The sequence below is a fragment of the Kutzneria sp. NPDC051319 genome (assembly GCF_040682195.1).
In the GTDB taxonomy this organism is placed as follows: Bacteria; Actinomycetota; Actinomycetes; order Mycobacteriales; family Pseudonocardiaceae; genus Kutzneria.
In genome coordinates, this window is the sequence record NZ_JBFBAM010000069.1 from 1 (window position 1) to 50,821 (window position 50,821).

Below are 50,821 nucleotides of genomic sequence, written 5' to 3' on the forward strand. Positions count from 1 at the left end.
GGACGACAGATCTCGCGCAAGGCATCACGCCGGTCCCGCTCGGGGTCAGACCGGGTCGGGAGGACCACCATCTACATCCTCACTGTCCCGCTCTCGGGCAGCCATGGACTCAACACATGCCTGCCTCAGAGCGGGACTCGCGGTGGTCTGCCTGAAACCGTGTTTCGGTGTGACGGTGGGCGGGACTCGCGGGGGGTGGGTTGACGGGGTGGCGAGGGTGCTCGTAGCCTGGGGCGGCCGCGCATGAAAAGGTTTACAGTCCTATTCACGCTCGGAGGGATCATGGTTCGTCGTCCACTATGGATAGTCACCATCGCGATCTCCCTGCTCATGGCGGTCGCCATCGCCCCGGCGTCACCGGCATCGACCAAGGCCGACAACCCGTACAACGACCCGAACCTCGTCTCCATGTTCGACGGGAAGACGCTGGACGGCTGGACGTCGCAGGCCAACGGCCAGTGGTCGGCCAAGGACGGGGTGATCCACGGCAACGGCACCTCGCGGGGCTGGCTGTACTACAACAAGGCGCAGGCCGGCACGTTCCGCTGGATCTTCAACGTCCGGCAGGTCAAGGGCAACCACGCGCCGACGGTGCTGATCTGGGGCACGACCAGCCCGCTCAAGGACGCCCTGAGCGCCATTCAGTTCCAGCCGCCCAACGGCGGCCACTGGGACTACCGCCCCGGCCACAACAACGGCGGCGGCAAGCTGTTCAAGCAGCTCCCTCACGACAAGTTCGACATCCACACCTGGTCCCAGTGCGAGCTGATCGGCAACAAGACCACCGGCGTGGCCAGGATGGCCTGCTGCCCGCTCAAGGGCACGGCCGCCACGTGCAAGGGGACCGAGGTCCTGGACTTCACCGACAAGACGGCCGGCCGTGACGGCCCGCTCGCCCTTCAGGTGCACAACAGCGGCATCCAGGACGAGTACCGCAGCCTGTACGTCGAGTCGCCCGTGGTGACCAGCCCCGACAAGTTCATCACCACCGGCTGATAATCCGTTCGCGAGGGCGCGCCGGCGTCGCTAGAGTCGCCGGCGCGCCCTTTCGAGACGGCAAGGAGGTGGGAGCGATGTGCACTCGACTGCTCATGTGCTCCCACCCAACCCCGAGGGCGTGACCCGGGAGCACACCCACACTCCCGGAGATCACCGCACATGTCTGATCTGATCGTCCGGCCGCTCCAGGCCGGCGAAGAGCACCTGTTCGACTCGCTCGACGACCCCAACCTGGTCGGCTACGGCGTCTTGGGCACCACCTACGCCACCGGCAACTACCGTCCAGAGTGGACGTGGGTCGCGCTGCGCGACGGCGTCGTGGTGGCCCGCGCGGTCTGGTGGGCCGGTCCCGAAGACACCGAGCCGAAAGCGTTGGACTGGTTCGACTTCACCGACGCCGACGCAGCCGTGCACCTGCTGCGCACCGCGCCCTTCCGCACCGAGTACTCGATCCCGCTGCCGCCGAACTGGCGGGACGACCCGGCAACGCATGCCGCCGCGACGGCACGTCTCGACGCGGCGACAGCGGCCGGACTGAAATACCTGGTGGAGCGCTACACCTATCGCTGGACGCCCGAGTGCGGCCTGCCGGAACGCAGCACCCGCCTGGAATTCCGGCCCGAGCCGGACGACGACGCCATCTTCGACGTCTTCCGACGCGTCAACGCGACCAGCCTTGACGCCCATGTCCGGCAGATCATCGCCGAGAAGGGCCTGGACGCCTCCGCGCTGGAGGAACTCGACTACCTGCGCTGGATGCCCAGCCCACGCGAGTGGTGGCGGCTGGCGTACACACTGGACGGCGAACTCGTCGGCCTGGCCGCGCCCTGTTTCCACTACAGCGCCCATGTCGTCGGCTACATCGCGGTCGTGCCCGAGCAGCGCGGCCACGGCTACGCCCTCGATCTGCTCGCGGAAACCACCCACATGCTGGCCGCGGAGGGGGCGCAGAAGATCGTGGCGGGCACCGACGTCACCAACGTGCCGATGGCCAAAGCCTTCGCCCGTGGGAATTATCTGGTCGCACATCACCGCATAGATCTTCTGCCGTAAGCACTGCGGCCTCGCGTCGGGATCCGTACGATCCGAAGTTGTGCGGATCCCGATCCTGGTAACAGCCACGGTGCTGGTGTCGTCGATGCTGGCGACGCCCGCGGTGCAGGCGCCGGAGAACACGGGGCGGTTCGCCTGGCCGACCTCGGCCAGCGCGAACGGCCGATACCTGCTCGACCAGGCCGGCCAGCCGTACCTGATCTCCGGCGACTCGCCGCAGGGCCTGTTCGTGACGATGTCCGAGGACGAGGCGGCGGACTACTTCGCCAACCGGCGCGCGGGCGGCTTCAACACGCTGTGGATCAACTCGCTGGTGCCGCCCGACCAGGGCGGCCACCCCGACGACGCCACCTACGACGGCATCACGCCGTTCACCAAGGCGGGCGACATGGCCACGCCCAATCCGGCCTACTGGGACCGGGTCGAGCACATGGTGGCCGCCGCCCGCGACGAGGGGCTGACCATCTGGCTCACGCCGGTCGAGACCTGCGGCCACCTGCAGTTGTTGCGGGACAACGGGGTCGACAAGGCCTACGACTTCGGCAAGTTCCTCGGGCAGCGGTTCGCCAAGTACCCCAACATCGTCTGGTTCAACGGCTGCGACCTCCAGACCTGGCAGGACCCCAAGGACACCGCGCTGGTGCAGTCGGTTGCCCGTGCCCTCAAGGAAACCGACCCCCAGCACCTGCAGACCGTCGAGCTGAACTACATGACCAGCGGCTCGCTCGACGACCCCACCTGGCGGCCGTACATCCAGCTGGACTCGGCCTACACCTACTACCCGACCTACGCCCAGGTGCTCAAGGAGTACAACCGGGACAACCCGCTCCCGGTGTACATGGTCGAGGCCAACTACGAGGACGAGCACGAGTACACCGGCCCGAAGACGTTGCGGCGCCAGGAGTACTGGACGATGACCAGCGGCGCCACCGGCCAGCTCTACGGCAGCGGCTGGACGTGGCAGTTCAAGCCGGGCTGGCAGGACCACGTGAACACGCAGGGCACGCGGGAGTTCCGGCTGATGACCGACCTGTTCCGCAGCAGCCGCTGGTACGACCTGGTGCCGGACCAGCAGCACAAACTGCTCACCGCCGGCTACGGCACGGCCAACACCGTCGGCTCGGTCAACGACAACGACTACGCCACCGCCGCGAGCACCGCCGACGGCCGGCTCGCGGTGTTCTACCTGCCGACCGCCCGCTCGATCACGGTGGACATGTCGCAGCTGCAGCCGGGCGCCATCGCCTTCTGGTACGACCCGACCGACGGCGCCTACCGGCTGGCCAACCCGCCCGTCGGCCGCGGCGAGGTGACCTTCACGCCGCCCGGCCGCAACCACGGCGGGGACGACGACTGGGTGCTGCGCATCTCCTCGTTCGGCTGAGGTTCGGCGCGCGCCGAACCGTTGCGTGCCTACGCTCTCCGCATGACGAGCTTCCGGGAGCTGCACCAGAGCGGGTTCTTCGTGCTGCCCAACGCCTGGGACCCGGCGTCGGCGCGGCTGCTGTCGACCGTGCCGGGCGTGCCGGCGCTCGGCACGACCAGCGCCGGCGTGGCCGCGGCGCTCGGGCTGCCGGACGGCCAGCGGATGCCGATGGCCACCATGATGACGGCGGTGGCGGCCATCGTGAACGCCTCGGTCGTGCCGGTGTCGGCCGATCTCGAAGGCGGCTACGACGACGTGCGCGCGACCATCCGCGCCGCCCTGGACGTCGGCGTCGTGGGCGTCAACATCGAGGACACCCGGTATCCCGAGACGGTGCTGCGCGAGCCGGCCGAGGCGGCCGACCGCATCGCCCAGATCCGGTCGCTCGACGCGGATCTGGTCGTCAATGCCCGCACCGACGTCTGGTGGTTCGGCGACGGCGGATTCGACGAGGGCGTCTCCCGACTGCGGCAGTACGTCGAGGCCGGGGCCGATTGTGTGTTCGCGCCCGGTCTCCCGGAGAAGCTCATTCCGGAGATACTGGCCGCGCTGCCCGGCGTCGCGCTCAACGTGCTCGCCTCCCCCACGCTGCCGTCGCCGGAGTCGTTGGCCGCCATGGGGGTTCGGCGGGTCTCCACCGGCTCCTCGCTGTGCCGGCTGGCCTGGGGCGGCGCGCGAGATGCCCTCACGTCCGTGCTCGGCGGGGCCGGATTCGGCGGCCTGGCCGGCAGCCTCAGTTATCACGATCTGACCGAAGCGCTGGATAAACGCTATTAACCCGTGACCTTGGCCTGACATCATTCCGCCCGAACCTGTAGGGGGGATTGATCATGGACCAGGAGTCCATCGAGCCTTCGCGCGCGCAGACGACGCCGGAGGACCCGATCGCCGAGCCGCCTAGATACGACCATCCGGACGTCTCGGCGACGGCCAAGGACCACGTGGCCACGCCGATCGTCGAGGCGCCGCAGCCCGCCGACGCGCAGCAGGCCATCCCGGCCGTCGACGCGCAGCCCCAGATCACGGTGCCCGTCGCGGACGTGCCCGCGAGCCCGTGGCAGCAGTCGACGGCCCCGGTCAGACAGCCGGCAGCGCTCGTCGCGGACGTGCCGCAGAGCCCGTGGCAGCCGGCACAGCAGCCCGCCCAGCCACTGGACCAGTGGCAACACAACGGCGCTGGGCAGGCGTCCTACCAGGCGCCGGCCGGCTGGGACAGCGGGCAGCCGACCGCGTGGCAGCCGAACCCCACCGTGGCCAACCTGCCGCAGTCCCAGTGGCAGCCGGCCGGGCAGATGACGCAGGCCGGCCCCGCGACGCCGGTCGGCCCGCTGGGCGCCGGGCCGAACCCGGCGATCGGGCAGCCGGTGCAGCTGTTGTGGCCGACGCCGGTCAAGCCGTGGCACCCGCCGCTGGTGGCGACGGCGGACCTGCCGCCGGGCTGGCATGCGCCGCTGCGCACCGACCTCGTGCCGATCAAGCCCCGCAAGCGTCGGAGCAAGCGGTTCATTCTCACGGCGGCGGCCGTGGTCGTGCTGCTGGTCGCGGGTGTGACGACGTGGCTGGTGTGGCCGCCGGACCGCAGCCCGTTCGAGCAGGCGGTGGCCAACCTCGCGGCCCAGCCGATCGCCGACTATCGCTCGGACCTGCCGGACGGCAGCCAGTTCGACGGCCGCGTCACCAACGAGGGCGACGCCGCCGGCTGGCTCATGACCAGCAGCGTCACCCAGATCAAGTTCCAGTTCCTGCTGGTCAACGGCAAGCTGTTCGTCAAGCTGAACGGCAACCTGCTGCCGCCCGGCACCGCACGGGACGCGTTCAACGATGCCGGCCTGCAGAACCGGTGGATCACCGGCGACGTCGGCGAGCTGAAGCCCCTGGTCAAGCAGTCGGTCACCCCGACGGCGATCGCCGGCAAGCTGCGCGACGAGGTGGCGCGCACGGAGAAGCTGCCCCCACCCAGCGATGACGGCGTCACCATCGACGGCGTGCCCGTGCTCAAGGGCGACACCCCCGACGGCACCCTGTACGTGGCCAAGGAGCAGCCGTACCGGGTGATCCGGTGGGTCGACAAGCAGACCAAGAAGGCGGCCTCGGCGTTCACCAACCCGGGCGGCAAGCTGCTGCTCAACGGCGAGCGGGCGGGCTACACCGGCCTCGGCACCGCCGACTTCACGCCGATGAACGCCGACAACAACGACCAGCTGTACGACGAGATGCAGACCGACGTCGGCCAGCTCGGCGACGCCATCGACACCAGCGTGGTCTACACGGTGAGCTCCGTGGACAACCTGGAGCACTTCGACGACTGCCAGGCCGCCGGCTGCCAGGTCGTCGCGCACTTCACCACCACCACGGCGCCCGGCGCGTCGCCGCCGGCCGAGGCGACCGTGCAGATGTCGGCCAGCGTCACCATCGACGACATCGCCGCCGGCTCGTGCAGCGCCACGACCAAGGTGGCCACCACCGGCACGGTCACCATGCAGTGCCTGGACAAGGACATGCACGGCGGCTTCACGCAGGCCAACGACAAGGCCGAGGCCGACGCCAGGGCCAAGTCCGGCGGCAGCGGCTACTACTTCTGGTTCCTCCAGGTCCGGGCCAAGGTGCAGGCCCTGGCGCTGGCCCCGGTGGACCTCGCGGCCGAGGGCAAGCGGCTGGAGGCGCTCCGTCCGGACCGCGCCTGCGGCTGGACGGAGAAGGGCGGCAGCGGTCGCACACCCGTGAACCTGTACGACAAGTTCACGGCCCGCCTGGACACCGCGCGGTTCCCCGACTTCGAGATCCACGTCTTCCAGGGCGGGCAGGCCTACGGCGACTTCGGGCCCAGCGGCTGGTTCGGCAAGAACGGCGCGGCGACGCCGTCGGATCCGCCGGCCAAGCTCCAGCAGATGCTCAAGGACGCCTCGGTGGCGTTCATGAAGACCGCCGGCACGCTCAAGGACGGCGACTCCACCGACGGCGACAAGTGGAAGCGGCCCGCACAGAAGTGTTAAGCCACAACCCTTAGCGCCTTCGGCACGCACTCGATGGTGAGCGGCAGCTCCCGCTGCCGCTCACCGTCGGCGTAGCCGATCCAGTCGTTGCCGGCGATGGCCACCGAGCTGGCCCGCAGCGTGGTCACCACCGGGTGGTCGACGTGCCGACCGGTGCGCAGCTTGGGCAGGATCCGCATCAGCTCGGTGCGGCTGGCCCGCCCGGCGATGGTGACGTCGAGCAGCCCGTCGCCGGGGTCGGCGTCCGGACAGATGGGCACGCCGCCGCCGTAGAACGGGGTGTTGCCGACGGCGATCAGCGTCGCCTCCAGCTCCACCTCGCCGGCCGGCGTGCGCACGGTCAGCGGCCGAGACCGCAGCTGCGCCAGCTCCAGCACGATCGCCAGGTCATAGCGCCTCGGGCCACGGGGCCAGCGCATGCGGTTCACGCGTTCGTTGACGGCCGAGTCGAAGCCGGCGCACAGCACCGTGCCGAACCAGGCCCCGCTCTGCACGTGCCCGAGGTCGATCGCCCGGCGACGGCCCGTGCGCAGCGCCTCGACGACGCCGTCCAGGCTCAGATCCAGGGCGCGGGCGAAGTCGTTGCCGGTGCCGGCGGGAATGACGGCAAGTGCGGTTTTCGTGCCGGCGCAGGCCTGCACGCCCGCGTGCGCGGCGCCGTCGCCGCCGAGCACCGCCAGCACCTCGACGCCGTCCCGGACCGCCTTGTGCGCCAACCGGTTCGTGCCCGCGGCGTCGGAGGCGACCAGCAGCTGCACGTCACCGCACACCGCCCGCAGGCGGTCGGCCACCGTGCCGGCGACCCGCCCGGCAGCGCCGAGACCGGCCGCCGGGCACACCAGCAGGGCTACCGTCACGTGGCGTCTTCGTCGTACTTCGTCGCGCGGACCTCGGACTCCGGCGTGGCCTGCTCCGGCTGCGGGTCGTAGTTGAGCGGCGAGGCCTCGTCGTCATCGAGGTCGGACCACTCGTTCTCCTTGTCCTTGTTGCGGTCGTTGAGGCGGGAGATCTGCACCGCCACCTCGAACAGCACCGTCAGCGCGCCGGCCAGCACGCACATCGAGATCGGGTCCTGGCCGGGGGTGACCACCGCGGCGAAGCAGAACAGGCCGAAGATGATGCCCCGGCGCCATTTCTTGAGCTTCTGGTACGGCAGGATGCCGACCTTGTTCAGCATCACCACCAGCAGCGGCAGCTCGAAGCTGATGCCGAAGATGACCAGCAACGCCAGGATGAACGAGATGTACTTGTCGGCGGTCAGCGCCGTGACGAACTCGCTGGAGCTGATGCTCGACAGCACGGTCAGGGCCTCGGGCGCGACCAGGTAGGCCAGCACCGCGCCACCGACGAACAGGATCACCGCGCAGGTGACGAAGATCCGCGCGAACTTCTTTTCCTTGTTGTAGAGGCCCGGGGTGATGAACGCCCACAGGTGGTAGAGCCACATCGGGCTGAACAGCACGGCGCCGGCCGCGATGCCGACCTGCAGGCGGACCATGAAGCCCTCGAACGGGCTGTTCTGGAGCAGCTTGCCCTCGGTGCCGGCCAGCTTCAGGCCGTTCGGGATCGTGTCGTACGGCTTGAGCAGCAGCTCACCCAGCGTCGGAATGGGCCAGACGGACGTCTCGAACCAGATGAAGCCGATGATGCCGCCCAGCGCGACGCCGAGCAGCGCCATGCCGAGCCGGTAGCGCAGCTCGAACAGGTGCTCCATCAAGGTCATCGTGCCGTCGGGATTCTGCCGACGGCTGCGACGACGCCGCTTGCCCTTGCGTTCGGTCTTCTTCTCGGACGTCACCGATGCCGCCCCTCAGCGTCCGCCGCCACGACGGCGACCTGTTGCTCCCTGCCGATCCTACGGCGTTGGGCCAGCGCCACCCCCAGCGCGGCGATCCTCGCGCGGACCAGGCCCCGCCGATCGGCGATGTCGGCCTGCGCCCGCGCCGCCGTGGCCTTCAACCGGGCGGCCTTGCGCAGGGTGCGCTGCAGCGTGACGGCCAGGAGCACCAGCCCCAGCACGATCACCAGCGCGGCGATGACGTACAACACCAGCACACAGTAAAGGTTCCCGAATACGGCCGGGGTACAGCCCACCCCACCCCCGCGAGTCACGCCCAGCGTCACACCGAAACCCGCGCTCATGCAGAACTGAGCCTCGGGGCTCAGATCTGCCGGAAACCGTATTTCGGTGTGACGGAGAGCGGGACTCGCGGGGGTTCAGCCGGCGAGTTGGCGGCCGGCGCGGGCCAGCGCCGCCGAGGTGCGCTCGCGGATCAGGTCCACCAGCTCGACGGGCCCCTCGGCCACGGCGAGGCCGCCGGTGCCGACCACCAGGCGGGCCATCCACGTGGGGTCGGTGTAGCGCATGACCACCCGGCAGCGGCCGCCGTCGAGCTCGGTCTGCTCGTCGACGGCGTAGTACTCGGAGATCCAGCGGGCGTCGGGCTCCAGCCGCAGCACGGCGACCTGCTGCCCGGCCTCGGGGCGGAACAGGCCGGCGGACACGTCGGTGGGCTCGGCGTAGGGCGGCGGGGCGGCGGGCTCGTCGAGGACCTCGATGGCGTCGATCCGGTCCATCCGGAACAGGCGCATGTCACAGGCGTAGCGGCACCACGCCTCCAGGTAGTTGCGGCCCTCCACCAGCAGCGCCCGCATGGGGTCGACGACCCGCTCGGTCATCTCGTCCCGCGACGCCGTGTAGTACCGGATCTTCAACGCCCGCTTGCGGCTCAGCGCGTCCCGGACGATCTCCCGCACCTCGGCGGTCGCCTCGGCCTCCGGGGCGGCGAGCCCGACCACGACGCCGGCCGGCTGGGCGGCGCCGGCGGCGGCCTCGACCTTGGCCAGGGCCCGGCGCACGGCGTCGGTGTCGGCCACGCCGGGGGTGTCGGCCAGCGCCCGCAGCGCCACCAGCAGCGCGGTCGCCTCGGCGCCGGTCAGCCGCAGCGGCTTGTTCATGCCGGCGTCGAAGGTGACGGTGATCGTCTCGCCCTCGAAGGACAGATCGATCAGGTCACCCGGTCCGTACCCCGGCAGGCCGCACATCCACAGCAGCTCCAGGTCCTTGCGCAGCTGCCGGGCCGTCACGCCGAAGTCGGCGGCGGCCTCGTCGACCGGGATGCCCGGGCGCGCGATGAGATACGGCACCAGCGCCAGCAACCGGGTAAGCCGGTCGGTCCCGCTGGAGCTCACGACGCCTTCCCGTCCGCCGCGGCCAGCGCGCCGAGCAGCCGCTCGTACACCGACTTGCGCAGCAGCTCGGGCTCCAGCACCTCGACGTCCGCGCCGAAGCCGGCGATCCAGCCGGCCGCCGACTCGGGCTGGGTCAGCTCGATCTCCAGCAGGTCCCCCTCGATGCCGTCGACGACGTCCGCGCCGACCACCCGGGCCCGTCGGCGCAGCCCCTGGGCCTGCCCCTTGGCCACCCACAGGCGGGCCAGCGTGCCCTGGGCGCTGTCGTCCTCGAAGCCCTTCACGTAGCTCATCAGGTCCACGCCCACCGGCGTCTGCACCTCGCCCGGCTTGCTCACGGCCTTGGCGTCGCCGACGATCCGTTGCAGCCGGAAGCAGCGCGCGGCCCGGCGGTCACGGTCGTGCCCGACCAGGTACCAGCGGCCACGCCAGGACACCACACCCCATGGCTCCACGGTCCGCGTCCGCACCTCGGCCGGCACCGGGCGGCGGTAGTCGAACGTGACGACCCGGCCGGTCTGCACGGCCTGGAGCAGCGTCGCGAACGCCGGCTCGCTGGCCCGCACCCGCGGCTCCACCGCGGCCGGCGCGGCCTGGTCCACGTCCACGCCCGCGGCACGCAGCTTGAGCAGCGCCACCTCGGCCGCGCCGGTCAGCTCCGGCGAGTCCCACAGCCGCACGGCCAGAGCCACCGCCGCCGCCTCGTCCGGCTCCAGGTCGATGTCGCCGAGCTCGTAGTCGCGGCGGGCGATGCGGTAGCCCTCGGCCGGGTCGAACGGGTTGTTGCGGCCGGTCTCCAGCGGGATGCCCAGGTCGCGCAGCTCGGCCTTGTCCCGCTCGAACATCCGGTAGAACGCCTCCGGGTTGGCGTCCTCGGGGTAGCCGGGCACGATCGTCCTGATCCGGTCGGCCGTCAGGTACTGCCGGGTGGACAGCAGGCACAGCACGAGGTTGACGAGACGTTCGGCGCGGGCTATGGACACGTCAGCACCTTAGTCCTCCAGCCTGCTGGTCAGGATCGCTCGCCGCGCCCGCATCACGCCGAGCGCCTGGGACGCGGCGAAACGCACCAGCCCGAACGGGGCGGTCAGGTGCATGCGCTCCACGACCTCGCAGCCGTCGGCGTGCCCGGACAGCTCGAACCGGTGGGCCAGCCGCACGCCGCCGGGGCTGTGCACGTCACTGGTTACCACATTGTCGCCCGCGGTCAGCGTCACCCGAATGTGGTTGTCGTGCTTGAACGGCCCGAGCCGGAACCGCTCGACCGCCGTGTAGCCGGTGTCGTCGATGTCGTACACGTCGACGACCAGCGGCGACAGGCCCACGTAGCTGGCGGGGTCCGTGATGTGCGCGTACACCTTCTCGGGGCGCACGGGCACCACGTAGGTGTGGATCAAATCGGTTGCCGGCACCGTGTTCTCCTAGGACGGGCACGCTCCCGGGCCCAGATTCCGGCAGAGTAGTGGATCGTGCCCATGGTCAGCGGACTGGTCCGAGCGAGCCACCCCGCGCCGGCGGTCGCCGTCACGCTGATCTCGGTGGGGCTGGCCGTGGTGTGGGGCCGGTCGCCGGGCGGCATCGCCGCCGTGGGGGCGGCGATCCTGGCCGGGCAGCTGTCCGTGGGCTGGCTCAACGACTACCTGGACCGGGATCGAGACGCCGCCTCCGGCCGTGCCGACAAGCCCATTCCCAACGGCGAGATCGGTGCGAAGGCGGTCTTGGTGGCGTATGTGGTGTCAGGTGTGGCCGTCGTGCCGCTGTCGTTCCTGTCGGGGTTGATCCCCGGGCTCGTGCACCTGGCGGCCGTGGCCAGCGCGTGGAGCTACAACGCGCTGCTCAAGGGCACCGTGCTGTCGGTGCTGCCGTACGCCGTGTCCTTCGCCGGCGGGCCCGCTTTCGTGGTCCTGGGCGTGCCCGCGACGCCGCCCTGGTGGCTGCTGGCGGCCGGTGCCCTGCTCGGTTCCGGCGCCCACTTCGCCAACGCCCTGCCCGACCTGGCCCAGGACCTGGCCACCGGCGTCCGGGGTCTTCCCCACCGCCTGGGGCCGCGCTACAGCTGGGCCGCCACCTGCGTCCTGCTCCTGGCCGCCGCCGCAGTCCTCAACCCCTACGCCGTCGCCGCCTCGGCCGTGGTCCTGCTCTTCGGCCGCCGCCACCCCTTCCAGGCCGCCATGCTGGTGGCGCTCCTGGACGTCGTCCTCCTGATCCTCACCAAATAGCGCGAGTCCCGCTCTCGGGCAACCATGTGTCGAGTTCCGGAACCGGTAACTCAGTTGCCCGAGAGCGGGACTCGCGGGGTTTCAGAGGCTGGAGATCAGGCGTTCCACGCGTTCGTCGACGGCGCGGAAGGGGTCCTTGCACAGGACGGTGCGCTGGGCCTGGTCGTTGAGCTTCAGGTGCACCCAGTCGACGGTGAAGTCCCGGCCGGCGGCCTGGGCGGCGGCGATGAAGTCGCCGCGCAGCTTGGCCCGGGTGGTCTGGGGCGGGGTGTCCTTGGCCGCCTCGATCTCGCCGTCGTCGGTGACCCGGTGCACCAGGTCCTTGCGCTGGAGCAGGTCGAAGATGCCCCGCCCGCGCCGGATGTCGTGGTAGGCCAGGTCGAGCTGGGCGATGCGCGGGCTGGACAGCTCCAGGCCGTGCTTGGCCTGGTAGCGCTCGATCAGGCGGTGCTTGACCGCCCAGTCGATCTCCCGGTCGATCTTGGACAGGTCCTGCGCCTCGACGGCGTCCAGGACCTTGCCCCACAGGTCGACGACGCGCTGCGAGGTCGGGTCGTTGGTCCGCGACGCCACGTGCTCGACGGCCTTGGCGTGGTACTCGCGCTGGATGTCCAGCGCGGAGGCCTCGCGGCCGCCGGCCAGCCGGACCAGCCGACGGCCGGTCAGGTCGTGGCTGATCTCGCGGATCGCCCGGATCGGGTTGTCCAGGCTGAAGTCCCGGAACTGCACGCCCTGCTCGATCATCTCCAGCACCAGGTTGGCGCTGCCCACCTTGAGCAGCGTCGTCACCTCGGACATGTTCGAGTCGCCGACGATCACGTGCAGGCGCCGGTAGCGCTCGGCGTCGGCGTGCGGCTCGTCCCGGGTGTTGATGATCGGACGGGAGCGGGTGGTCGCGCTGGAGACGCCCTCCCAGATGTGCTCGGCCCGCTGGGACAGGCAGTACACCGCGCCGCGCGGGGTCTGCAGCACCTTGCCGGCGCCGCAGATCAGCTGCCTGGTCACCAGGAACGGCAGCAGCACGTCGGCGATGCGCGAGAACTCGCCGGCCCGGGCGACGCAGTAGTTCTCGTGGCAGCCGTAGGAGTTGCCGGCCGAGTCGGTGTTGTTCTTGAACAGGAAGATGTCGCCGCCGATGCCCTCGTCGGCCAGCCGCCGCTCGGCGTCGACGAGCAGGTCCTCCAGGATCCGCTCACCGGCCTTGTCGTGCGTGACCAGCTGGGTGAGGTCGTCGCACTCGGCGGTCGCGTACTCCGGGTGGGAGCCGACGTCCAGGTACAGGCGCGAGCCGTTGCGCAGGAAGACGTTCGACGAGCGCCCCCACGACACGACGCGCCGGAACAGGTACCGCGCCACCTCGTCGGGTGACAACCGACGCTGCCCGTGGAACGTGCAGGTCACCCCGAACTCGGTCTCGATTCCGAAGATCCGCCGCTGCATCCCTTCACATTAGGCGGTCCGGCGCGCGCTGACCGTGCGCCGTTCGGGGATCGGCGCGAAAATTCGGCTACCTTCGCATAACGTGCGCTCCGTGAACCGCCTCGACGAGGCTTTGATGCGCAGGTCGGCGGCCCTGCGGCCGTCCCGCGCGGATGTTGTGGTCAAGAAACTGTCGACTTCGGCGAACCACAGCTTGATCTGGTTCACCGCCGCGGCGGTGCTGGCCACCATGCCGGGCCGGGGGCGGCGGGCCGCGATGCGCGGCCTGGTCGCCATCGCCGGCGCCAGCTTCACAGCCAACGCCCTGGGCAAACAGGTCTTCCCCCGTCGGCGGCCCGCCGCCGACCTGGTGCCGCTCGCGCGGCGGCTGACCAGACGTCCCACCTCCTCCTCGTTCCCGTCCGGGCACGCCGCCTCGGCCGCCGCCTTCACCACCGCGGTGGCCATGGAGTCGCCGGTCGCCGCCGCCTTCGTCGCCCCGGTGGCCGCCGCCGTGGCCTACTCGCGCGTGCACACGGGCGTGCACTGGCCCTCGGACGTCGCCTTCGGCGCGGCCATGGGCGTCGGTGTCGGGCTGCTCACCCGACGCTGGTGGCCCCTGGGTGTCGGCCAGCCGGCCGAGTCGGACGCGCCCGTCCGCATGCCCGTGCTCCAGGACGGGGAGGGCCTGACCATCGTGGCCAACCCCAACTCGGGGCCCGACGACATCGATCCGGCCGACGAGATCAAGGCCGCCTGGCCCAAGGCCACCGTGATCCGCATCGACGAGCTCGCCGACCAGGACTTCTCCGCCGTCCGGGCCCTCGGCGCGGCCGGCGGCGACGGCACCGTGGCCGCGGTGGCCTCGGTCGCCGCCGACACCGGTCTGCCGCTGGCCGTCATGCCTGCCGGCACCCTCAACCACTTCGCCCGCGACATCGGCGTCGCCAGCCTGGAGCAGACCCGCACCGCCACCGAATCCGGCAACGGCATGGCCATCGGCCTCGGATCCGTCGCCGTGGACGGCGGCGAGCCGACGATCTTCCTGAACACCGCCAGCCTCGGCGGCTACCCCGACCTCGTCCAGCTGCGCGACAAGCACGCCAAGAGCCTCGGCAAGTGGCCGGCCGGCGCCTACGCCCTGGTCCGCGTCCTGCACGAGGCCGAGCCGCTGGCCGTCACCATCAACGGCCGCCGGGCCACGGTCTGGATGGTCTTCGTCGGCAACAACCCCTACCTGCCCCGGGGCTTCGCCCCCGCCACCCGCCAGCGCCTCGACTCCGGCCTGCTGGACGTCCGCTACATCCGCGCCGACATCCCCTTCTCCCGCACCCGCTTCATCTTCGCCGCCCTGGCCGGGGCCCTGCACCGCAGCCACGCCTACCGCCAGCTCGACCTCCCCGAGTTCGAGGTCCGCGTGCACGGCCGCGCCGTCGCCATCGCCACCGACGGCGAGGTCCACCCCGAGGGCTCCGTCTTCGCCTTCAAGGCCCGCCGCACCGCGCTGAGGGTCTACCGCTGACAAAAGTGGGGGCCCTGCCCACTCGGGACAGGACCCCCACCTCAGCCGACTAGTCGGCTGAGCTCGGCGCGACCAGGCAGCTGCGTTCGGCGAGAAGACCGACTGCCGCTCCGGACAGCTCCAGCAGGGCCCCGTGCGGCGGATCGAACCACGTCATCGGCTTCCCATAGCGCATGATCTGGGCAACCGTCAGCGACACGTCGTGGCGCGTGCCGTCGGCCAGCTCCAGGACAGTGAGCACCTCACCCACCCTGACCGTGCCCTCAAGGCAGCGGACCACACAGTGGGCGCGGTTGTCGGACACGTCCTCCACGGTGATGATTTCAACCCGGTGGTCAGCCAATGTCGAGCGCCCCCTGGATGAACTGTTCAATCTGGCCGGCGCTCAACTTCGGCACCTCTTGCAGTGTCCAGGTGAGATCGGACAGTGCCACCCGACCCGGGATGTCGATCCCGATCTTGGACAGAATACCCCGGGCCGCCGCGACGCTGATCTGGAAACTGGCGCGTTGGCTGAGGGCCTCCGCACTCAGGTTCACCGCGACCTCGGCTTCCGCGGCAATGTAGCCGCTGGCCGTCTCCACCCCTTCGAGAGTGCCGGGCAGGAAGCCCTGCACGACCGCGTCGCCGTACTGCGCCGCGTGCGTGGCGAAGATCGTCGCGACGCCGGGGTCGGTGGACGTCGGCGTGAACCCCGAATCGATCGTGCCGGGGCTTCCCGAGTAGCCCTCCGTTGTCCCCCGGAACAGTGCCGGATCGCTGCTGCCGCCTCCGCCACCACCGCCGGATCCACCAGAGCCACCGCCACCGGAACCACCGCCGTTTCCGGCCGGCTCGGAGGAGTTGCCGGCGCCGGTCTTGACCGGCTCCTCGGCCGGGGCGGGCTCGCTGCTGGGAGCCTCGCTGGGGGCCGCTTCCGAGCTGGTGGCCTCGTCGCTGGCCGTCGAAGCCGTTTCGGACTCGGTGCTGGCGGCCGTCTCCGTCGCCGCCGGCTCAGCCGCCGCCTCGGCGTTGACCTCCGTTGTCACGGTGGTCTCGGTCGTGGTGGTGGTCTCCGGGACCAGCTCCGTGGTGGTGGTGAACTCCGGAGCGGCGGCCTCGGCCGCGGTGCCGACGGCGTCGGCGCCGGCTTCGGCGCCGCCGAGGGCGAGGCCCTCGCCGGCGACACCGGCCAGGGCGACGTCGCCGGCTCCGCAGGTGGTGACGGTGATCGCCACGATCACCACGACCACGATCACCACGACGGCGACGATGGCCAGGACGTCCCAGAAGCCCTTGCCGGAGGGGTCGGACCACGTGACCGGGTTGTTGCCGCTGTAGGCGTAGTTGTTCCACGACTGGGGATCGGTCAGGTCGAACTGGGGGTCGACCTGGGTGAAACGACCGGTGCTCTGGTCGTAGTCCCGTGCCCCGACATGGGTCAGCCCGGAGGTGTCCTGGAAGCCGTCCAGGAAGCCGTGTTTGTCGTTCCACACGGACGGCGCGGGCCCACGGGCGTTGCCGAAGGGATCCTGGTAGCGCCGGGACACCGCGAGGTTGCCGGCGTTGACCTGGGCGGTGGCAGTGCCGTGGGCGTCGGACACCACCCAGGTGAGGCCCCTGGTCGAGCTGCGCTCGGCGACCTTGGCCCCGCCGTGGCTGTAGAAGCGGGTGCCCTGGGCGGTCGAGGAACCGGCCGGCACGAACAGCTCCACGTCACCGACGGTGAGAGTGGTGCCCGAGGAGTCGCGAGTGACCAGCCGGGATCCGTCGGTGTTGTAGACGTAGCTGACGGGCTTGCCGTCGAGGCCGGTCGCGGTGGCGACGTGGCCCTCGGCGTCGTACGTGAAGTTCTGCTTGTCCTTGGTCAGCAGGTTGCCGGCGTTGTCGTAGGTGAGGTCGATCTTGCTGGTGCCGGTCGGCGTCGTCGTCTCGACCGACTGCAACGCGTGGGGCTGCTTGGCCCCGGCGGCCGGATAGGTGGACTTGGCGACGGTGTCACCGGACCCGGTGTGCTGGGTCTGGGTCAGCCGGTTGCCGGTCTGGTCGTAGGTCCAGCTCGTCCAGTACGGCGCGGCGCCGCCGAGGCCGCCGGTGCTGCGCGGGTCGTCGCACTTGCCGCTGCCGGGGGTCCAGGCCTCGGTGAGCCGACGGAGGTAGTCGGTGCTGAAGCACTGGACGTCCGAGCCGCTGCCGGCCGGGGTGTCGGCGACCTTGGTGACGTTGCCGGCCGCGTCGTAGCCGAAGGTGCGGTTGACGATCTGCGGCGCGCTGGTGGTGGCCCGCACCGACAGGGTGCTGGCCTGGCGGCCGGTGGAGTCGTCGTAGGTGTTGGTGGTGGAGACCTGGTTCGGGTCGGTGGCGGCGGCGAAGTTCTCCCGCAGCACCTTGCCGAACGGGTCGTAGGTGGTCTCCGACACCAGCGACGTGGTCACGCCCCCGGTGCTGGCGGCCAGGGTCGTGGTCGGGTTGTTGTACGCGTCGTACCCGTGGTAGATCGTCTCCTCCGGCAGCCCGCCGACCCCGGGGCTGCTGGTCGTGGCGACCTTCCCGGTGTTGGAGTCGTAGGTGACGGGGAACGAGTACGTGCCGGCCAGGCCGGCCTCGCCGACGATGGTCACCTTGGTCCCGGTGGGACGGTTGGCGTTGTCGTAGCCGGAGACATCCGTTGCGGCGTAGGGCTGTCCGTTGACGAACCGGGTGGTCCGGGTGGGCAGGCCCTTGAGCAGGGTGTCGTAGCTGTACGACGACAGCGGCTGTCCGGCGGTGCTGCCCTCGAACTCGCCGGTGGGCCGGCCGAGCACGTCGTACTTGAAGGCGATGGTCCTGCCGCGTCCGTCCGTTGTGGACAGAACCTGGCCGGCCGCGTCGTAGACGGCCTTGGTGGTGCCGCCGTCCGGGTCGGTGGTGGCGACCTTCTCGCCCCGTGCGTCGTAGGTGTAGGTCCAGCTGTTCTTGCCGGTGCTGTCCACAACGGACGCCAGCTGCCCACTGGGGGTGTACGTGTAGCTGGTGGTGTCGGCGGCGTCGCCCGGGTCGGTGTGCGCCGGGTCGTGGAACTGGATCCGCCGCGCCATCTGCCCGCGGGCGTTGTTGATGACGGTCTCGGCGGTGCCGCCGGCCGGCGGGATGGTGGTGGTGCGGTCACCGTCGTTGCGGACGGTGGACCGGGCCAGCTCGGTGTTGTCCCGCAGGGAGATCGCCGCGGTCTGCCGCCCGGCGGAGTCGTACTGGATCCGGGTCGTGCTGGGCACGGCCGGGTCCAGCACGGTGATGAGGGTGCCGTTCGGCCCGGAATCCCCGTTCCAGAAGGCGTTGTGCGTCTTCCACTGCCGCCCCTGGGAGTCGAACAGGGTGTCGTTGACGACCCGCCCCGAGGTGAACGGGGTCGGCGCCTGCGCCTGCACGGTCCGGCCGAGCCCGTCCACCAGGTGGTAGGTGACGGCGTAGCCGCCGGACGACTGGAGCGCCTCGGTCACCTGGAGGCAGGGCTTGTCCTTCGAGACCACGTACTCGTACTTGACGTCCGCGGGCCCGCTGTGGTTCTTGTCGTGCCCCGGCCCCCAGACCGCGGTGATGCGGCCGAGCGGGTCGTAGCTCGCGCTGCTGACCCGGCTGTTCGGGTCCACTGTGGATGTCATCAGGCCGGACGGCGCGTCGTAGTTCTTGACCGAGGTGAAGCTGCCGAGCGTGCCGCCCAGCGAGGGGCTGGTGGTGGTGATCTTCGACGGTGCGCCGGCGGCCGGGCTGTAATCCGTCAGTGTGGTGCGGCCCAGCTCATCGGTGCTGGACTTGACCCGGCCGTAAGTATCGAAGGTGGTGCCGGCGTTGACAAAACCCTCGGCCCCGCCGGACGGCCAGCCGTTGAGGCTCTCCGACTTGGTGACGTTGCCGACGCTCGGCCCGCCGCCGAGCCCGTTGCTGTCGTAGTACGTCTGCGTGTCGGCGATGATGTTGTTGCTGCGGGCCAGGTTCGACCCCACGCAGGCGCCGGTGACCTTCTGCACCTGGCTGGGGAAGTTCAGCATCCACGCGCCGGTGTTGTAGGCGTACGTGGTGCGGGTGCAGTTGGCCTGGGACGGGTCGGTGACGTCGCCGTCGTCCTCCACCGCGGTCGCGAGACCCTCGCCGTTGAAGGTGGTCGCGATGCGGGTGGTGCGCCACGCGTTGGCGGCCGCGATCCACGTGCGGTTGCGGGTCGCCCCGTTGCCGGTGAGGAACGACTGCATGCCGTTGCCGGTGGCGGTGGCGCCCGAGCTCCACGGGTCGGTGATGGTGCCCGAGATCGCGTGGCCGTCCAGCAGCTGCTGGGTTTCCCTTGTCATGCCACGGAACTGGTTGCTGTCGGGAATGCTCTCCCCGATCGAGTCCGTCACCGACGCGCTGCGCGTGCCCGACGGCAGGGTGTCGCCGTCCATGCCCCGCATGAACGTCGTCACGCTGACACTGGGCGGGCCGGCCGGGTCGTCCGGATCACCCTTGGTGGTGCGCACGGCGCCGAAGCCCCGCCACACCGACCACGTCTTGTACTTCGGGTCGCCCAGCGGTGATTCGTCGTAGTGCCAGGCGGATCCGCCCACGTAGTCGTAATGGGTGTGGGTCTGCTGGGACAGCGAGGTCCGGCCGTCCTCGTGCACGTCGGTCACCAGGTACTTGTTGAACCAGTCGATCTGCGGTTCCTTGTTGCCCTGGTACGACCAGAAGACCGGGTAGCAGCGCGAGGAGTTGGCCTCCGGCGCGGGGGTTCCGCCCTTGCAGTCCGGCGCGGTGTAGTCGACCGAGGTGACGCCACCCTGCTCGTTGACCACCGAGGTGATCCGGTTGCGGGTGATGCCGGTCAGGTCGTTCTGCCCCGGGAAGACTCGGTTGGGCATGGCCGTGCCGACGAACGTGGTCTGCGGCAGGGCGAGGCTGCCGCCGGTCAGGCCGGTCCGGGTGATGCCGTCCAGCCACAGCGCGTTGGCCGAACCGTCGCCGGTCTGCGGGAAGGACTGGGCCAGATCCCAGCGGTTGACGGCGGTGCCGCCCGAGAAGGTGCTGATCGCGGTGACCCGGCGCCGGGTGAAGAACGACGGGTTCATGTTGTTCTTGCAGGCGTCGCCGGAGTTGCAGATCTCGTCGGCCGGCACGTCCGGCCATGAGTTCGCGGTGTCCTTGGACAGCCCCCCGGGGTCACAGGTGACCGCGCCGCCGGGCAGGCAGCGCTCGGTGGTGTCGAACACGACGCGGTCGGGGGCGGCGTCGAACAGGCCGGCCCCGGCCACGTTCACGTTGTAGCCGTAGTCGATCTCGGTCAGATACCCGCCCCGGGTGTACTGCACGCCGGGGTCGGTCCAGTTGTTGTTCTGGCCGTAGAAGTTGGTTTCCGGCTGGTAGTGCAGGACCTCGGCGTTACCGTGTGGGTCGACCACGTAGTCCAGGTTCCAGCGGTAGGCCTGGGTGCACGCGGAGCCGGCGAAGTCGCCGTCCTTGTAGCAGGGCTCGCCGGCGTTGTTGCCGAACACCGGCTCGGTGAACGTGGACTGCGTGTCCGCCAGCCCGTCGTGCCAGCCGGGAACGTGGTTGAGGCCGAAGAAGTACTGGGTGCCGTCGGTCGTGGTGACCTTCCAGTACTCGCCGTTGTCGTCCCCGTTGCCGGCGCCGGTGAGGTGCTCGATCCTGGAGCCGTCGTCGTTCTTGGGGTGCCACGAGCCGTTGCCGGCGTCCTTGACCAGCTGCCCGGACCGGTCGCCCAGCGCGTAGGTGGCGTTGTCCGTGCCCCAGCACTGGTCGCCGGTCTTCTTGTCGCCGTTGTTGCCGCCCAGATCGGTGGCACAGGACTCGAACTTGCGCTCGATGTAGCCGGCCCCGGACAGCTCCCAACCGTCGCCGAACACCGACGGCTGGTTGTTGGTGGCCGAGGTCAGTCCGTCCACCGCGCCCGAGGAGTACGTCAGCTTCAGCGGCGGCGCGGCGCCGCCGGCCGGAGCCGGCAGGCCGATCGGGTACGTGTAGGAGAAGTCGCCCGAGGAGCTGCCGCCCGTCCAGGTGCCGGACGGGGACAGCGTGGTGGCCGAGAAGTCGCCGCCGCCGGAGTTGGGGCCGGAGGTGGCGCCGACGACCGCGCCGCCGCTGCCGGCCGTCGCGGCCTTGGCGGAACGCTGCGGAGCGGGCAGGGTCAGCTCGCCGACCAGGTGGTGGTCCTGCTCCTGGTTCACGGAGTCGATCGGCGTCGGCACCGCGCAGGACGGCTTCTCCGGCGTGGTCAGGATGCAGTCCGGGTACGAGACCCAGCGCAGCCGCTGGCCGTAGCCGCCGCCGTAGGCGTCGGTGAAGGCCGAGTAGTCCAGGTCCACCGACACCGGTCCGGAGGTGTCCCCGGAGACCGGGGACAGCCGCACCAGCGTGCCGGGGATCTTGGCCTTCTGGGCGATGGAGTGGTCGACCGTCTCCACCCGCACGGTGCCCTTGTCGTGGGCGGCGGGGGCGGCGTCGGCCTTGGCGCTGAACCGGCCGGCCGCGTCCTTGCCGTGCCCGCGGGTCACCGTCACCGGCGACTTGCCGGCCGCGGCGGCGTGCGGCATGGCCCGGCCGGCGGCGGTCGCCGGCAGGTCGACGTCGGCCTGCTCGGCCTTGGGCCACGCCACCTTCGGCGGGGCCTTGAGCGTCGATTCCTTGGTGGCGGGCAACGGATGCGGCTTGTCCGGGCTGCCGGTCACGTTGATCGGCTTCTGCAGCTCCGGCAGGTCCCAGCCCAGCCCGTGCCAGCCGCCCTTGGGCGCGGCCACGGCCTGGGTCTCGCCGACCACCATGATCACGGCGACCAGGGCGGCCACCGTCGCGCGAGCCCAACCGGCCCGCGGCAGTCTTCGACTATCGCTCATCTTCCGGAATCCCCCCGCGCGCATCAGTGCCTCACCCCGAAGAGGTTGCCCGGGTCGTCCGCGGTGCGGTCGCCCTTGATCTGGTCCGGCGTGCGGACGCCGGAGTACACGCGCAGCCCGGCGATCGCTCCATGCCAGAAGTCGACCAGGTTGCCGCCCCACTGAGCCTTGCCGATGCGCAGCGGCCCGCTGGCGCTGTACGGCGGTTTGCCGCCGCTGGTGCACGTGGACTGGCGTTGGCCGTTGACGTACAGGCAGGCGCTGTTGGTCACCAGGTCGTAGGTGGCGGCCAGGTGCGTCCACACCCCGCGCTCGGCCCCGGCGTCGCTGTAGGCCAGCGTCAGGCAGCCCTGGTGCTGGTCGCACGACAGGCCGATGTCCCACTTGCCCACGGTCTGGTCGTCCTTGCGGAAGCCGAACATGAGCGGGCTGAATCCGCTGCCGTCGTCCATCGACGCCACCGCGCGGGTGAAGTCGTCGTTGGTGTCCAGCCGCACCCAGGCCTCGATCGTGTAGGACCCGTCGGTGCGCAGGGCCTCCGGATGCTGCCCGGTGACGGTGCCGTCCCACGTGAACTGGGCGCCGGCGCCGTCGTTGCGGTCGGCCACCTCGGCCACTGCCCCGGCCGGCGTGCCCGGCTGGCCGGCGGGGAAGTTCCACGTGCTGTCCGTGTAGGACAGTCCGGCCAGGCCGGCGATCTGCGACGGCGTCAGCGCGGTCTGCCAGGCCTGCACCTGGTCGAGGGAACCCTTGAACTGGTGGGTGAAACCGCCGACGTCGTAGCCGCCGACGCTGAACTGGCCGGCGGCGTTCCACGGCGTGCCGGCGAACTTGTTCTGCCCGGACAGCTTGCCGTTGACGTAGGTCTGCAGCGTCTTGGTCTCGGCGTTGAACACGCCGGTGACGAGGGTCCACTGCCCGGCCGTGGTGACGCTGTTGGGCTCGTAGGCCCAGTTCATCTGCGCGGCGGCGGCGCTGTCGTCCGGCGAGCTGTTCAGGCCGAAGATCCACGCGTGCACGTCGGTCGAGTAGCGCATCAGGAAGCCGAGCGTGCCACCGGGTTTGGCCGGCTGGCCGACCACGCCGTAGTAGCCGTTGACGTCCTCCAGCTTGGCCCAGGCCGACACCGTGAACGAGCGGCTGGTGTCCACCACGGGCCCGGAGGCCTGGCCGTAGGCGCTGCCGTCCATGTGCACGGCGTTGCCGGACTTGCCGGCCACCCAGGAGGTTCCGCCCGACAGCGTCAGCGGGTGCAGGGCGAGGCCGTTGCCGCTGTTGCCGTTGTCGGCGGCGGAGGCGCCGTCGGTCTCGTCGAGCTTCCAGTAGCCCTGGAGGCTGGGCACCGGGGCCGGGGTGAAGCTGTCGCCGGAGCCGGTGGAGCCGGTGGTCAGCAGCGTCGCGGCGCCCTCGGCCAGGTTGTACTGGGCGCGGGGCACACTGGCCGTGGCCAGGGCGTGCACCTCGGCGTCGGACAGCACCCGCTGCCACACCTGGGCGTCGTCGATGACCCCGTTGAACGCCCTGCCCCGCTGGCTGCCCCACTTCGCCGCGCCGACCAGCAGCGCGCCGGTGGCGTTCCAGCCGTGCCGCACGAGGCTGTTCTGCTTGACCCCGTTGACGTACAGCGTGGCCTGGCCGGTCACCGAGTCGTAGGTGCCGGTCAGGTGCGTCCACACGTTGAGCTGCGGCGCGGCCTTGGACACCACCCGGGCGTTGGCCGGGTTGTCGGCGTCGCTGTCGGGCAGGTTGAACGTCCAGGCGTTGGCGTCGGAGGAGTACTCGATGAACGCCCCGCTGGAGTGGGCCCCCTCCTGCGCGATGACCGCGTGCGGCTTGTTGGGGCTCATGTCGGTCAGCTTCGCCCACGCCGAGAGGGTGAACGTCTTGCTGGTGTCGAGCACCGGCCCGGCGGTGGCCAGGTATCCGGTGGTGCCGAAGTGCATGCCGCCCCGGACGCCGTCCTTGTTGCCGGCCTGGTCGGGCTGCGACCACGAGTCGCCGCGGCTGTAGCCGAGGTCCCAGTTGGCATCGCCGTTGAGGGTGGCCGGGTGCGGGGTCGCACCGGCCCGCAGCGTGGCGACGTTGTCCGAGGCGGTCGGGCCGCCCTGGTCGTCCAGGCCCCAGGCGCCGGCCAGCCCCTTCTCCGGGGTCAGCGGCTCGACGATGTAGGCGCAGGCCGCGGCGTCGAGGCCGTTGCCGCCCATGCAGGTCCCGTTGGGACCGGGCTTGCTGGTCTTGCTGACGGCCTTGACCCGGATCAGGTTCTGGTTGCCGTTGACGGCGGTCGCGTTCACCGTGGCGGTGACGTTGCCATTGGCATCGAGGCCGGGATTACGCTTGGCCGTCGGGGAACCCTGCACGCTGGGGTCGCTGCCGTCGGTCGTGTAGACGAAGCGGTCGATGTCGTCCAGGCCGGCGGTGGCCAGCGGCACCGAGACGGTGAAGGAGACCGGATCGCCCTGCAACTGGGGCTGCTGGCCGGTCAGCGCCACGGTCGGCGCCTTCGGCACGGCGGTGTCCACCGTGAACTCACAGTCCCAGTCCCAGTGCGGGGAATCCATCTCGCCGTCGCCGACCCGCATCGCCCACTTGTAGATGCCGTCGGTCGGGATCCAGCCGGCCGGGATGGTGTACTGCGCGGTCGCGCCCTGGTTCGGGCCGGGCGTGCCGACGCCGAAGCGGTTGGCGCCGTTGTCCCGGTAGCTGTTGGGCACGTCGTGGCCGTAGGTGCCGCCGCTGGTCGCGACGAGCACGCTCAGGCTGCCACCGTCCGGATCGGACACAGTGGCCTGCACCTCGGGGGTCTTGGTGTCCAGCCAGGGCCGGTTGTCGCCCTTCACGCACGGCAGCGCCCCGTTGGCCATCTTCAGGTTGGCGGGGTTGTTGGGCTGCGAGTCGTAGGCGACCTCGAGGTACGGGTTGAGCGCGAACTTCCGCCACGCGGAGACGTTGCCCTCGGTGGCGCCCTTGATCATGAAGGTGCCGGCCTGCCAGCCCTCGGACGCGGCCCGGCGGATCAGGTCGGACGCCTCGAAGACCTGGGTGACGTTGCCGGCGTCGTGGCAGTTGGCCACGTTGGCGTTGGAGATCTGCTGGTTCCAGCCGGGCTGGTTGTTCCAGGTGGTGTTGCCGTCGATCGGGCCGGTCCACCACAGCTCGCTGTCCCCGGCGCCGGAGCAGTTCCAGGTGTGGGTGACCGTGGTGTTCAGGTGCGCCCAGTGGATGGACTTGCCGACGATGGGCGCGGTGTTCATCTGGATGTACGACCGCGAGATCTTGGCTCGGTCGGAGGTCTCGTAGCCGCTGAGCAGCTCGCTGAAGGTGCCGCCGGAGTTGTCGTAGTTGCGCGCGTCGGGGAAGCCGGACTGCACGACCGCGTGGTGCTGCATGCCGCACCAGGAGGTGTTGGAGCAGAAGTACTCCGGGTCGATGTACACCGGGTACCTGGTGTCCTTGTCGGCCATGAAGGCCGTGTCGGGGCTGACCGTCACGCCGCTCGCGGTGACGTCGGCCCGCATGTCGGCCCGCCGGGCGCCGTCGGCGCCGCCGGTGACCTGCGCGGTCCGGTCGCCCACGCCCGACGAGTCCCACATCCGGGTGGCGTCGCCGGCGAAGACCACGGCGCCGGAGTTGTCCACGACCTCAAGGTCGTTGCCGGGGGCGGCCTGGGCCTTGGCCCGCACCTTGGTGTTGCTGGTGTACGTGCCGAAGGTGACCTTGCCCAGCTTCGGGTTCTTCGCGGCCTCGGCGGTCTTGACCACGAGCACCTCGGAGAAGCCCATGGTGTCGGCGGTGACCGCGAGGTCGACGCCCGGCCACACCTCGGGATAGGTGGCCGTCGCACCGTCCACAGTGGGCTTGGGAAGATCACCGGTCCACACGAGGCCGACCTCGGCCCCCTTGTTGCCGACCTTCACCAGCGGCCGCGCGGCCGAGCCGGGGCCGCCCGCGGACAGCGAGATGTCCATTGTGGACGCCTTGGGGCCGATGCTGCCGTCGGGGCGCACGGCCAGCGTCGTGTCGACGGGCACCCACTGGTCGCCGCGTCTGACCCGGACCGGTCTGGTGTACTCGCGCCACACCATCGAGCCGTCGGGCTGGGCCGAGACCTCCTCGGTCTCGCTCAGCCGCGAGGTGACGAGCACGTTCTTGTTGCCCTCACGGGCGTACTGCTGGGCCAGCGTCTCGGTGGGCGCCTGGTCCGGGATCGCGGCGGCGGCGATCGCCGGCGCCGGCGCGGACAGCAGGGACCCGGCGACGAGCCCGGAGATCCCCAACAGAAGCACACGCGTCCGGAAAAGGGCGCGCGGCAGCCTCACTACGGCCATGTATTTCCTTCCCCCTGTGTGGCCGGGACACGGCTCTGAAGCGAGCCGCACCGGATCCACACCCCGGTGAGATCCTCACCGACGGGACACCGAATCGCAAAGAGACCGAAAGGCCTAAAGACCTCACACGGTGTTCACAAACCGACAATTGGGACAAACCCCGGGTCGGTCACGGGTGAGAAGAGCCATGTAACACGAGGGACCCTCCGACAGATGTCGGAGGGTCCCTCGTGAACTGCGGTTCTGCTCGGGTCAGCTCTCCGAGCCGGCGTCGGACTCGGCCGGCGGCGCTTCCTCGGCGGCGGGCTCCTCGGGAGCCGGCTTGGTCGAGGCCAGCAGCTGCTCCAGAACGGCGCCCTGGATACGGCGGAAGGTTCGGCGAGAGCGGTTGCGGTCCAGCACCGCCACCTCGAGCGGACGGTCCCCGTTGGTGGCCGGGCTTCCGGCGTCGAAGGCTTCGACGGCCACGCGCAGGGCGTCGGCCAGCGCGGCGTCCTCCTGGTAGGTCTCCTTGAGGGCGTTGGAGATGGCCTCGGCCTGCCCGCCCATGACCACGTACTTGGGCTCGTCGACGATGGAGCCGTCGTAGGTCAGCCGGTAGAGCTGGTCGCCGCCGTAGCCGGCGCCGACCTCGGCCAGGCAGACCTCGACCTCGAACGGCTTGATCTGCTCGGTGAAGATGGAGCCGAGCAGGCCGGCGAAGGCGTTGGCCAGCGAGCGGGCGTTCACGTCCCGCCGGTCGTACTGGTAGCCGCGCAGGTCGGCGTGCCGGACCCCGGCGACGCGAAGGCTCTCGAACTCGCTGTACCGGCCGACGGCGGCGAAGCCGATGCGGTCGTAGATCTCGGACACCTTGCGCAGGGTCGACGAGGTGTTCTCGGCGACGAACAGCACGCCATCGGTGAAGGTGAGCACGACAACGCTGCGGCCCCTGGCGATCCCCTTGCGGGCGAGCTCCGAGCGGTCCCGCATCACCTGCTCGGCGGATGCGTACAACGGCAACGTCACTGTGCGGCTCCTGTGGTTCGTGGATGCGTCATCGCGGCCGGCCTCAGTTGCGGGTGCGGTCCGCGACGACCGCCTCGGACACCGCGGCGGTGGTCTCGTCGGGCACCCGCACGGCGCCGTTGGCGCCGTCGACGGTGATGACGACCGGGAAGATCCGGCGCACCAGGTCGGGCCCGCTGGTGGCGGAGTCGTCGTCGGCCGCGTCGTAGAGCGCCTCGATGGCGGTCCGCACGGCGGCATCCTGGTCGGCGTCCGGGTCGTAGAGCTTCTTCAGCGAGCCCTTGGCGAACACCGAGCCGGAGCCGATGGAGTGGTAGCCGGCGTGCTCGTCGAACCGCCCGCCGGTGACGTCGTAGGTGACGATCCGGCCGGCCCGGTCCTGGTCGGGCGAGTCGACGTCGACGCCGACGAACAGGGGCAGCACGACGAGGCCGGCCATGGCCGCCTCCAGGTTGCCCTTGATCATCGCGCCGAGGCGGTTGGCCTTGCCGTCCAGCGTGATGGTGACGCCTTCGAGCTTCTCGTAGTGCTCCAGCTCCAGCTGGTAGAGCCGGACCATCTCGACCGCGAGCCCGGCCGTGCCGGCGATGCCGACGGCCGAGTACTCGTCGGTGACGTACACCTTGTCCATGTCCCGGTGCGCGATCACGTTGCCCTGGGTGGCCCGCCGGTCACCGGCGATCAGGACGCCGCCCTTGTAGGCGACGGCGACGATCGTGGTGCCGTGGGCCAGCTCCAGCGGCCGGGCGCCGGGCGCGATCCGGTTGAACGGCAGCAGCTCGGGCGCCTGGGCGCGCAGGAAGTCCACGAACGAGGACGTGCCCGACGCGAGGTAGGCCGCCGGCAGCGCCGCGCCCGTGTTCGAGTTGTGCTCCATGTAGTGCTGTCTCTCCTGCCGCCGGTGGAGTCGGTGTCAACGGGTGTAGGCCCGTGCGGGCCTACTCGCCGCCCTTCTGCACGTATGCGCGCACGAAGTCCTCGGCGTTCTCCTCAAGCACGTCGTCGATCTCGTCGAGGATGGCGTCGACGTCCTCGCCGAGCTTCTCCCGGCGTTCCTGACCCGCGGCGGCGGCGCCGTCGCCGCCGTCGTCGCCGTCGCCCCCACCCTGACGCTGAACCTGTTCCTGAGCCATGGCCGCCTCCCGGTGACTGGTTGGCCTGCTTCAACACTACCCAGCGGCACCGACATTCGTCCTTCAGCCACTCGGGTCGTGATCAACGCGTGTCTAGCCCCTGGTGAGGGCGTCGACCAGCTCCTCGGCGGTGTTCGCGGCCTCCAGCAGGGCCCCGACGTGCGCCTTCGTGCCCCGCAGGGGCTCAAGGGTGGGGATGCGGACCAGCGACTCGCGGCCGATGTCGAAGATGACGGAATCCCAGGACGCGGCGGCGACGGCGCTGGGGTAGCGCTCCAGGCAGCGGCCACGGAAGTAGGCGCGGGTGTCCTCCGGCGGCGTGGTCACCGCGGCCAGCACCTCCTCCTCGCTGACCAGGCGCTTCATCGAGCCCCGGGCCACCAGGCGGTTGTACAGGCCCTTGTCCAGCCGCACGTCCGAGTACTGGAGGTCGACCAGCTGGAGCCGGGGCGAGCCCCAGGCCAGGTTGTCGCGGTTGCGGTAGCCCTCCAGCAGCCGCAGCTTGGCCGGCCAGTCCAGCCGGTCGGCGCACTCCATGGGGTCGCGGCGCAGCGCGTCCAGGATCTCGCCCCAGGTCTTGAGCACGTGCGCGGCGACCCGGTCGCCGCTGCCCTCGGACTCCAGGTAGCGCGAGGCCCGCTCGTGGTAGGCGAACTGGATGTCCAGGCCGGAGAACTTGCGCCCGCCGGACAGCTCGACGGTGGCCTTGAGCGTCGGGTCGTGGCTGATGGTGTGCACCGCGCGCACCGGATCGGCCAGCCGCAGGTCGTCGAAGCGCTTGCCGGACTCGATCATGTCCAGCACGATCGCGGTGGTGCCGACCTTGAGGTACGTGGAGTACTCGGCCAGGTTGGCGTCGCCGATGATGACGTGCAGCCGGCGGTACTTGTCGGCGTCGGCGTGCGGCTCGTCGCGGGTGTTGATGATGCCCCGCTTGAGCGTGGTCTCCAGGCCGACCTCGACCTCGATGTAGTCGGCCCGCTGGGACAGCTGGAAGCCGGCGTGGTCGCCGGTGGCGCCGATGCCGACCCGGCCCGAGCCGATGACGACCTGGCGCGAGGTGAAGAACGGCGTGAGGCCGCCGATCACCGCGGTGAACGGGGTGCTGCGGGACATCAGGTAGTTCTCGTGGGTGCCGTAGCTGGCGCCCTTGCCGTCCACGTTGTTCTTGTACAGCTGCAGCCGCGGCTGGCCGGGCACGGAGGCGGCCTTGATGGCCGCCTGCTCCATGATCCGCTCGCCGGCCTTGTCCCAGATGACCGCGTCGCGGGCGTTGGTGACCTCGGGCGCGGAGTACTCCGGGTGCGCGTGGTCGACGTAGAGCCGGGCGCCGTTGGTCAGGATGACGTTGGCCGCGCCGAGGTCCTCCACGTCCGGGTCGGACGGGGGCACGCCGGGCGCCCCGAGGTCGAAGCCGCGCGCGTCCCGCAGCGGCGACTCCACCTCGTAGTCCCACCGGGCCCGGCGGGCCCGGGGGATCTCCGCCGCCGCCGCGTACGCCAACACCACCTGGGTCGAGGTCAACACCGGGTTGGCCGTCGGGTCGCCGGGTACGGTGATGGCGTACTCGACCTCGGTGCCCATGATCCGCCGCATGTCAGCAGCCTACGACCTCGCACCGACATGCGAGCAGGGTGACCGGCCTCATGATCCGGCCAGTCCCGCCGCCGGCTGCACCCGGGACGCCGTCCGAGCAGGCATTACGGCGGCCAGCACGGCCAGCGTCACCACCGCGACTCCGCCGATCGCCAACTGGCCCCAGGGCAGGCTCGGCCAAGTGTGCACGCCGAGACCGGCAATCAGCAGCTCCGCGTACACCGTGCCGAGGATCGTGCCGCCGATCAGGCCGGTCAGCGCCAGCAGCACCGCCTCGGACAGGATGCCGGCCGTCACGCCCAGCCGGGTGACGCCCAGCGCCCGCCGCAGCGAGACCTCCTTGCGGCGTTCCTGCACGGAGATGCTCAGCGCGGTGCCGATGCCCGTGACCGCCACGGCGACGCTCAGGCTGAGCAGCACCATCAGCATCACGGCGGCCAGGTCGAGGTTGCGCTGGGTCTCGTCGGAGCTCTGCGAGGCCGTGGTCACGGTGACGGTCGGCGAGCTGGGCAGGGCCGCCAGCACCGCGCTGCGGTAGGCGCCCTGGTCGAAGCCGGATTTCACGGTGACCACGACCGCGCTGACCGGGGCCAGGCTCGGGTCGCCGACCAGCACCTCCGCGAAGTCCAGGTCGACCGCGGGCAGAGTGCCCGCGACGGTCACGGTCCTGGGCCCGCCGGCCAGGCCGCTGATGGTGATCTGCTGCCCCACGGCGACCTTGTTCTCGCCGAGCCGCCACCCGCCGACCAGGGCGCTGTCCGGGCCGAACTTGGTGGCCGCCGGCTGGTGCACGGCCTGGAGGTACGCGTCGAGCCGCGCCGGGTCGACGCCGGCGACGCCCATGCGCGCGCCGTTGACGGTGATGCCGCTGCCGGCGCCGCTGATCGGCAGCAGCTGGTCGACCTCGGGCTGCTGCGCCGCCTTGAGCACGTCCGGGCCGAGCGGGCGGTGCCCGGTGTCGATGATCTGGGCGTCCGGGGTGCGCGAGTCCTGGCCCGCGAAGCTGAGGTCGCGGGCCGTGCCGATGAGCACCACGGCGCCGGCGACGATCGCGCTGGCCAGCACCAGCGGCATGGCCACGGAGGCGGCGCGCTGCGGCACCCGGCCCAGCTCGATGCCGGCCAGCTTCACGTGCGGGCCGAAGATCCGGCCGGCGACCCAGCCGATGCCGCGGCCGATGAACGGCACCACGCGCGGCCCGAACGAGCCGAAGACACCGGCGACCGCGGCGATGCCGGAGAACAGGGCGAAGAACGGGGAGCCGATGGACTTCTGGGTGGCCAGCGCGCCGAGGGCGAACACCACGGCCGCGCCCACGAGCAGCCAGCCGCGGATGGTGCGGGCACGGACCGCGCGGCGCTCCGGCGTCGCCTCGCCGGCCAGGCGCAGCGCCGCCAGCGGCGAGATGCGCGCGGCGGCCAGGGATGGCCGCACGGCGGCGAACGCACTGAGCGCCGCCGCCACGAGGATGCCGGTGATGAGGTAGCCGATGGATGGCAGCGCCGCCGGTTCCAGCTGCGTGGCGCCGAGCATCGTGGACACGCCCGTGACGTCGAGGATCCAGCCCAGTAGTCGCGCCACGGGCCCGCCCAGCAGCGCCCCCGCCGCGCCGGACAGGCCGCCGAGAATGAGCGCCTCGATCAGGTTGGCCCACACGATCGGCGTCCGGTCGGCGCCGACGCAGCGCAGCAGCGCCGTCTGCTTCTGGCGTTGCAGGTAGACCGCGCGGAAAGTCGCGCCGGCGACGAACACCGAGGTCGCCAGGGCCAGGAGGCTGAACAGGAACAGCAGCACGCGGACCGTGTTGTCGGAGCTCTGGAGGGTCCGCTCGCCGTCGCCCGTGCGCACGCTGACGCCGGTGCCGAGCTGCTGGGCCAGGTTCGCCCGCTCCGTGACGTCGCTGGTCCCCGGGGCGAGCAGCAGGTCGAGCTCGGTGGTGTCGAACCTGGGGTTGAGCTTGGTGGCCAGATCCTTGCCGACGATCATGAACGGCTCGTCGGTGTGCGCGCCCATCTGCGTCACGCCGACCACGGTGACCTGGACCGGGCGCCCGCCGGCGTCGACCACGGTGATCTTCTTGCCCGGGGACAGATGCCGTTGGTACGCCGTGACCTTGTCGATGACCACCTCGCCGTCGGCGGCCGGCGTGCGGCCGTCCTGGAGGGCGTAGCGGTTGAGGGAGGCGTCACCCGGGTCGATCGCCGCCGTGACCCGGTTCGGCAGCGCGCGGCCGTCCGCGCCGACGACGTCGACCGACACCTGTTGCACCGGCACGACCTTGGCGATGTTCGGCGCGCCGGCGAGCTGCTGGGCCACGGCGTTGATGTCGGGGGCCTGGCTCTCCGCCCCGATCGTCGACACGACCACGCCCACCGACTGCGGCACCCGCTCCGCGCCCGCCTTCACGGCGCTGTTCATGGCGTCGCCGAGCATCAGCGAGGCGATGAGGCAGGCGACGCCGACGAGCAGCGCCAGACCGGGCAGCAGCGTCCGGCCGGGGTGGCCGCGCAGTTCCGACAGGGCGAGTCGGGTGACGATCCTTGGGTTCACGCTGCACGACGCTAGGGACCCTGTGGATCACCGGGCATCATCCTGACGTAGCGACCCCACATCCGCCTTGAGAACGACCCCGGCTTATGCAGGGAAGGACGCCTTACCCTCGTTCAACGCGGGTAAGGCGTCCTTCCCTGCATAACGGAATCAGTTGCCGAGCATGGCCTGCACGAACTTGGCGGCGTCGAAGCTGCCGAGGCCGGTCACCCGGTCGTAGCCCTTGGTCGCCGTGAAGGCGCCGTTGCTGCCGCTGGTGATGTCGTGCAGCGCCGTCGTGCCGGCCAGCTTGTACAGCGCCGGGTTGGCGAAGCCGAGGTTCGGCTTGCCGGCCGCCGCCGCCAGCTGGTTGTACAGCGCCGTGAAGCCCGCCCACTGCGGCGCGGCCGCGCTCGTGCCGCCGACGACGCCGAACTGGCCCTTGCTGAACACCGCCAGGCCCGTCGCCGGGTCCGCGTCCGCCGCGATGTCCGGCACCATGCGGACCTGGCTGCCCAGGTTGGCCTGGTAGTCCGGGGCCGCGAACAGCTTCGAGTTGCCGCCGCCCGAGCCGTCCCAGCCCGTCTCGCTGGTGCGGGCGTTGTTGGCGCCGACCACCAGGTGCGTGCCGCCGGTGCCGGTGACGAACGGGTCGCTGGCCGGGAAGTCGACGCTGGCGCCGCCGTTGCCGATGTCGTCGGAGCCGCTGTCGCCCGAGGCCGCGAACAGGCTCTGGCCCTGGGCCGCGGCCTGCTTGTACAGCGTGTCCTGGGCCTGGAGGTCGGCCTGCGTGCCGGCCTCCTCCGGGCCGCCCCAGCTGATCGACACGACCGGGATCCTGCTGTTCACGACGGCCGCGTACGTGTCGATCACGCCGCGGCTGCTGTTCGGGCCCTCGAAGATGGTCTGCTGGGCCTTCGGCGCGACCGCCTGGATCGCCTCGATGTCCAGCTCCACCTCGGTCTGGCCCTCGCCCAGCGCCACCCCGCCGTCGACCGTCTTGACCAGCGGCTTCGGCGGCGTGAGGCCGAACTGCTGGTCGTAGGCGTCGATGTTCTGCTGCTGGAAGGCATCCAGCTCGAACACCGCCACCTGCTGGCCCGCACCCGTGGCGTTGACGCCCTTGATGTCGTACGCCCCGTTGAGATTCGCCGGCGTCACGCCGCGAACCGCCCGCTGCTTGACCGGCGGGTGCGTCAGCTTGCGGTGGTTGTCCAGGCCCGCGACGTCGCTGACCGCGGAGGCCAGGTTGCCCGGCAGGCTCAGGGCCGTGTCGTTGGCGTAGTAATCCTGGCCCGTCTTGGCGTCGCGGCGCGTCGACAGCTTGCTGCCGAACGTCTGCTCCATCGCCGAGGCCGGGCCGCTGGCGTCCACGATCAGGCGGTTGGCGGCCACCGAGTCGACCTTCAGGCCCTTCGACTTCAGGTAGGTCGTGACCTGGTCCACCTGGTTCTGCGACGCCCCGTACCTGGCCGCGAACTGCTCCGGCGTCAGGTACTGGCCGTATCTCGGCGAGCGGGGATCGCTCACCTGCTTGACGAACGCGTCCAGGTCCTTGGAGTTCGACGGCGCCATGCTCACCGCGACCGACAGCTGCTTGTCCGCCGGCACGTCGCCCGTGCGGGTCGACTGGGCCAGCTTGGGCAGCACCGTGCCGGTCAGGGTCACTCTGGGCTGCAGGGCGACGGGATCGGCGTTCGCGGCCTGCATGACGGCCGCACAGGTCCCCAGAACAGCGATGGGCGCGAGTACCGCCACCGCCACCTTGATGCTCTTCTTCACCATCGGCTCCTCGATCCGGCAGGGTCCCGGTCGAATACGCCTCACTTCCGGTCACGGTTCATTGACGTGCGAAAATCGCCCCGTGGCCGCCGACGAGCTGATCGCCCTGTACTCCGCCGACGGCTGCGTGGTCGGCTCCACCACCCGGGCCCGCATGCGCGCCGAGGGCCTGTGGCACGCCGCCACCGCGATCCTCGTCCGCTCCCTCGACGGCCGTCGCGTCTACGTCCACCGCCGCAGCCCTGACAAGGACGTCTTCCCCGGCCTGCGCGACTGCGGCGTGGGCGGCGTGGTCGACGCCGGCGAGGACCCCGCCGACGGCGCCCTGCGCGAGCTGGCCGAGGAGCTCGGCATCACCGGCGCGCCCCTGACCTTCCTGTACCGCTTCACCTTCGACCAGCCCCCGGTGCGCTGTCACAACTTCGTCTACGAGACCTCGTGGGACGGCCCCGTCGTCCACCAGCCCGAGGAGATCGTCTCCGGCGGCTGGATGGACCTCGACGAGGTGGCCGCGCAGCTCCGCGACCCCGCCACCGACTTCGTCCCCGACGGCCGCGCCATAGCCCTGGAATGGCTCCGCCGCTATCACGACTGATCCACCCACAGCAGCTTTCGCACCCCGCCCGGGTCCTCGTGCGGCACCTCGATCCGGCCCTTGAGCTCGAACTCCGGCACGATGTCCACCCCGTGCGGCTCCACGTCCAGACCCTTCTCCTGCGCCCAGATCGCCACGCACTCCATGAGATACCCGTTGGCACAGCCCACATCCAGGAAGGTCCCGCCCCGATCGACCGCCTCCGTGACCACCTTCCTCGTCCGCACCCGGTCCTCTTCGCCCCCCGACTTCCCCGACTGCTCCCACGGCGTCTTCGCCGTCAGGTACGGCACCCGCAGCAGCCCCGCCATCGCCTCGTGCCACCCCCGCTGGTCGATCACCCCGTCAGCCAGCGCCGCATCGATCGCCGCGATCTGCCGCCACCCCAGATCCCACATGGCTCCCCCTAGTGGCACGGGGTGCGATACTCGATGCCCGGAAAGCAGCTTTCCCATTCCTGCGGATGAATCGATCGCTCACCACGCGGCATATCCCCCACCCCCGTCGTTCGTCGCCGACCACGATCGGGCGCCTGCCGTTGTTCGGCAAGCGCCCGACGAGGCCGTGCAACGAATCAAACGATGGGGGTGGCGGTGTCGGCCAACCGGTCGGCATCGACGGCCCGGCGGCTGCGGATCAGCTCCTGCACCGGGCCGATGCCGTCGTCCCACTGGTTGACGTGCATGCCGGCCACGACCTGGTCGCCGGCCAGCCAGAAGGCGTAGAAGGCCTGGCCCTCGACATCGCCACGGGTGACGACGCGGTCGTATCCGCCGGGCGCGAACCAGCCGGCGAATTCCATGCCGATGTCGTACTGGTCGGTGAAGAAATAGGGCAGTTGGTCGTACACGACGTCCTGACCCAGCATCGCTTTCGCGGCGGCGGGGCCGGAATCGACGGCGTTCTGCCAGTGCTCGACGCGAATGCGCTGGCCGTAGCGAGAACTGGGCACGCTGGCGATGTCGCCGGCGGCGAACACGTCGATATCGGAGGTGCGCAGCGCGGAGTCGACCACGACGCCGCCGTTCTCGACGGTGAGCCCGGAGTCCTCGGCCAGTTCGGAGTTGGGCCGCGCGCCGACGCCGACGACGATGACGTCGGCGGGGATCTCCCCGGCGTCGGTGGCGACACCGGAAACCTTGCCGGCGCCGACAAAGCCCGTGACGCCGACGCCGAGGCGCAGCTCGACGCCCTGCCGCCGGTGCACGTCAGCGAAGACGGCCCCCATCTCCGGGCCGAGCGCAGCGTGCAGCGGCGTCTCCGCCGGCTCGACGACGGTCACCGTGCAGCCGGCCTTTCGGGCCGCGGCGGCGGTCTCCAGCCCGATCCAGCCGGCGCCGACCACCACGACCCGCCCGCCGTTGGCGAAGGCCTCGCGCAGGTCGTCGGACTGCTCGAACCGGCGCAGGTAGTGCACGCCGGTGAGGTCGTTGCCCTCCACCCTGAGCCGCCGGGGCGAGGACCCGGTGGCCAGCAACAGCTTCGTGTAGCCGATGCTCTCGCCGCCGGCCAGCTCCACCGCGTGCCCCTCACGGTCCAGCCGGGACACCCGGCGGCCGGTGAGCAGTTCGACGTGGTTGTCGCCGTACCAGCCCAGCGAGTGCAGGAACACGCTGTCGCGGTCCTGGTCGCCCAGCAGGTAGCCCTTGGACAGCGGCGGCCGGTCGTACGGCCGCTCCTGCTCGGCGCCGATCAGCACGATCCGACCGTCGAAGCCCTCCGCACGCAATGTCTCCGCTGCCTTGGCGCCGGCCATGCCGGCGCCCACGATCACGTGCGTCTGCTCGCTGGACATCCTTGTCACTCCCGTCGCAGAACCGCTGATTCCCCCGTTCTACAACCCCCACGCAACCCCTGCGCGTTGTTCACGGCTCGTTGTTCGGATGACTTCCGGCGACACCGAACAACACGCACCCGGTAGACAGGACGTGGGCGGCAACCGGCCACGAGGGGGGACCGGTTGCCCCCGCCGGGAACGCTAGTCCTGCGGCCTGGCGTCTTCGATCACCGCGCACCCCGGACAGGTGCGCGGCGATCGAGGACTCGGTCCGACGGCGGCGAGCCGGACGTCAGTCCGTGGCCGCGAGGCGGGCGGCGGCCGGGACGGCGATGTCCTTGAGCAGGGTCTGGGCCTTGGTCTCCAGCGTGGTGACGATCTGGGCCCGGGCCAGCAGATGTCCCTTGGCCAGCAGCAGGGTGCAGCTGATCTGGCTGCCCGTCTCGCACCAGCTGTAGCTGGCGTCGACGCCGGTCGGGGCCTTGGCGAGGATGAACTTGGTGGCCTGGGAGCACGTCAAGGCGGCCTTGGTCGCGGCCAGCACCTGCGCGGCGGTGGTTGTCTTGGGGTAGGCGGCCACGTACTCGGTCAGCGTCGTCACGGAGCTCGCGCCGATCCAGCCGGTCTGCGCGCCGGCGACGGCCGCCGCGGGCTTGCTCAGCGAGGCGCCGCAGACGGGCAGCGAGGCCAGGACCGTCGACTTCTGGGGCACGCTGGGGTGGAACCCGATGTCCAGCACGGAGGCGTCGGTCATCAGGCCGGCGGTGAGCTGTGCGGCCATGACCGCGGTGTCGGCCGTCGTGGTCGTCGGCCTGGCCACAGTGGTCGTGTGGGTGGTGCTCGGCGCGGCGGTCGACGTGGTGGTGGCCACGGGGTCCTGGGTGGCGTAGTGCCGCAGGTCGTTGGGCTTGCCTGAACAGGACGCCGTCAGCACGAGAATGCCGACGACCACGTACGCGCGACGCAACGCGTTGCCCCCTCCGGGATTCGTCTCAAGGAATCACCCGAGGGTAGTAGTCGGCGATCAACGCCCCGCGCGCGACCGGTCAGTTCCAGGCCAGTTCGGCCCGACGACCCCAGTAGCGGCCGGGCTCGACGGCCAGATGGGCGAGCGTGTTCGGGCCGGGCAGGGTGACGCGGGCGGCGGCGAGGTTGGCCCTGAGCTGCGCCGGACTGGCCGCCCCGAGCAGCACGGTGTCGGCCCACGGCTGCGCCAGCGCGGCCGCCAGCGCGACGGCGTCCGCCCCGACGCCGGCCCCCTCGGCAATGCCCAGGAGCTCGGCCGGCGGCTCGACCGCCAACCGCCCGTTGGCCAGCGCCTCCTTCACCAGCACGTGCAGGCCGGCCTCGTGCGCCTCCGCCAGCGCGGGCCCGGCCGAGGTCTCCAGCACGTTCCACGTCGACTGCACGGTGCTGAACAACGGCCGCCCGTGCACGGTCAGGGCCGTGGCCCGCCGGATGGTCTCGGCCTGTGCCGGCCCGGTGGTGGAGAACCCGATGCGGACGCCGCGGTCGGTCAGCTCGAACAGGCTCTGCTGCAACAGCGGATCGTTGAACAACGGGCTGTCGGCGGTCAGGGAATGCACCTGGTACACCGAGAGCCAGCCGCCCAGCAGTTCCTCGGTCTCGGCCCACTGCCGCTCGAACCGGGCCAGGCTGTGCTCCTTGACCTCGTGCACGGGCGCGTCCGGCCGCCAGTCGGCCACGTAGGCGTAGCCCCACTTGCTGGACACCACGACGTCCTCGTGCCCGCGGTCGGCCAGCCAGCCGGCCAGGAACTCCTCGGCCCGCCCGTACGAGCGGGCGGCGTCCACCCAGCGGATGCCGGCGGCGTAGGACTCGTCCAGGACCTTCCACGCGGCGGCCCGCATCGCCGGCACGCTCCTCACGCCGGGTAGCGCGCCCTGCCGGCCCAGGTTGATGTACGCGGGCCGGCCGAGCGCGGCCAGTCCCAGACCGAGTCGTTCGAGCACGTCTCTCCCTTCCAGCGCGGTTGACGGCAAGACGCTATCCGGGCGACACGGCTTTCGCACGACAGCACGAGTGAATGACCACGCAGAGTGGTGATCGGGCCTATTTGAGGATTTACCCAATGGTTACGAAAACCGGCCCGGACATTCCCCCGAAAGAGTCACGAACGGCCCGGGTCCGAAGACCCGGGCCGTTCTATGAAATTGCAGGGCGTACTTACAGGTACTGCCCCGTGTTGCTTGCCGTGTCGATGGCCCGGCCCGACTCCTGGTTCTTGCCGGTGACCAGGGTGCGGATGTACACGATCCGCTCGCCCTTCTTGCCCGAGATGCGGGCCCAGTCGTCCGGGTTGGTGGTGTTGGGCAGGTCCTCGTTCTCGGCGAACTCGTCCACGATGGCGTCGATCAGGTGCTGCACCCGCAGGCCCGGCTCGCGGGTCTCCAGGACGGCCTTGATCGCGGCCTTCTTGGCCCGGTCGACGATGTTCTGGATCATCGCGCCCGAGTTGAAGTCCTTGAAGTACAGGACCTCCTTGTCCCCGTTGGCGTAGGTGACCTCCAGGAACCGGTTCTCGTCGGACTCGTCGTACATCCGCTCGACCGTGTGCTGGATCATCGCGTTGATGCAGCGCTTGGCGTCGCCGGCGAACTCGGCCAGGTCGTCGGTGTGGATGGGCAGCGTCTCGTTGAGGTACTTCGAGAAGATGTCCTTGGCCGCCTCGGCGTCCGGACGCTCGATCTTGATCTTCACGTCGAGCCGCCCCGGCCGCAGGATGGCCGGGTCGATCATGTCCTCGCGGTTGGAGGCGCCGATCACGATGACGTTCTCCAGGCCCTCGACGCCGTCGATCTCGGCCAGCAGCTGCGGCACGATCGTGGTCTCGACGTCGGAGGACACGCCCGAGCCGCGGGTGCGGAAGATCGAGTCCATCTCGTCGAAGAACACGATTACCGGGGTGCCCTCGGAGGCCTTCTCACGAGCCCGCTGGAAGATCAGGCGGATGTGCCGCTCGGTCTCGCCGACGAACTTGTTGAGCAGCTCGGGGCCCTTGATGTTGAGGAAGTACGACTTGGCCTGGCCGTCGTCGTCGCCCCGCGCCGCCGCGACCTGCTTGGCCAGGGAGTTGGCCACCGCCTTGGCGATCAGGGTCTTGCCGCAGCCGGGAGGGCCGTACAGCAGCACGCCCTTGGGCGGGCGCAGCTGGTACTCGTGGAACAGCTCGGCGTGCAGGAAGGGCATCTCCACGGCGTCGCGAATGGCCTCGATCTGCCGGAACAGGCCGCCGATGTCGCGGTAGTCGACATCCGGCACCTCCTCCAGCACGAGGTCCTCGACCTCCGCCTTGGGCACCCGCTCGTAGGCGTAGCCGGCCTTGGAGTCCACCAGCAGCGAGTCGCCCGGCTTGAGCGGGGAGTCGACCAGCGGGTCGGCCAGCCACACCACGCGCTCCTCGTCGGCATGGCCGACGACCAGCGCGCGGGCGCCGCCCGTCTCGTAGTCGCTGAGCAGCTCACGCAGGATGCACACCTCGCCGGTGCGCTCGAAGCCGCCGGTCTCCACGACCGTCAGCGCCTCGTTCAGCCGGACCGACTGGCCCAGCTTGAGGGTCCCGCCGTCAACCGCGGGGGACACCGCCACCCGCATACGACGGCCGGCGGTGAACACGTCCACCGTTCCGTCCTCGTATCCGGCCAGGTAGACGCCGTAGCCGCTGGGCGGCTGGGCGAGCCGGTCCACCTCCTCGCGGAGGGCGAGAAGCTGGCTGCGTGCCTCTCGGAGGGTGTCGACCAGCTTGGTGTTGCGCTCGGTCAGCTGGCTCACCCGCTCGGACGCCTCCGCGAGGCGCTGTTCGAGCAACCGGACGTGTCGTGGGGACTCCGTCAACTTGCGCCGCAGCAGTGCGATCTCGTCCTCGAGGAACCTGATCTGCGCGGACAATTCGGCGCCACTCGCACCGTGGTTCAGCTCGCCACCCTCATCGGGCTGGCTGCCGGGACGGTCGGTCGACATATCGGCACCCTCCTCCCGCTCTACGTCTTCCCACGGTACCGGCGATCACTGACAAGTGAGAGGACCTCTGGCCGCGTGCTGGTCGCGAAACGGCCACGAAACGCCCGCTCGGCCGGATGAACTACTCCATACCGGTGTCAGGGGGAACCTCCCAACCGCTACCGTGCGTCTCAGGCACCGGAAGTGCCGTGGTTACGGCAGTGTCCACGCCTGCCGCGTGAACATCCACCCCAAGGCGACAACCGTCCCGTGGAGTGGACACCTGGGCATACCCACGGCGTCACGCAGGGCAAACAAGGCCAGGCCCACGAGTTCGGGGAGATTCAGCAGTGACGTATCCGCCACCACCTTCGGATCCGTACGGCCAGCAGTACCCGCCGCCCCCTCCGCCGCAACCGGGCTACGGCCAGCAGTACCCGCCGCCGAACCCCTACCCCCAGCAGCAGCCGTACGGCCAGCCGTATCCGCCGCCTCAGCAGCCGCCGTACGGACAATTCGGGCAGCCGTATCCGGGCGGGATGCCACCCCAGCCGCCGCGGCCGAACAGCTCCCGGACCATCCTCATCGTGCTGGGCGTGGTTGTCGTCGTCGGTCTCGGTCTCGGCGGCATCGTGTGGTTCAACAACGCGAACGCCCCTCGGGACACCACCGTGTCGGTCGGCACCAGCACCACCCGCACGCCGGCCCCGACCACCAGCCACAGCTCGCCGACGACCTCCCGGACGAAGAGCACCGGCGGCGGTTCCGGAGGCTCGGGCGGCTCCGCGTCGAGCGACGTGAAGACCGTGGCCGACAGCTTCATCGCGGCCGTCAACAACCGCGACGCCGACGCCGCCACGCGGCTCGTGTGCCCGGCCGACCGGGACGAGTACGCCAAGACCGCGGCGTCCCCGCACTCGGTGTTCGACCCGGCCACCAACTCCCACATGGAGCTGACCAGCCTGTCCCAGACCGACAGCACGCACGCCGCCGCGAACGTGCACACCGAGGGCACCCTGAACGGCGAGCACCGGAGCCAGGACGCCACGGTCGTCATCAGCAAGCAGTCCGGCGGCTGGTTCGTGTGCAACAGCTAGGGTGATCAACCGTGAGCTTCCAGCAGCCACCGTTCGACTCGTCCACCGTCCGCCGGGCCACCGCGCGGCGTAAGGACGCCTGGATCATCGGCGGCACGGCAGTCGGCGTACTGGCCATGCTCGGCCTCGGCGCCTGGGCGGTCGTGGCGATCACCAGCAGCCGGGGCCAGCAGCCCCAGACCCAGGGCGGCGGCGGTTCCCAGGCCGCCCCCGTGGACCCGCTGGCGGCCGCCGCGGCCCAGCAGTTCGCCGACGCCCTGGCCGACGACGACGTCGCGGCGGCCAAGCTGGTCGTCTGCTCGTCGGAGAACCCGCAGGCCGCCGGCGTGAAGGTGCCCTACGAGGTCCGCAAGCTCGTGGTGAACGGCTCCACCGGCACGGTGACGCTGGTCAAGCACCCGCAGCAGGGTCAGGACGTAGATGTGCCGGCCGTCCGGCTGGTCAAGCAGGACGGCGGCTGGAAGGTCTGCGGGACGCCCTAGTTGTTGCCGGTGGACGTCGGCCGGCGCTGCGGCCGCGGCGTCACGACGCCGTCGGCCAGGCGGCGGGCCGTGAGCAGGAACGCGGTGTGCGCGATCATCCGGTGCTCGGGGCGGACCGCCAAGCCCACCACGTGCCACGGGCGCATCATCGTTTCCCACGACTCCGGCTCGGTCCAGCACTGCTGCTCGCGCAGCGCCTCCGTGACCCGGGACAGCTGCGTCGTCGTCGCCACGTACACGACGAGCACGCCGCCGGGGATCATCGCCGCCCGGACCGTCTCCAGCACGTCCCATGGCGCCAGCATGTCCAGAACGGCCCGGTCGACCTCGCCGCCCTCGGCCGCCGACGGGTGCTCGTTCAGGTCGGACACCGTCAGCGACCAGTTGTCCGGCGACTTGCCGAAGAACTGCTCCACGTTGCGGATCGCGTGGTCGGCGTGGTCCTGCCGCACCTCGTACGAGATGACCTTGCCCTGGTCCCCCACCGCGCGCAGCAGCGAGCAGGTCAGCGCGCCCGAGCCCGCCCCGGCCTCCAGCACGCGGGCGCCGGGGAAGATGTCGCCCCACATGACGATCTGGGCCGCGTCCTTGGGGTAGATCACCTGGGCCCCGCGCGGCATCGACAGCACGTAGTCCGGCAGCAGCGGCCGCATCGCCAGGTACGACGTGTTGGCCGCCGACGTGATCAGCGAGCCCTCCGGCTTGCCGATCAGGTCGTCATGGGCCAGCGCGCCCCGGTGCGTGTGGTACTCCTTGCCGGGTTCGAGGACGATCGTGTAGTGCCGACCCTTCGAGTCGGTCAACTGCACACGGTCTCCGGCCTGGAAAGGCCCACTCACACTCACTAGCTGGTCCTGCCTTCTGCTCACGCTCTCGGGTTCGCAGAATCGTCTCAGGTGCGACGACGCCCCTTCGAAGCGGCCCTGAGGTCCTGCCGGCGCAGCACGCCCGCCGGCCTGCCCTCCTCGTCCACCACGAGGAACTGCCAGGCCGCCGTGGTGCGCACCCGCTCCGCGATCTCGTCCGGCGGCTCCGAGTCCAGCAGCACCGTCTCGGGCCGGATCGGCTCCGCCGCCGACTCGGCCGGCGTCAGCGGCGAGCGCTCGGCGATGCGGCGGGCGGCGTCCTCGTCCAGCAGGCCGGCGGCCACGCCGTCGGCGCGGACCAGCACCACGCCCCGGCCCGCCGAGGCCGCCAGCGCGTCGGCCACCGGGCTCTCCGCCGGCAGCTGCAACACCGGCCGCACCAGGTCGTTGAGGCTCACGCCCTCGGGCCAGCTGCGCTGCATCTCCGAAACCAGCTCGCTGCGTGCCCCGGCGACCACGAACCAGGCCGTCACCGCGCAGACGCCCAGCCACAGCCAGCGGTCGTTGGAGCCCTGCACGATGCGCAGCAGGGCCCACAGCACCAGCAGGCCGGCCACGATGCCGCCGCCGACCACCGCCGTGCGGGTGCCCGTGCCGCGCTTGCCGGTCAGGCCCCAGACCGCCGCGCGCAGCATGCGGCCGCCGTCCAGCGGCAAGCCCGGCAGCAGGTTGAACACCGCCACCGCCGCGTTGGCCAGGGTCGTCTCCAGCAGCAGCAGCCAGATCGGGCCGCCCTGCGGCACCACGAACAGCGTCGCCCCGAACACCAGCGCCAGCACGATCGACACCGCCGGCCCCGCCGCCGCGACCATGCCCTCCTGGGCCGGCTTGGCCGGCGAGCGGCCCACCTCCGAGATGCCACCCAGCAGGAACAGCCTCAGCCGTCGGACCGGCAGGCCGTACCGCAGGGCCACGACGCAGTGGCCCAGCTCGTGGGCCAGCACCGACGCCCCCAGCAGCAGCGCGAAGCTGGCCGCCAGGACCAGCGCCGCCGCCGTGCCGATGCCCGGCATGAGCTGGCCGACCATCGGCGTGTACAGCGCCGTGACCACGATCGAGCCGATCCACCAGGACGGCGCCAGCAGCACCGGCACGTTCCGCACCCGGAACAGGCGAAGGCCACCATCGGGATCGCCCGGACGGATCCAACTGGTGGTGGCCACACCAGCAGGGTAGGGCCTCACGTGTGGGGCCGCCGTGACGCCTTCTCCACAGCCTTCTGCCGCCCCCGCCTTTATCGCTACGTGAGTGGCTCATTTTCGTTTGGGGGCCACCTGAGCCACTCACGTGACAACCTCCCTCGGCCCCCGTCGCCACATGAGTGGCTCATTTTCGCTCGGCGGCCACCTAAGCCACTCACGTGGCGTCTCTCCCCCGCTGCCTGGCGCACATGAGTGGGTTAGGTGGGCTCAGATGCGAAGTGAGCCACTCACGTGAAAAAACGGCATTTGGGTGGTGGTCGCGCGCGCGGGAGACGGGGGCCGGCGGAAGTGTCAGACCGGCTGGGTAGCGTTTCTGTCATGGAGAAGGTGGTGCGCAGGCCGGCGCTGTCCCCGTCGCGGGCCAGCGATTTCAAGCAGTGCCCGCTGCTCTACCGGTTCCGGGCGGTGGACCGGCTGCCGGAGAAGCCGACCAAGGCGCAGATCCGGGGCACGGTGGTGCACTCGGTGCTGGAGCGCCTGTTCGGGCTGCCGGCCGGCGAGCGGGTGCCGGACACGGCCAAGGAGCTGCTCGGCCCGGCCTGGCGGGACCTGCTGGCCGAGCGGGCGGAGCTGGCCGACCTGTTCGGGCAGGAGGAGGAGCTCACCGAGTGGCTGGCCTCGGCCGAGGGCATGCTGACCAGCTATTTCGGCCTGGAGGACCCGCGGCGGCTGGAGCCGGAGGCGTGCGAGCTGCTGGTGGAGGCCGAGCTGCCCTCGGGCATGCTGCTGCGCGGCTACATCGACCGCCTGGACGTGGCGCCGACCGGCGAGATCCGGGTCGTCGACTACAAGACGGGGGCCGCGCCGCGGGAGATCGGCGAGGCCAAGGCCATGTTCCAGATGAAGTTCTACGCGCTGGTGCTGTGGCGGCTGCGCGGCGTGGTGCCGCGGCAGCTTCTGCTGATGTACCTGTCGGACCGGCAGAACCTGGCCTATCAACCCGACGAGGCCGAGCTGAGGCGATTCGAGCGCACGCTGGAGGCGATCTGGAACGCCATTCTCAAGGCCGGCAAGACCGGTGATTTCCGGCCCAACCGCAGCCGCCTGTGCGACTGGTGCGACCACAAGGCGCTGTGCCCGGAGTTCGGCGGCACGCCGCCGCCCTACCCCGGCTGGCCGGAGCCGGACCCCGGGGTGGAGACCGCGCTGGACCGAGCGGACTAGGCTGTCGTTCACCCGACCCGCACGCCCGGTCACTCCAGGTGGCCGAGCGAAGGGAGCGCGCATGTCCGTCGAGGACTTCGACCTGATCACGGTCCGCACCGAGCCCGCCGGCGACGCCGTCGTCGTGCACGTCAGCGGCGAGCTCGACCTGTCGACCGCCGACGTCGCGGAGGCCGAGCTGGGCCAGGCCGTCGGCAGCGGAGCTCCGGCGGTGATCGTGGACCTGGACCGGGTGAGCTTCCTCGGCTCGACCGGCCTGCGCGTGCTGCTGACGGCACGGGACCGGGCCAACGACTCCGGCGTCGACCTGCGCCTGGTCGGCGGCCACCGGGTGGTGCTGCGTCCGCTCCAGGTCAGCGGCCTGATGCCGGCGTTTCAGGTGCACGCCACGATCCCCGACGCCATCGCCGCGCTGGCGGCGGTCTAAGCCGTCCGGGTCCGCGCCACGACAGTGGCGGTGAGCAGGGACGCGTGCCAGGTCGGCTCGCGGAAGCCGACGGCCGTGAGCAGCCGGTCGGCGCTGCTGCGGGTCCGCGCCCGGTGCCGCAACCACGCCGACGGCCCCAGTAGCGGCGAGAACGCGTCGCTGAGCACGAGGGTGCCGCCGGGTATCAGCATCCGGGCGCATTCGGCCAGGCCCTGGCGCTGGTCGTGCCAGTGGTCGAACGACGCGGTGCTGACCACCAGGTCGAAGCCGCCGTCGGCGAACGGCAGGTGCTCGGCGAAGGCGTTGCCGTAGCGGATGCGCGGGTCCAGGCCCGGCGCCGCGGAAGCGGCCTTCACGACCTCGGCCGCGGCGTCGATGCCGACCAGGGCCTCGGCCTGCGGCGCCCGCCGGGCCAGTAGTCGAAGCAGCGTGCCGGGCCCGCAACCCACGTCGAGGATCCGACGCGGTGCGGGCACCGCCGCCAGCGCGATGTCCAGGGTGTGCTCGATCGTGTTCCCGGGCATGACCGGGATCGTTGCACTAGGCATGCATGAACACTGTGACGCCGGACAGGGTGATCATGGACAGCACGGTGGACAGCAGGACGGCGTTGCGCGGCAACCGCGTGTCCAGGGCGTACTGGTGGGCGTAGACGAACACGTTCTGCGCGGTCGGCAGCGCGGAGCACAGCACCACGGCAAGCAGCAGGTGCCCGTCCAGGCCGAGCGCCTCGCCGGCCAGAAACGCGACCAGCGGCTGCGCGACGGCCTTGAGCAGCACGGTCACCCACAGCTCCCGCCGGTTGGCGGGTTCGCGCTGCTCACGGCTGTGCAGGGACATGCCCAGCACGAGCAGGGCGATCGGCAACGCCGCGGTGCCGAGCTGCGTCAACGGGCCGTTCACCAGGTCCGGCAGGGGCCAGCCAAGGGCGCTGACCACGACGCCGAGCGCGGACGCGGCGATGATCGGGTTTCGCACCGGGAGCGTGAGCATCTCCCGCCAGCGATTGCCGGCCGCGGCGGAGACGTCCAGCTCGACCAGGGTGAGCACGACCGGCGTCACCAGCAGCACCTGGAACAGCAGCACCGTGACGATGAACGAGGCGTCGCCGAGCACGGAGATCGCCACCGGCACGCCCAGGTTGGCCGAGTTGACGTAGCAGGCGGCCATCGCGCCGATCGACTGCTCGGCCAGGCTCCGGCCGAACAGCCAGCGGCTGGCCGCCAGCGCGCCCACGCCGACGACCAGGGTGCCGATGGCGAACACGGCGATGGCCGGCGTCAGCAGCCGCGACACCGGCGTCCTGCTCAACGTCGTGAACAGGACCGCCGGCATCGCCACGTGGAACACCAGCCGGCCCAGCACCAGCTCGGCGCGGTCGCCGAGCACGCCGGACCGGGCGACGAGATAGCCGAGCACGGTCAGCGCCCAGATGGGCACGAACGCGGTCAGCACCCCCGTGTGCTCGGAGCCGGCAGGATCACAGTCGGCACGAGCGGATGTCGGAGGCCAGGATCGCCTTCGCGCCCAGCGCCGACAGCTCGTCCATGATCTGGTTGGCGTCCTTGCGGGACACCATCGCCCGCACCGCGTTCCAGTTCTCGTCGGCCAGCGGCGCGACCGTCGGCGACTCCAGGCCCGGCGTGGTCTTGAGCGCCTGCTCCAGCAGCGCCTTCGGGCAGTCGTAGTCCAGCATCAGGTACTGCTGGGCCAGCACCACGCCGCGCAGCCGGGCGGTGAGCTGCGCCTTGGCCGGCGTGAGCTCCGAGCCCTCGCGCTGCACCAGGATCGCCTCGGACTTGCAGATCACGTCGCCGAAGGCCACCAGGTTGTGCTGGCGCAGCGTGCGGCCGGAGCCGACCACGTCGGCGATGACGTCGGCCACGCCCAGCTGCACCGAGATCTCGACCGCGCCGTCCAGCCGGATCACGTCGGCCTCGATGCCGCGCCGGCTCAGGTCGTCCACGACCAGCCGCGGGTAGGCCGTGGCCAGCCGCATGCCCTGCAGGTCCTCGACCTTCCAGTCCCGGCCGGCCGGGCCGGCGTAGCGGAAGTTCGAGCCGCCGAAGCCCAGCTCCAGCGTGGGCTCGACGCCCGCGCCGGAGTCACGGGCCAGGTCGAGGCCGGTGATGCCCAGGTCCAGCTGGCCGGACCCGACGTAGATGGCGATGTCCTTGGGCCGCAGGAAGAAGAACTCGACGTCGTTGGCCACGTCGAGCACGGTGAGGTCGCGCTGCTCATGGCGTCCCCGGTAGCCCGCCTCGGCCAGCATCTCGGCGGACTTCTCGGCAAGGGCGCCCTTGTTGGGCACCGCGACGCGCAGCATCTGCTTACTCCCGTTGTCGCTCATAGGTGGCGGTAGACGTCGTCGAGGGTCAGGTCGCGGCCCAGCATCAACACCTGGACGCGGTAGAGCAACTGGGATATCTCCTCGGCCAGCCGCTCGTCGGACTCATGCTCGGCCGCGATCCACACCTCGCCGGCCTCCTCCAGGACCTTCTTGCCCTGGGCATGGATGCCGTCGTCCAGCGCCGCCACCGTGCCCGAACCGGCCGGGCGGTCCTTCTTGCGGTCGGTCAGCTCCGCGAACAGCTCGTCGAACGTCTTCACGGGGGCTGATCCTCCCATCACGGGCCCGGCCGCCGCCTACCTGGGGGTGGCCTCACGCTGCGGCGGGAGCAGGCTCGGGCTGCCGGGTTTGCCCAGCGGGGCGGACCCGACCGACGTCAGAACGGACAGCAGCGCGGCCATGCCGGCGGTGGACAGCGACGTGGTCCACGCGGCGTTCAGCAAACCGACGCTTCCCGCTCCGAGAACGGCAACCAGGGTTTGGCAGAACGTTTTCATCGCCCGTTCGAGGGTGCACTGCCAGAAGGTCATGGTGAACATTTCGGTCTCCCCTCCTCGCTGTCCATGAGCTGTGGCCGTCGGCGCTGATACGGCCCGGTGTGAGCAAACCGACAGGCGGCGCGGAAGCACCCGATTGCCGCAGCGGTTGGCAAGGGTGTGGCCGTTGACGCGCGAGAAATCGATGCAGTGGTGATCGGGGCCGGTCAGGCGGGGCTGTCGGCCAGCTACTTCCTGCGCCACTACGGCGTCGAGCACGTCGTGCTGGACGGGGCTCCGGGCCCTGGCGGGGCGTGGCAGCACCGGTGGCCGTCGCTGCGTCTGGGGAAGGTCCACGGCATCCACGACCTGCCGGAAATGCCGCTGGGCAAGCCCGACGCGTCGCGGCCGGCGTCGGAGGTCGTGTCCGAGTACTTCGCGGCCTTCGAGCTGCGGAATTCGGTGCCGGTGAAACGACCGGTCCGGGTGACGGCCGTGCGGGAGAACGGCGACGGCCGGCTCCTTGTTGTCACCGACAAGGGTGAATGGGTGGCCCGGGTCGTGGTCAACGCGACCGGGACCTGGGAACGGCCGTTCTGGCCGCACTACCCCGGTCAGGGGTCATTCGCGGGCCGCCAGCTGCACACGTTCGACTACAACGGCCCCGAGGAGATGACCGGCCAGCGCGTGGTCGTGGTCGGCGGCGGGGCCTCGGCGACTCAGGCGCTGGCCGAGATCTCCCTGGTCGCGGCGTCGACGACGTGGGTGACGCGGCAGCCGCCGATCTGGCGTGAGGGGCCGTTCAAGGAGCAGGACGGCCGGGCCGCCGTGGCCCTGGTCGACGAGCGCGTACGGGCCGGGCTGCCACCCATCAGCGTGGTCGGCGTGACCGGATTGGGTGTGACTCCCGACGTCGCCGAGGCGCGGGCCCGCGGCGTGATGGAGCGGCTGCCGATGTTCGACCGGGTTGTGCCCGACGGTGTGACCTGGGACGACGGCCGGCACGTGAAGGCCGATGTGATCCTCTGGGCCACCGGATTCCGCGCTGCCCTCGACCACCTCCGGCCGCTGCGCCTTCGTGCCCCGGGCGGTGGCATTCTCATGGACGGCACCCGCGTCGTCCTGGATCCTCGGGTTCACCTGGTCGGGTACGGTCCGTCGGCTAGTACGGTGGGGGCGACGAGGGCAGGACGTGCGGCGGCCCGGGAAGTCCGGGACCTGCTGGCCAAGCGGGCTGCGAGCGCCGCCTGAGGACTGGGGGCGCGTTGGACTTCGTGCACGGCGACCGGGACGTGTTGGACGTGCTGCGGACCCGACGGGCCGCCGGCAGCCGACCCGGCAAGCGCGAGGACGGCCTTCGGGTGGCGCTCGTCGTCGAGGGCGGCGGCATGCGGGGCGTCTACGCCGGCGGCATGGTCTCCGCCCTGGAGTCCCTCGGCATGCGCGACGCGTTCGACGACGTCTACGGCACCTCCGCCGGCGCCTTCTCCGCCGTGGCGCTGGCCATCGGCGAGGGCTCCAAGGCCGGCGCCGTGTACTACGAGGACCTCGCCTCCAGCGACTTCATCAACTACCGCCGCGCGCTCACCGGCCGTGGGCCCTTGATCAGCCTCGACTACCTCGTCGAGCACGTGCTGGAGAAGGCCAAGCCCCTCGACTACGAGCTGTTGGCCAACTCCGACATCCCCGTCCGCACCGTCGCCACCCGCCTCGACACCGGCGTCGCCGAGGAGCTCTCCGGGCTGTCCACCGCCGACGACTGGCGGGCCGCCCTCTGCGCCACCTCCTGCATCCCTTTCCTCTGCGGGCCCGCCATTTCCCTTCAGGGCGCCCAGTGGATCGACGGTTCCGTCGCCGAGCCCATCGCCATCGAACGGGCCCTTGAGCGCTCCGCCACCCACGTCCTCGTGCTGCTTTCCCGTGCCCCCACCGAGAAGTCCCTCAAGGGCGGCGAGCACCCCCTCATGTCCGTCGTCGCCCGCGGCCTCGACCCCGTGGTCGCCGAGGCGCTGCGCCGCCGCGCCGAGAAGCACGCCACCGCCATGCAGCTGTTGACCGGCAAGGGCTTGTTGGCGTTGCGCCCCGCCACCGACTGCGGCGTCAACGGCCTCACCACCAACATCCCCCGCCTCCGCCGCGCCGAGGAAACCGGCGCCGCCGCCGTCCACGCCGTCTTCGCCGCCTGAAACCCCCGCGAGTCCCGCTCACAGACACACCGAATGTCGGTTTCGCGCAGAACTGAGACTCGAAGCTCGGTTCTGCGCGAAACCTCATTTCGGTGTGACGGTAGGCGGGACTGACCCGAAAATAGTGGTGAGTCGACCATGTCCAGGGCATGGCTGTTCCCTCAGACCACCGCCGAGCCGCCGGCAGCCTGAGCACAG

At 70.8% G+C, this 50,821-nt stretch carries 42 protein-coding genes; 14 read left to right on the forward strand and 28 right to left on the reverse strand.

The features are described from left to right. The first annotated feature begins 282 nt into the window (after positions 1–282). The 5 genes from AB0M73_RS39915 (at position 283) to AB0M73_RS39935 (ending at position 6,471) form a co-directional block, all read left to right on the forward strand. Positions 283–996 carry a DUF1080 domain-containing protein gene (locus tag AB0M73_RS39915; RefSeq protein WP_363902813.1) on the forward strand — a complete coding sequence of 238 codons (714 nt, stop codon included), beginning with the start codon at positions 283–285 and terminating at the stop codon, positions 994–996. A 162-nt stretch (positions 997–1,158) separates the two neighbouring features. Beyond that, positions 1,159–2,052, forward strand: coding sequence for a GNAT family N-acetyltransferase (locus AB0M73_RS39920; protein WP_363902816.1), 894 nt, complete (start codon positions 1,159–1,161; stop codon positions 2,050–2,052). Between the two features lie 40 nt (positions 2,053–2,092). Next, positions 2,093–3,436 carry a DUF4038 domain-containing protein gene (locus AB0M73_RS39925; RefSeq protein WP_363902819.1) on the forward strand — a complete coding sequence of 448 codons (1,344 nt, stop codon included), beginning with the start codon at positions 2,093–2,095 and terminating at the stop codon, positions 3,434–3,436. 42 nt (positions 3,437–3,478) lie between these two features. After that, on the forward strand, positions 3,479–4,255 hold the full coding sequence (locus tag AB0M73_RS39930) for an isocitrate lyase/phosphoenolpyruvate mutase family protein (protein ID WP_363902822.1): 777 nt from the start codon (positions 3,479–3,481) through the stop codon (positions 4,253–4,255). 53 nt (positions 4,256–4,308) lie between these two features. Next, a complete protein-coding gene (locus AB0M73_RS39935; protein ID WP_363902825.1) occupies positions 4,309–6,471 on the forward strand; it encodes a hypothetical protein in 2,163 nt (720 codons plus the stop codon). Here AB0M73_RS39935 and AB0M73_RS39940 read toward each other — a convergent pair. From AB0M73_RS39940 to AB0M73_RS39965, 6 genes are all read right to left on the reverse strand, one after another. Beyond that, on the reverse strand, positions 6,468–7,328 hold the full coding sequence (locus AB0M73_RS39940) for a YegS/Rv2252/BmrU family lipid kinase (RefSeq protein WP_363902828.1): 861 nt from the start codon (positions 7,326–7,328) through the stop codon (positions 6,468–6,470). The genes AB0M73_RS39935 and AB0M73_RS39940 overlap by 4 nt on opposite strands. After that, entirely contained in the window at positions 7,325–8,269 is a 945-nt protein-coding gene (gene tatC / locus AB0M73_RS39945) for a twin-arginine translocase subunit TatC (protein WP_363902832.1), read from the reverse strand. The genes AB0M73_RS39940 and tatC overlap by 4 nt, the downstream gene beginning before the upstream one ends. Beyond that, the gene (locus AB0M73_RS39950) at positions 8,266–8,520 is read right to left on the reverse strand and encodes a bacteriophage holin (protein ID WP_363902835.1); all 255 of its coding nucleotides are present in this window, start codon (positions 8,518–8,520) and stop codon (positions 8,266–8,268) included. Before AB0M73_RS39950 ends, tatC begins: the two co-directional genes overlap by 4 nt. 168 nt (positions 8,521–8,688) lie before the next feature. Further along, a complete protein-coding gene (locus AB0M73_RS39955) occupies positions 8,689–9,663 on the reverse strand; it encodes a WYL domain-containing protein (RefSeq protein WP_363902838.1) in 975 nt (324 codons plus the stop codon). Further along, entirely contained in the window at positions 9,660–10,646 is a 987-nt protein-coding gene (locus tag AB0M73_RS39960) for a WYL domain-containing protein (protein WP_043725500.1), read from the reverse strand. The genes AB0M73_RS39955 and AB0M73_RS39960 overlap by 4 nt, the downstream gene beginning before the upstream one ends. Positions 10,647–10,655: 9 nt before the next feature. Then, positions 10,656–11,075, reverse strand: coding sequence for an SRPBCC family protein (locus AB0M73_RS39965; protein WP_363902841.1), 420 nt, complete (start codon positions 11,073–11,075; stop codon positions 10,656–10,658). Positions 11,076–11,138: 63 nt separating this feature from the next. Here AB0M73_RS39965 and AB0M73_RS39970 point away from each other — a divergent pair, with 63 nt between their 5' ends. Next, complete coding sequence (locus tag AB0M73_RS39970; protein ID WP_363902844.1) at positions 11,139–11,882, forward strand: UbiA family prenyltransferase; 744 nt, start codon at positions 11,139–11,141, stop codon at positions 11,880–11,882. Positions 11,883–11,963: 81 nt separating this feature from the next. On the opposite strand, the gene pafA is transcribed toward AB0M73_RS39970, so the two are convergent. Further along, complete coding sequence (gene pafA, locus AB0M73_RS39975; RefSeq protein ID WP_043725495.1) at positions 11,964–13,322, reverse strand: Pup--protein ligase; 1,359 nt, start codon at positions 13,320–13,322, stop codon at positions 11,964–11,966. 115 nt (positions 13,323–13,437) lie between these two features. Between pafA and AB0M73_RS39980 the strand changes: the two genes are divergently transcribed. Continuing rightward, entirely contained in the window at positions 13,438–14,823 is a 1,386-nt protein-coding gene (locus AB0M73_RS39980) for a phosphatase PAP2 family protein (protein WP_363902912.1), read from the forward strand. A gap of 49 nt (positions 14,824–14,872) precedes the next feature. Here AB0M73_RS39980 and AB0M73_RS39985 read toward each other — a convergent pair whose 3' ends face one another. From AB0M73_RS39985 to AB0M73_RS40025, 9 genes are all read right to left on the reverse strand, one after another. Further along, positions 14,873–15,127: a hypothetical protein gene (locus AB0M73_RS39985; RefSeq protein WP_363902848.1), complete on the reverse strand. Its 255-nt coding sequence runs from the start codon at positions 15,125–15,127 to the stop codon at positions 14,873–14,875. A gap of 31 nt (positions 15,128–15,158) precedes the next feature. Further along, on the reverse strand, positions 15,159–21,665 hold the full coding sequence (locus tag AB0M73_RS39990; protein WP_363902851.1) for an RHS repeat-associated core domain-containing protein: 6,507 nt from the start codon (positions 21,663–21,665) through the stop codon (positions 15,159–15,161). 23 nt (positions 21,666–21,688) lie between these two features. Further along, complete coding sequence (locus AB0M73_RS39995; protein WP_363902854.1) at positions 21,689–25,993, reverse strand: LamG-like jellyroll fold domain-containing protein; 4,305 nt, start codon at positions 25,991–25,993, stop codon at positions 21,689–21,691. A gap of 252 nt (positions 25,994–26,245) precedes the next feature. Then, entirely contained in the window at positions 26,246–27,001 is a 756-nt protein-coding gene (prcA, locus tag AB0M73_RS40000) for a proteasome subunit alpha (RefSeq protein WP_363902857.1), read from the reverse strand. Positions 27,002–27,044: 43 nt separating this feature from the next. Next, positions 27,045–27,878, reverse strand: a complete 834-nt coding sequence (gene prcB, locus AB0M73_RS40005) for a proteasome subunit beta (protein WP_363902860.1) — start codon at positions 27,876–27,878, stop codon at positions 27,045–27,047. 61 nt (positions 27,879–27,939) lie between these two features. Next, the gene (locus AB0M73_RS40010; RefSeq protein ID WP_043725488.1) at positions 27,940–28,134 is read right to left on the reverse strand and encodes a ubiquitin-like protein Pup; all 195 of its coding nucleotides are present in this window, start codon (positions 28,132–28,134) and stop codon (positions 27,940–27,942) included. A 93-nt stretch (positions 28,135–28,227) separates the two neighbouring features. Further along, entirely contained in the window at positions 28,228–29,730 is a 1,503-nt protein-coding gene (dop, locus tag AB0M73_RS40015; RefSeq protein ID WP_363902865.1) for a depupylase/deamidase Dop, read from the reverse strand. A 48-nt stretch (positions 29,731–29,778) separates the two neighbouring features. After that, positions 29,779–32,280, reverse strand: coding sequence for an FtsX-like permease family protein (locus AB0M73_RS40020; protein ID WP_363902868.1), 2,502 nt, complete (start codon positions 32,278–32,280; stop codon positions 29,779–29,781). 150 nt (positions 32,281–32,430) lie between these two features. Beyond that, on the reverse strand, positions 32,431–34,041 hold the full coding sequence (locus AB0M73_RS40025) for a S53 family peptidase (protein WP_363902871.1): 1,611 nt from the start codon (positions 34,039–34,041) through the stop codon (positions 32,431–32,433). 97 nt (positions 34,042–34,138) lie between these two features. Between AB0M73_RS40025 and AB0M73_RS40030 the strand changes: the two genes are divergently transcribed. Next, entirely contained in the window at positions 34,139–34,636 is a 498-nt protein-coding gene (locus tag AB0M73_RS40030) for an NUDIX domain-containing protein (RefSeq protein WP_363902915.1), read from the forward strand. On the opposite strand, the gene AB0M73_RS40035 is transcribed toward AB0M73_RS40030, so the two are convergent. From AB0M73_RS40035 to arc, 5 genes are all read right to left on the reverse strand, one after another. Then, on the reverse strand, positions 34,627–35,034 hold the full coding sequence (locus AB0M73_RS40035; protein ID WP_363902874.1) for a hypothetical protein: 408 nt from the start codon (positions 35,032–35,034) through the stop codon (positions 34,627–34,629). The genes AB0M73_RS40030 and AB0M73_RS40035 overlap by 10 nt on opposite strands. A 176-nt stretch (positions 35,035–35,210) precedes the next feature. Continuing rightward, a complete protein-coding gene (locus tag AB0M73_RS40040; RefSeq protein ID WP_363902877.1) occupies positions 35,211–36,431 on the reverse strand; it encodes an FAD-dependent oxidoreductase in 1,221 nt (406 codons plus the stop codon). Between the two features lie 274 nt (positions 36,432–36,705). Then, a complete protein-coding gene (locus AB0M73_RS40045; protein WP_363902880.1) occupies positions 36,706–37,380 on the reverse strand; it encodes a hypothetical protein in 675 nt (224 codons plus the stop codon). Positions 37,381–37,459: 79 nt separating this feature from the next. Continuing rightward, positions 37,460–38,386 (reverse strand): aldo/keto reductase, encoded by a 927-nt coding sequence (locus AB0M73_RS40050; protein ID WP_363902883.1) that lies wholly within the window; start codon positions 38,384–38,386, stop codon positions 37,460–37,462. A 214-nt stretch (positions 38,387–38,600) separates the two neighbouring features. Beyond that, positions 38,601–40,394 carry a proteasome ATPase gene (gene arc, locus AB0M73_RS40055; RefSeq protein ID WP_043725468.1) on the reverse strand — a complete coding sequence of 598 codons (1,794 nt, stop codon included), beginning with the start codon at positions 40,392–40,394 and terminating at the stop codon, positions 38,601–38,603. 329 nt (positions 40,395–40,723) lie between these two features. On the opposite strand from arc, the gene AB0M73_RS40060 reads away from it, so the two are divergent. Further along, positions 40,724–41,470, forward strand: coding sequence for a hypothetical protein (locus AB0M73_RS40060; protein ID WP_363902886.1), 747 nt, complete (start codon positions 40,724–40,726; stop codon positions 41,468–41,470). Positions 41,471–41,481: 11 nt separating this feature from the next. After that, positions 41,482–41,952 carry a hypothetical protein gene (locus AB0M73_RS40065; protein ID WP_363902889.1) on the forward strand — a complete coding sequence of 157 codons (471 nt, stop codon included), beginning with the start codon at positions 41,482–41,484 and terminating at the stop codon, positions 41,950–41,952. Here AB0M73_RS40065 and AB0M73_RS40070 read toward each other — a convergent pair. Continuing rightward, a complete protein-coding gene (locus AB0M73_RS40070; protein ID WP_363902892.1) occupies positions 41,949–42,797 on the reverse strand; it encodes a tRNA (adenine-N1)-methyltransferase in 849 nt (282 codons plus the stop codon). The two genes, AB0M73_RS40065 and AB0M73_RS40070, sit on opposite strands and share 4 nt — an antisense overlap. A 47-nt stretch (positions 42,798–42,844) precedes the next feature. Further along, complete coding sequence (locus AB0M73_RS40075) at positions 42,845–43,981, reverse strand: site-2 protease family protein (RefSeq protein ID WP_363902895.1); 1,137 nt, start codon at positions 43,979–43,981, stop codon at positions 42,845–42,847. Between the two features lie 357 nt (positions 43,982–44,338). On the opposite strand from AB0M73_RS40075, the gene AB0M73_RS40080 reads away from it, so the two are divergent. Then, positions 44,339–45,184: a RecB family exonuclease gene (locus AB0M73_RS40080; RefSeq protein WP_052396092.1), complete on the forward strand. Its 846-nt coding sequence runs from the start codon at positions 44,339–44,341 to the stop codon at positions 45,182–45,184. 61 nt (positions 45,185–45,245) lie between these two features. Continuing rightward, positions 45,246–45,611: an STAS domain-containing protein gene (locus AB0M73_RS40085; RefSeq protein WP_043725460.1), complete on the forward strand. Its 366-nt coding sequence runs from the start codon at positions 45,246–45,248 to the stop codon at positions 45,609–45,611. On the opposite strand, the gene AB0M73_RS40090 is transcribed toward AB0M73_RS40085, so the two are convergent. Genes AB0M73_RS40090 through AB0M73_RS40110 form a run of 5 tightly spaced genes read right to left on the reverse strand, consistent with a single transcriptional unit; the run spans position 45,608 to position 48,500 of the window. After that, a complete protein-coding gene (locus AB0M73_RS40090; RefSeq protein ID WP_363902899.1) occupies positions 45,608–46,135 on the reverse strand; it encodes a class I SAM-dependent methyltransferase in 528 nt (175 codons plus the stop codon). The two genes, AB0M73_RS40085 and AB0M73_RS40090, sit on opposite strands and share 4 nt — an antisense overlap. Positions 46,136–46,151: 16 nt before the next feature. Beyond that, positions 46,152–47,066 carry an AEC family transporter gene (locus AB0M73_RS40095; RefSeq protein WP_363902902.1) on the reverse strand — a complete coding sequence of 305 codons (915 nt, stop codon included), beginning with the start codon at positions 47,064–47,066 and terminating at the stop codon, positions 46,152–46,154. 25 nt (positions 47,067–47,091) lie between these two features. Next, positions 47,092–47,937 (reverse strand): ATP phosphoribosyltransferase, encoded by an 846-nt coding sequence (gene hisG, locus AB0M73_RS40100; protein ID WP_363902905.1) that lies wholly within the window; start codon positions 47,935–47,937, stop codon positions 47,092–47,094. Positions 47,938–47,957: 20 nt separating this feature from the next. After that, the gene (locus AB0M73_RS40105) at positions 47,958–48,221 is read right to left on the reverse strand and encodes a phosphoribosyl-ATP diphosphatase (protein ID WP_043725451.1); all 264 of its coding nucleotides are present in this window, start codon (positions 48,219–48,221) and stop codon (positions 47,958–47,960) included. 36 nt (positions 48,222–48,257) lie between these two features. After that, a complete protein-coding gene (locus AB0M73_RS40110; RefSeq protein ID WP_043725449.1) occupies positions 48,258–48,500 on the reverse strand; it encodes a holin in 243 nt (80 codons plus the stop codon). 147 nt (positions 48,501–48,647) lie between these two features. On the opposite strand from AB0M73_RS40110, the gene AB0M73_RS40115 reads away from it, so the two are divergent. Both AB0M73_RS40115 and AB0M73_RS40120 read left to right on the forward strand, forming a co-directional pair. After that, entirely contained in the window at positions 48,648–49,688 is a 1,041-nt protein-coding gene (locus AB0M73_RS40115) for an NAD(P)-binding domain-containing protein (RefSeq protein WP_363902909.1), read from the forward strand. Between the two features lie 23 nt (positions 49,689–49,711). Further along, a complete protein-coding gene (locus AB0M73_RS40120; protein ID WP_363902918.1) occupies positions 49,712–50,623 on the forward strand; it encodes a patatin family protein in 912 nt (303 codons plus the stop codon). The last annotated feature ends 198 nt before the right edge of the window (positions 50,624–50,821 follow it).

Bases quoted from the DNA above. Each gene is read 5' to 3' on its own strand.
- AB0M73_RS40085 (WP_043725460.1), top strand. From the start codon at position 45,246: ATGTCCGTCGAGGACTTCGACCTGATCACGGTCCGCACCGAGCCCGCC.
- AB0M73_RS39930 (WP_363902822.1), top strand. From the start codon at position 3,479: ATGACGAGCTTCCGGGAGCTGCACCAGAGCGGGTTCTTCGTGCTGCCC.
- pafA (WP_043725495.1), bottom strand. From the start codon at position 13,322: ATGCAGCGGCGGATCTTCGGAATCGAGACCGAGTTCGGGGTGACCTGC.
- AB0M73_RS39915 (WP_363902813.1), top strand. From the start codon at position 283: ATGGTTCGTCGTCCACTATGGATAGTCACCATCGCGATCTCCCTGCTC.
- AB0M73_RS39980 (WP_363902912.1), top strand. From the start codon at position 13,438: ATGCGCAGGTCGGCGGCCCTGCGGCCGTCCCGCGCGGATGTTGTGGTC.
- AB0M73_RS40080 (WP_052396092.1), top strand. From the start codon at position 44,339: ATGGAGAAGGTGGTGCGCAGGCCGGCGCTGTCCCCGTCGCGGGCCAGC.
- prcB (WP_363902860.1), bottom strand. From the start codon at position 27,878: ATGGAGCACAACTCGAACACGGGCGCGGCGCTGCCGGCGGCCTACCTC.
- AB0M73_RS39990 (WP_363902851.1), bottom strand. From the start codon at position 21,665: ATGAGCGATAGTCGAAGACTGCCGCGGGCCGGTTGGGCTCGCGCGACG.
- AB0M73_RS40010 (WP_043725488.1), bottom strand. From the start codon at position 28,134: ATGGCTCAGGAACAGGTTCAGCGTCAGGGTGGGGGCGACGGCGACGAC.
- AB0M73_RS39995 (WP_363902854.1), bottom strand. From the start codon at position 25,993: ATGGCCGTAGTGAGGCTGCCGCGCGCCCTTTTCCGGACGCGTGTGCTT.
- dop (WP_363902865.1), bottom strand. From the start codon at position 29,730: ATGCGGCGGATCATGGGCACCGAGGTCGAGTACGCCATCACCGTACCC.
- AB0M73_RS40035 (WP_363902874.1), bottom strand. From the start codon at position 35,034: ATGTGGGATCTGGGGTGGCGGCAGATCGCGGCGATCGATGCGGCGCTG.
- AB0M73_RS39920 (WP_363902816.1), top strand. From the start codon at position 1,159: ATGTCTGATCTGATCGTCCGGCCGCTCCAGGCCGGCGAAGAGCACCTG.
- arc (WP_043725468.1), bottom strand. From the start codon at position 40,394: ATGTCGACCGACCGTCCCGGCAGCCAGCCCGATGAGGGTGGCGAGCTG.
- AB0M73_RS40110 (WP_043725449.1), bottom strand. From the start codon at position 48,500: ATGTTCACCATGACCTTCTGGCAGTGCACCCTCGAACGGGCGATGAAA.
- hisG (WP_363902905.1), bottom strand. From the start codon at position 47,937: ATGCTGCGCGTCGCGGTGCCCAACAAGGGCGCCCTTGCCGAGAAGTCC.
- AB0M73_RS40090 (WP_363902899.1), bottom strand. From the start codon at position 46,135: ATGCCCGGGAACACGATCGAGCACACCCTGGACATCGCGCTGGCGGCG.
- AB0M73_RS40040 (WP_363902877.1), bottom strand. From the start codon at position 36,431: ATGTCCAGCGAGCAGACGCACGTGATCGTGGGCGCCGGCATGGCCGGC.
- AB0M73_RS39970 (WP_363902844.1), top strand. From the start codon at position 11,139: ATGGTCAGCGGACTGGTCCGAGCGAGCCACCCCGCGCCGGCGGTCGCC.
- AB0M73_RS39935 (WP_363902825.1), top strand. From the start codon at position 4,309: ATGGACCAGGAGTCCATCGAGCCTTCGCGCGCGCAGACGACGCCGGAG.